The organism is Streptomyces sp. NPDC001292, assembly GCF_042896465.1.
GTDB lineage: Bacteria > Actinomycetota > Actinomycetes > Streptomycetales > Streptomycetaceae > Streptomyces.
Map to the genome: position 1 here is coordinate 1 of NZ_JBIAXG010000044.1, position 57,112 is coordinate 57,112.

A 57,112-nucleotide genomic window follows, 5' to 3' on the forward strand; every position below is an offset into this window, starting at 1 on the left:
TCTGGCGTTGACTTTTGGCACGCTGTTGAGTTCTCAAGGAACGGACGCTTCCTTCGTACTCACCCTCTCGGGCTTTCCTCCGGGCGCTTCCCTTCGGTGATCCAAACTCTATCAGGCTTTTCCAGTCTCTCCGACCACCGTCCTGCGGGCATGCAGAAGATGATCCCGAGAAAGGATCTGACAAGTATGGGTGCTGCCGGGCAAGGACCCCTGGCGGCGTCACTCAGCCCCGAGCAGGGGTACGACTGTACATGGACCGCGGAGCAGGTGCAAATCGTTTCACCTGGTGGTCTAGACCACCAAGGTGAGCTGTGTAAGCTCTCGCCTGTAACCGGTACGTACCGTGCTATAGCCTGCCGGACGCTGTGCCGTCCCCGGCAAGGCAGTGACGGCGCACATGAATCTCCACCCCTGGGAGGCTTCCCATGACCACCGTGACGTCCCCCGTCGCAGGACGCGCCATCGGACTGGCGGCCGTGCCGGATCCGGTCTTCTCCGGAGCCATGGTCGGCCCCGGCACGGCGCTCGACCCGGTACGTGAGCCCGCCGACGCGGTGGCCCCCGTGGACGGAGTCATCGTCTCGCTGCACCCGCACGCCTTCGTCGTCGTCGACGAGGATGGCCGCGGAGTGCTCACCCACCTCGGCATCGACACCGTGCAGCTGAACGGTGAGGGCTTCGATCTGCTGGTGAAGAAGGGCGACACAGTGGTGCGCGGCCAGGCGGTGGTGCGCTGGAACCCCGCCGCTGTCGAAGCCGCCGGCAAGTCCCCCGTGTGCCCGGTCGTGGCCTTGGAGGCCACCGCCGACAGCCTCTCCGATCTGCGCGACAGCGGAGACGTGAAGGCCGGCGACCGTCTCTTCACCTGGAAGTGACACCACTGCCTCCCCAGGGACGGCCTCCCCGGGAACGGCGCACAACAACCACCGCGGCGGTGGGACCCGCCGCTCTACCGGAGACGGGTGAGATGGAGACAACGCTGCGAGGCGTCGGTGTGAGCCACGGTGTGGCGATCGGCGAGGTTCGGCACATGGGGACGGCGGTGCTGGAGCCGCCTGCCAAGCAGATCCCCGCGGAAGAGGCGGAGCGTGAACAGGGGCGCGCCCGTCAGGCGGTGGAGGCCGTGGCGGCCGATCTGATGGCGCGCGGCAATCTGGCCGGGGGCGAGGCGCAGGCGGTGCTCGAGGCGCAGGCCATGATGGCGCAGGACCCCGAGCTGATCGCGGATGTGGAGCGGCGCATCACCGTTGGCAGCACGGCCGAGCGCGCGGTGTACGACGCGTTCGCCGCCTACCGGGACCTGCTCGCCGGCGCCGGTGAGTACTTCGCGGGCCGGGTGGCCGACCTGGACGACGTGCGGAATCGTATCGTCGCGCGTCTGCTCGGTGTGCCGATGCCGGGTGTGCCGGACAGCGACGAGCCGTACGTGCTGGTCGCCCGTGACCTGGCGCCGGCGGACACGGCGCTGCTGGACCCGACCCTGGTCCTGGGCTTCGTCACCGAGGAGGGTGGGCCGACGAGTCACAGCGCGATTCTGGCGCGGGCGCTCGGTGTGCCGGCCGTCGTGGCGCTGCCCGGCGCCGTCGAGCTGGCCGAGGGCACGGTGATCGCCGTCGACGGCAGCACCGGCGAGATCTTCGTGAACCCCGGCGAGGAGAAGAAGGCGCAGTTGGAGGCCTCGGCCGCCGAGCGCAAGGCCGCGCTGGCCTCAGCGACCGGACCCGGTGCCACTTCGGACGGGCACAAGGTGCCGTTGCTCGCCAACATCGGCGGTCCCGCGGACGTGGTGGCGGCGCTCGATGCCGGTGCCGAGGGTGTCGGTCTGTTCCGGACCGAGTTCCTGTTCCTGGACGACGACAAGAACGCGCCGTCCGAGGAGAAGCAGGTCGAGACCTACCGGCAGGTGCTGGAGGCCTTCCCCGAGGGCCGGGTCGTGGTGCGTGTGCTGGATGCGGGCGCGGACAAGCCGCTGGACTTCCTGACGCCGGCCGACGAACCGAACCCGGCTCTCGGTGTGCGGGGGCTGCGGACGCTGCTCGAGCACCCGGAGGTGCTGCGCACCCAGTTGTCGGCGCTCGCCAAGGCTGCCGAGGGCCTGCCGGTCTACCTCGAGGTGATGGCCCCCATGGTCGCGGACCGGACCGACGCCAAGGCGTTCGCGGACGCGTGCCGTGCGGCGGGGCTGCAGGCGAAGTTCGGTGCGATGGTCGAGATCCCGTCGGCCGCGCTGCGGGCGCGCTCGGTGCTTCAGGAGGTGGAGTTCCTGTCGCTGGGGACCAATGACCTCGCGCAGTACACCTTCGCCGCCGACCGGCAGGTGGGTGCGGTGTCGCGGTTGCAGGACCCCTGGCAGCCCGCGCTGCTCGACCTGGTCGCGATCGCCGCCGAGGCGGCGAGGGCCGAGGGCAAGAGCTGCGGGGTCTGCGGTGAGGCCGCGTCCGACCCGCTGCTCGCGTGTGTGCTGACGGGTCTGGGCGTCACCTCCCTCTCCATGGGTGCGGCGTCACTTCCCTATGTACGGGCGACGCTGGCGAAGTACACGCTGGCGCAGTGCGAGCGTGCGGCGGCCGCGGCGCGTGCCGCGGACAGCGCGGACGAGGCGCGCAACGCGGCGCGGGCGGTGCTGTCCGGCGAGTGACCGGGGCCGGCGGGCGTTCGCCGGCTGGTCTTCGAGGGGCGCTCCACCTGCCGGGTGGGGCGCCCCTCGGGTGTTCAGCGGTGCTGCCGGGCCGGTCCTTCTTCTCCGAGGTCGGGCGGCTCGCCGTAGTCGACGCCGGATTCCGGGGAGATCAGGTCGCCGGATTCGATGTCGGTGCAGTAGGCGTCGAAGACCTCGCCTGCGGTGAGGGGATCGAGGCCGCCGCCGCGCAGGCGCCAGCCGTAGACGCGGTCGGCGGTGCCGGGGGCAGTGGTGCGCATGACGAGCCCGCCGGGGCCGTCGGTGGCGATGCCGAGGGCGAGGACCGTGGTGAACTCCAGGGCTTCGGCCTCGTCGAGCTGTGTGGTCTCGCCTTCCTCGTCGTCGGCGTGGAGGACGGCGACGAGGGTTTCGGGTGTGCCGGTGACACTGCACACCAGGTGCCGGTTGCCGGGCGGGGCCGTGTCGAGGATGCGGACGACGAGGTCCGCGGCGCGGGCGAAGGCGGTGCGGCCGATGTTCTCGCCGCAGGAGGCGCAGGGACCGAGCCGGGCCAGCAGGGTGGAGGCGTACTCCCAGGTGGCCTGGCGGACGGCCTCGTCGACGAGGTCGGGGACGAGTTCGGCCAGGGGCCGGCCGTCGTAGGGAAGGGTGGGGCCCGTGCTGGCGAGTTCGGCGGTGAAGCGGGCGCGGCTGGACGGGATGTCGGGGTCGAGACCGGTCGTCTCGCAGTATTCGGCGTACTCCTCGGGGTCGAAGAGGGCCACCGTGGTGTGGCCGCCCTGAGCGGCCACGAGTCGGAGGAGTTTCTCGACCTGCCGGAGGTAGGTGGTGTGATCGTCGAAGGTGAAGCTGCGGTAGCGCCGCATGGCGCGGAAGTCCTGTTCGTCGGTGAGCAGGCCGATGGTGCCGGCGATCTCCCGGCGCAGGACGCGTCGCATGGTCAGATGGTCGGTGTGCGCCATGTTTCCCCCTGTGAGCGCAGTCGATCAGTGCTCACTCACCGTAACCGGAGCCACTGACAACGGGGCCGGGCAGGCGTTCAGGGATCCCGCGGCACGGATCGGCGGGGGGGGGGGGGGGGGGGGGCCCCCCCGCGCGGGGGGGGGGGCGCCCCCCCCCCCCCGCGGGGGGGGGGCCCCCCCCCCCCCCCCCCCCACGGCGGCTGGCCCGGCGCTCAGGCGCGCTTGCGGGCCAGCTCTTCGTAGAAGCGCAGCAGGTCGAGGTCGTCGACCGAGCCGGGGTTGACCGCCTTGTCCAGCGGCGTGCCCTGGAGGAGGCGCTTGACCGGGACCTCGATGCGCTTGCCGGTGAGGGTGTGCGGGATGCCCGGCACCTCGATGACCTCGTCGGGGACGTGGCGTGGGGAGAGCTGTTCGCGGATGGTCCGCTTGATGCGGCCGAGCAGCGCGTCGTCGAGGGCGGCGCCGGGGGTCAGGTGCACGAAGAGGGGCATCCAGTAGCCGCCGTCGGGCTGTTCGATGCCGATGACGAGGGATTCCTTGATCTCGGGGAGGCGTTCGACGGCTTCGTAGATGTCGGCGGAGCCCATCCGCACGCCCTGGCGGTTGAGTGTGGAGTCGGAGCGGCCGTGGATGATCACCGAGCCGCGGGAGGTGAGCGTGATCCAGTCGCCGTGCCGCCACACTCCGGGGTACATGGCGAAGTAGCTGTCGTGGTAGCGGCTGCCGTCGGGGTCGTTCCAGAAGTGGATCGGCATGGACGGCATGGGGTTGGTGACCACGAGCTCGCCGACCTCGTCGACCAGCGGTGCGCCGTTCGGGTCCCAGGACCGAAGGTCGGTGCCCAGGCACGGGGCCTGGAGCTCGCCGATGTGGACCGGGAGGGTCGGTACGGCTCCGGCGAAGCAGGAGCACACATCCGTGCCGCCGCTGACGGAGGCGATCCACAGGTCCTCGCGGACCTCGTCGTGCAGCCAGCGGAATCCGTCGGGCGGCAGCGGTGATCCTGTCGTCGCGACGCACTGCACCTTCGAGAGGTCGAAGTCGCGCGAGGGGTGCACTCCCGCCTTGCGGCAAGCCATGACGTAGGCGGCGGAGGTGCCGAACAGGGTTGCTCCGGCGCGTTCGGCGATACGCCACTGGGCGCCGGTGTCGGGGTACCCGGGGCTGCCGTCGTACAGGATGATCGTCGTGCCGGTGAGCAGTCCGGAGACGAGGAAGTTCCACATCATCCAGCCGGTCGACGTGTACCAGAAGAAGCGGTCCCCGGGACCGAGGTCGCAGTGCAGGCCGAGCTGCTTGAGGTGCTCGACGAGGATGCCCCCCTGGGACTGCACGATCGCCTTGGGCAGGCCGGTGGTGCCCGAGGAGTACAGCACCCACAGGGGGTGGTCGAAGGGCACCGGTTCGAAGACGGGGTCGACGTCGGCGGAGGTCAGGTCGGACCACTCCAGGGCGCCCTCGGGGGCTTCGGTACCCAGGAGCGGGACGTGGACGACCGCGCGCAGGGTGGGCAGTTCGCGGCGCAGTTCGGCGACGACGTCGCGGCGGTCGTGCTCCTTGCCGCCGTAGCGGTAGCCGTCGACGGTGAACAGGACGACCGGCTCCACCTGCTGGAAGCGGTCGAGGACGCTGCGGGCGCCGAAGTCGGGGGCGCAGGACGTCCATACGGCGCCGACGGCGGCCGTGGCGAGGAGGGCGACGACGGCCTCGGGGATGTTCGGCAGATAGCCGCTGACCCTGTCCCCCGGGCGTACGCCGAGAGCGCGCAGCTCGGCGGCCAGGGAGCCCACCTGGCGACGCAGCTCGGACCAGGTCACCGGGCGTGGTTCGTGCGTCTCGTCGACGTGGAGGAGGGCGGGTTCGTCCGCGCGCGTGGCGGCCGCGCGCAGAGCGTGATCGGCGTAGTTGAGGGTGGCGCCGGGGAACCACTCGGCGCCGGGCATCGACCGGTCGCCCAGCACGCGCGCGTAGGGGCTGGTGAACCGCACGTCGAACCACTGCGTCACGGCTTTCCAGAAGGTTTCCAGCTCCTCGACGGACCAGCGGTGCAGGGCCGGGTACCCGCCCAGGGCCGGAGCGCCGTGGTGTTCGGCCGCCCAGGCCTGGAACTTCGTGATCTGTGCCTGGGCGATCCGCTGCGGATCGGGCCGCCAGAGCGGCAGGGGGTTCGCGGTCGACATGGGGCGGCTCCCGGACTGTGCGCGTCGTGTGCGTCGGTCCGCGCACGTGCTGGGGTGTGCGCGTGACGCGGCTGACACGGACGATGCCATGTGATCGACTTCTACACCAGGGTGCACCGCACATAGTCCGCGTCGTGAAGATGTGGTCGCGGCACGGATGAACGGCAGTTGAACGCCACGCGCGCACACGGCCGTCAATGGCAGGGTGAGCAGCATGGACGGTCGTGACCTGGTGCGTTCGGTGAAGGCGGTCGGTTCGGCGGGGGTGGCCCAGGGGCTGCGCACCGTGCGGGCCGCGTGGCGCCGGCAGCGTGCGGACGCCGGCGGCCTGCCGTCGCGTGGGGCCGAACGCGCGCGGGTGCCCGGCGCGGTGCGGGACGTGGAGCCCGGTCCCGGGGGCGGGGTCGTCCGCTTCGCCCGCTCCGAGCTCCGTATCGCCGTCGCCGGGAACGGGGCCGTCTTCTGGGGCTGGGACGGCGCAGCTCCCGAGCCGTCGTACGCGCTCGCCGGCCGGAGCCCGGAGCCGGATCCGCGCGCGGTGCTGGAGCCGGACAAGGACGGCGGCTGGCGGGTCGTGGCCGAGCGGGTCACCGTCGGTGTCTCGCGGCACGGCGCGATCGAGGTCCGTACGCCCGGGGGCGTGCCGCTGCGCCGTGATCTGCCGCCCCGGTGGTGGGAGCCGGCCGGCGGGGGCCCGGCACGGTGGTCGCAACGGTCGGAGGTGGCCGCCGACGCGCGGTTCTTCGGCCTGGGCGGCCGGGCGCACGGTCCCCGGCTGCGCGACGGCACCTACCGCCTGTGGAACACCGATCCCGGCCGTGCGTTCGATCCCGGTGACGACCCGCTCTACGTCACCATGCCGGTCCAGCTGGTCGTGGCCGACGCGGGCACGCACCTGGTGTTCCACGACAACTCCTGGGACGGCACGGTCACGCTGCGGGAGGGTGCGGAGGGCGCCGGCTCGGGACACGACCGGGCCGGGGCGAGCGAACTCAGGATGGACGGCGGTCCGCTGCGCTGCTGGGTGGCCGTCGGCACCCCCGCGCGCGTGGCGCACGTCTGGTCCTCCCTCAGCGGACCGGCCGCGCTCCCGCCCGCGTGGGCCCTGGGCCACCACCACGCGCGGTGGGGCTTCGGCAGCGAGCAGGAGGTGCGGCGGATCGTGGCGGGCTACCACGAGCACGGGCTGCCGCTGGACGCCGTGCACCTGGACATCGACCACTACGACGCGCACCAGGTGTTCACCGTCGACGAGGTTCGTTTCCCCAAGCTGCCGGTGCTGGCGGAGGAGCTGCGGCGGGACGGGATCCGGCTGGTGTCCATCGTCGACCCGGCCGTGAAGGCCGCGCCGGGGAACGCCGTGTACGACGGCGGAACGGCCGCGGACGCCTTCGTGCGGGACGCCTCGGACAGGGTGGTACGGGGCGTGGTCTGGCCCGGGGAGGCGGTTTTCCCGGACTTCACGCACGCGCGCGTGCGGCAGTGGTGGGGCGGGTTGTACCGGGAGCGGCTGGCTCAGGGGTTCGCCGGTTTCTGGCACGACATGAACGAGCCGACCTCCTTCGCCGCCTTCGGCGAGACGACCCTGCCCCGGTCGGCCCGGCATGCCCTGGAGGGCCGGGGCGGCGACCATCGCCAGGCGCACAACGTGTACGCCCTGTGCATGGCCGAGGCGGCGTACGGGGGGCTGCTCGACCTGGTGCCCGAGGAGCGGCCGTTCCTCTTCTCGCGCTCGGGATGGGCCGGGATGCAGCGCTACGGCGGCACCTGGTCGGGGGACGTGGCCACCGGCTGGCCGGGGCTGCGGGCGTCGCTGTCACTGGTGCTGGGACTGGGCATGTGCGGAGTGCCGTACTCCGGCCCGGACGTGGGCGGATTCGACGGCAGCCCTTCGCCGGAGCTGTATCTGCGCTGGTTCCAACTGGGTTCCTACCTGCCGCTGTTCCGCACGCACGCGAGCCTGCGGGCTGGGCGCAGGGAGCCGTGGGAGTTCGGAACGGACGTCCTGGAGCGCGCGCGTGTGGCGCTCGTCGAGCGCCGGCGTCTGCTGCCGTACTTCATGACCCTTGCGCATCTGGCGCGGCGCACCGGGGCACCCTATGTGCGGCCGCTGTGGTGGGGCGCGCCGGAGGACCGGGCTCTGCGGGACTGCGAGGACGCCTTCCTGCTCGGCGACTGCCTTCTGGTGGCGCCCGTGCTCGAGCCCGGTACGGACCGGCGGGCGGTGCGGCTGCCGCGGGACCGTTGGTACGACACGGCGACGGGCCGGGCGTACGAGGGGCCGGGGCAGGTGCTGGTCGACGCCCCGCTGGCGCGGATTCCGGTGTTCGCGCGCGCGGGCGCCGTGATCCCCGTGCGGGGTGAGAGCGGCGGCCTGGAGCTGGAGGTGTGGACGCCCGCCCAGGGGCGTACCGGGGGCGGTCTCGTGGTGCCGGACGCGGGCGACGGCTGGGAGGAGCCGGAGATCGAACGCTATGCGACGCGGTGGCAGGGCGGGGAGGTCGTCGTCGAGCGCGAGCGGGAGGACGGTGCCGGCGAGCCGCCCCACCCGGTGCGCATACGGGGGCTCGGGGCGTCCTGAGTTCGGGCGGGCCCCGAGTTCAGGGGCAGCGGCCGTTTCAGGGACAGCGGCCGTCGAACCAGGCCCGGACGGCCAGCGTGTGAAGCGGGAAGGCGAGTTCGGCGGGCCCGCGCAGCAGGTGCCGGCCCTCCGCCTCGTCGGTGGCGGTGAACGGCGGCAGGCCCTCGACGGGACGCTCCGGCAGCAGTCCGAAGAGCAGCAGATGCCCATCGGGCGAGCTCATCGCGTCGGCGAGCCGCACCTCGCGCGCGGCCGCCTCGATCCCGGTCTCCTCCTGGAGCTCGCGGACGACGGCGTGGCGCCAGTCCTCGCGGTCGTCGATGTAACCGCCCGGCAGGGCCATGCCTCCGCGCGCGGGGGCGATGGCGCGGGTGATGACGACCAGGGCGGTGCCCTGGGTGTCGTACACGGGCTGGAGGGCCACCGCGACCGGCAACGGGCTGCGGTAGACCACGGTGCCGCAGGCGGGGCAGGTGCGGGGCCAGCCGGTGACGCCCTCGCCGTAAGGCGTTCCGCAGCTCGAACAGTGGGAGTGCGCTTCGGAGTTGGCGGTCGGGTGCGGGATGTCGGACACGCGCGGACTGTATCCGATCAGTGGGCGGACGTCTTCCGTCGGTGGTTGTCACCGTTGCCGTCGGCGTCCTTGACGCTCCCTCCGCGCGGGGGAACACTTCCCCCACTCCCCGGACTCGGTCGTTTCGGGCGTGGGGCGCCTCCGTCACCCATCCCGGGCTGTTTCCGCCAATGTGGGACAGACTGTTACCAGTGAGGGCGCAGGGAACGGATGGTCCCGGCGCTCGGCCGCTTCTCCACCTTTCAAGGGGTAGCCATGACGGACAACGCCGAGAAGTTCGTGGCCGCCATCGACCAGGGCACCACCTCGAGCCGCTGCATCATCTTCGACCACAGTGGCGCCATCGTCGCCGTCGACCAGCGCGAGCACCGCCAGATCTTCCCCAAGCCGGGCTGGGTGGAACACGACGCCACCGAGATCTGGTCGAAGGTGCAGGCGGTGGTCGCGGGTGCGGTCGCCAAGGCGGGGCTGCGTGCCGACCAGCTCAGCGCGCTCGGCATCACCAACCAGCGCGAGACGACCGTCCTGTGGGACCGGGCCACCGGCAAGCCCGTGCACAACGCGATCGTCTGGCAGGACACGCGGACCGCGGCGCTCTGCAACGAGCTGGGCGGCTCCGAAGGGCAGGATCGTTTCCGCGAGCAGACCGGCCTGCCGCTCGCCAGCTACTTCTCCGGCCCCAAGGCGGCCTGGCTGCTGGACAACGTGCCCGGCCTGCGCGATCGCGCCGAGCGTGGTGAGATCGCCTTCGGCACGATCGACACCTGGCTGATCTGGAACCTCACCGGCGGCGTCGACGGCGGCCGGCACGTCACCGACGTCACCAACGCCGGCCGCACCATGCTGATGAACCTGCAGACCCTCCGGTGGGACCAGTCGATCCTGTCCGCCATGAACGTCCCCGAGACGATGCTGCCGGAGATCAGATCCTCCTCCGAGGTGTACGGGACCGCCGTCGGCCAGCTCGTTGGAGTGCCCGTGGCATCCGCCCTCGGCGACCAGCAGGCGGCCGTGTTCGGGCAGGCCTGCTACGACGTGGGCGACGCCAAGAACACGTACGGCACCGGCAGCTTCCTGCTGCTGAACACAGGCAACCGGCCCGTGCCGTCCAAGAGCGGCCTGCTCACCACCATGGGCTACAAGATCGGCGACGAGGACCCGGTGTACTGCCTGGAGGGCGCCATCGCCATCACGGGCGCGCTGGTGCAGTGGTTCCGCGACCAGCTCGGCATCATCCGCACCGCGGACGAGATCGAGCCGCTGGCGGCGAGCGTGGAGAACAACGGCGGCGCGTACATCGTGCCCGCCTTCTCCGGCCTGTTCGCGCCGTACTGGCGCTCCGACGCACGCGGGGTGGTCACCGGCCTGACCCGGTACGTCACCAAGGCGCACCTCGCGCGGGCGGTGCTGGAGGCGACCAGCTGGCAGACGCGCGAGGTCGTGGACGCCATGTACCAGGACTCCGGGGTCCGGCTGACGACCCTGAAGGTCGACGGCGGTATGACGAAGAACAACCTGCTCATGCAGCATCAGGCGGACGTGCTCGGCGTGCCGGTGATCCGTCCCAGGATCTCCGAGACCACCTGCCTGGGCGCCGCGTACGCGGCCGGGCTGGCCACGGGCGTATGGAACGACCTCGAAGAGCTCAAGTCGCACTGGCAGACGGACGCCGAGTGGACTCCGTCCATGGACGCCTCGGTCCGTGCCCGCGAGTACCGCAACTGGCGCAAGGCCGTGGAGAAGAGCTTCGGCTGGCTGGAGGACGGCGAGAGCTAGCAGGGGTCCCTCGTACACGGCCCGTACCCCGCCCGGCCCGGGTACGGGCCGCGCGGGTCGAGTCAGACGGCGGCGGCCCGGCGGCGGTCCGCGGCGTGGGCCATCGCGTGCTGGACGACCTCGATGAGGACCTCTTTCACCGACTCGCGTTCGCGGGCGTCGCACAGCAGCAGCGGGACGTGGTCATCGAGGTCGAGGGCCTGGCGGACGGTGTCCGCGGGGTAGCGGGCGGCGCCCTCGAAGCAGTTGACGGCGACGAGGAAGGGGATGGAGCGCCGCTCGAAGTAGTCCACGGCGGCGAAGCAGTCCTCGAGGCGGCGGGTGTCGGCCAGCACGACCGCGCCGAGCGCGCCCTCGGACAGCTCGTCCCACATGAACCAGAACCGCTCCTGCCCGGGCGTCCCGAACAGGTACAGCACCAGGTCCTCGCGCAGCGTGATACGGCCGAAGTCCATGGCCACCGTGGTGGTGTGCTTCCCCTCCACGCCGCTGACGTCGTCGACCGGCCGCCCGGCCTCGGTCAGCAGCTCCTCGGTGCGCAGCGGCCTGATCTCGCTGACCGCGCCGACGAGGGTCGTCTTGCCCACGCCGAAGCCGCCGGCCACCAGGATCTTGAGCGTGACGGGCTCGACCGGGGGCTTGCCGCGCTCAGAACGGCCGCAGATCATCGATCTCTTCTCCTGCTCGATGTGGGTCTGGCGACGGCGGGCCGTATCCTCCGCCGCCGGGGGTTTCGACAACGAGTACGTCGCCGGGGGCGACGTCCGCGGAGTCGCTGCCGCCGAGTTCGGCGACCGTGCCGTCCGCGCGTTCCACCCGGTTGGCGCCGAGGGCGCCGGGCTCGCCGCCCGCCATGCCGTAGGGCCGCACCCTGCGATGCTGGCAGAGCGTGGAGACGGTCATGGGCTCCAGGAAGCGGATGCGGCGCACCGCGCCGTCCCCGCCCCTCCACCGCCCGGCGCCGCCGCTGCCGCGCCGGACCGCGAACTCCTCCAGCCGTACGGGCAGCCGCCATTCCAGGACTTCGGGGTCGGTGAGCCGGGAGTTGGTCATGTGCGTCTGGACGACGCAGGCGCCGGGGAAGCCGTCGCCGGCGCCCGAGCCGGAGGCGACGGTCTCGTAGTACTGGTGGCGCTCGTTGCCGAAGGTGATGTTGTTCATCGTGCCGGAGCCCTCCGCCTGGACGCCGAGCGCCGCGTAGAGGGCGCCGGTGATCGCCTGGGAGGTCTCGACGTTGCCCGCGACGACGGCGGCCGGGGGCTGCGGGGAGAGCATGGAGCCGGGCGGCACGATGATCTTCAGGGGGCGCAGACAGCCGTCGTTGAGCGGGATGTCGTCGGCGACCAGCGTGCGGAAGACGTACAGGACGACCGCGTTGACCACGGAGAACGGGGCGTTGAAGTTGGTCGTGAGCTGCGGGGAGGTGCCGGTGAAGTCGATCGTCGCGGACCGCTGCCCGCGGTCCACGCGCACCCGTACCCGGATGACGGCGCCCGAGTCGGACTCGTAGGCGTACTCCCCGTCGTCCAGGGCGTCGATGACCCGGCGGACGGCCTCCTCGGCGTTGTCCTGGACGTGCCGCATGTAGGCCTGGACGACGTCGAGGCCGAAGTCCTCGATCATGCGGGCGACCTCGTCGACGCCCTTCTGGTTGGCGGCGATCTGGGCGCGCAGGTCGGCGAGGTTGGTCTCCGGGTTGCGGGAGGGGTACCGCGAGCCGGTCAGCAGGCGGCGGGTCTCCTCCTCGCGCAGGCGGCCGTTCTCGGCCAGCAGCCAGTTGTCGAAGAGGACGCCCTCCTCCTCGATGGTGCGGCTGTTGGCCGGCATGGAGCCCGGCGCGATCCCGCCGATCTCGGCGTGGTGGCCGCGGGAGGCGACGTAGAAGAGGATGCGGTCACGCTGTGTGCCGGCGGTGTCGAACACCGGGGTGATGACGGTGACGTCCGGCAGGTGCGTGCCGCCGTGGTAAGGGTCGTTGACCGCGTAGGTGTCGCCCGGCCGCATCCGGGAGCCGCGGCGCCGGACGACCTCCTTGACGCTGGTGCCCATCGAGCCCAGGTGCACGGGGATGTGCGGGGCGTTGGCCACCAGGTTTCCGTCCGGATCGAACAGTGCGCAGGAGAAGTCGAGGCGCTCCTTGATGTTGACCGACTGGGCCGTGGACTCCAGCCGGGCGCCCATCTGCTCGGCGATGGACATGAAGAGGTTGTTGAACACCTCCAGCAGCACCGGGTCCGCTTCCGTGCCGAGATCGGAACTCTGCGTGACCGCCGCGCGTTCCAGGAGCAGATGTCCGTCGTTCCTCGCCACGGCCCGCCAGCCGTCGTCGACGACGGTCGTCGCACTGGCCTCGGTGATGATCGCGGGGCCGGTGACGGCTTCGCCGGGGGGCAGGTCCTCACGGCGGTGCAGGGGTACGTCGCGCCAGGCGCCACCGGTGTGGAGACGGACGGTCTCCGGGGCAGTGGAGCGTCCCGCGCGGGCGTGCTCGTTCGGGGCGAGGGCGGACAGATCGGGGGGTTCGGTGACGCCGGTGGCTTCCACGGAGAGGGCTTCGACGACGATCGGGCGGTCGAGCGTGAAGGAGTACGTGGCGCGATGACGTTCTTCGAAGGCGTGCCGCATGGCGGCGGGCTCGGTCAGCTCGACGGTGAGGGTGGTGTCCGTGCCGTCGTAGCGGAGCTGGGCGCGGCGGGTGACACGGATGCGCTCCTCGGGGACGTCCTCGGCGCGGAGTTCCGCGCGGGCCGCGCCCTCCAGATCGTCGGCGGTCGTCAGCACGCCCGGCATGGCGGCGGGCTCCAGGGGTGCTTCGACGGACTGCTCGCGCATGGCCGTGGTGTCCGCGAGGCCGATGCCGAGCGCGGACAGGACGCCCGCCATGGGCGGGACGAGCACGGTGCGGATGCCGAGCGAGTCGGCGACCATGCAGGCGTGCTGTCCGCCGGCGCCCCCGAAGGTGGTGAGGGCGTAGCGGGTGACGTCGTGGCCCTTCTGCACGGAGATCCGCTTGACGGCGTTGGCGATGTTGGCGACGGCGATCTGAAGGTAGCCCTCGGCGACCTGCTCGGGGGTGCGGTCGTCGCCCGTCCGCGCACGGATCTCGCGGGCGAGGGCGGTGAACCGTTCGCGTACGAGTGCCGCGTCGAGGGGCTGGTCGCCGCCGGGGCCGAACACCTCGGGGAAGTGGGCGGGCTGGATGCGGCCGAGCATGACGTTGGCGTCGGTGACGGCGAGCGGGCCGCCGCCCCGGTAGCAGGCGGGTCCCGGGTCGGCGCCCGCCGAGTCCGGGCCGACCCGGTAGCGGGAGCCGTCGAAGTGCAGGACCGAGCCGCCGCCGGCGGCCACGGTGTGGATGTCGAGCATGGGGGCGCGCAGCCGGACACCGGCGATCTGCGTGGTGAGGACGCGTTCGTACGCGCCCGCGTAGTGGGAGACGTCGGTGGAGGTGCCGCCCATGTCGAAGCCGATGACCCGGTCGAAGCCGGCGAGCCGGGACATGCGGGCCATGCCGACGATGCCGCCCGCGGGGCCGGACAGTACGGCGTCCTTTCCGCGGAACTGTCCGGCCTCGGCGAGCCCGCCGTTGGACTGCATGAACATCAGCCGTACGCCGTCGAGTTCGTCGGAGACATGCTGGACATAGCGGCGCAGCCCCGGCGACAGGTAGGCGTCGACGACCGCGGTGTCACCGCGCGGCACGAGCTTCATGAGCGGGCTGACCTCGCTGGACAGTGAGATCTGCGGGAAGCCGACGCGGTCGGCCAGTTCGCCGACGGCCCTCTCGTGCGCGGGGTGCAGATGGCTGTGCAGGCAGACCACGGCGACGGCGCGGATCCCGTCGTCGTACGCCTCCCGGAGGGGGCCGGCCAGCGCGTCCAGGTCGGGAGCGCGCAGCACGGTGCCGTCGGCCGCGATGCGCTCGTCGACCTCGACGACGCGCTCGTACAGCAGCCCGGGCAGCTCGATGCGGCGCGCGAAGATGTGCGGTCGGTTCTGGTAGGCGATGCGCAGGGCGTCCCGGAAGCCGCGGGTGACGACGAGGACGGTCCGCTCGCCCGTGCGCTCAAGGAGGGCGTTGGTGGCCACGGTGGTGCCCATGCGGACCGACTCGATGGCACGGGCGGAGCCGTCCAGGAGTTCACGGATGCCCGCGACGGCCGCGTCGGCGTACCGCGCCGGGTTGTCGGACAGCAGCTTGTGCGTGACCAGACGGCCGTCCGGGCGGCGCGCGACGATGTCGGTGAACGTGCCGCCCCGGTCGACCCAGAACTGCCAGCCCGTCATGTCACACCCTGCTTCCCCGTCGTTCACAGTGCCCGCAGGCCGTTGATCACGTCCCGCAGGATGCTCTCGTCCGGCAGTTCCGCGGGCGGCACCGGACGCGTCACGTGGACGTACTCCTCGTCCACGAGGTCGCCGACGAGCACGCGCACCACGCCGATGGGCAGATCGAGTTCCGCGGCGAGTTCGGCGACCGACTGCGGGGAGCGGCACAGCTCGACGATGTCCACGTGTTCCGGGGACAGCGTGACGTCCGCCTCCGGGTCGTCCACGTCGGCCTCGGTGACGACCACCGCGATCAGGTCGAGGCGGTGCTGGGCCGCATGGCTGGTGCGGCCCCGCGTCATGGCGTACGGGCGGACCACCGGTCCGGCCTCGTCGTCGAACCAGTGGCTTCGTGCCTGACCGTCTCCGCTCATGTCATCCCACTACCCGCCTCAGGGCACATCGGTACGCGGAGCGGCACCCAGATGCGCACCGACCCGCTTGACCAGCAGTGTCATCTCGTAGGCCACCTGGCCGACGTCGGAGTCGGCGTCCGACAGGACGGCGAGGCAGCTGCCGTCGCCGGCCGCGGTCACGAACAGGAAGGCGTCGTCGAGTTCGACGACCGTCTGCCGGACGCCGCCCGCGTCGAAGTGCCGGCCCACGCCCTTGGCGAGGCTGTGGAAGCCGGAGGCAACGGCGGCCAGGTGCTCGCTGTCCTCCCGGGTCAGTTCCTTGGACACGCCGGTGGCCAGTCCGTCCCGGGACAGGACGACGGCCTTGCGGATGCTCGCGACCCGGTCCACGAGTTCGTCGAGGAGCCAGTTCAGCTCCACCTTGTCGGTCGTGGTGTGTCCGGTCGCCTTCGGTGCGGTCATCGACCGTCCCCCTCTGTCGTTCCTTGTGCTGTGCTGCGTGCTGTGCTGCCGTCCGGGGCCTGGTCGCCCGCGGCGTTCTCCTCACGGCCACGCCGCCAGCCGCGCTGGAGCGAGGCCATACGGCTGCGTACCTCGTCGGCGTCGCGTTCGACGGGGTCGGGGCTGGCCCCGGCGGGCCGGCCGGAACTCTGTTTCAGTTGCGGGGCGAGGCTGGCCTGCCGTACGCGCCGGGGCAGCGGATCCGCGTCGGGTCCGGGCCCGCCAGGAGCCTCGGCCGGGTCGCGCCCCTCGCCGTCCCGCCCGCGGCCGGCGGGCGCGGGCGGGACGGTGCGCCGCGGAAGGGCCGGAGCCTGCCGCGGCCCCTGGCTCGTGGCCGGGGACTTCTCGGTGCTGTCGCCTTCCGCGCGACGGTCGGCCTCGGCCGTGGCCGGTCCGGGCGGCGACTCGCCGCGACGGCGGGTCGGCAGCGGGGCCGCCTGTTCGCGCTCCGGACAGCCGGGGTCCGCCGGGTCCTCGGCTTCGGCCGTCTCGCGCCGGGACCTCTGCTCGGTGACCGGGCGTCCGTGGGAGCTGACCAGCGTGGGTGTCCGGCGCCGGGGCAGCGGGACCGCGCGTCCCGGGCTCTCCTCCTCGCCGGTCTCCTGCGGCCCGCCACGCCGGCCCGTGCTCTGCCGGTGCTCGGCGAGGCTGCGGGGCAGCGCGTCGGGTGCCGTCTGCCGTGCCGGGGAGGGGCGCGGACCGAAAGGTCCGCCGTGTTCGCCGGCCTCCTCCTCGAGGACGTCCGGGAAGTCCTCGATGGCGTCCAGGTCGACGGGTGCATCCAGTTCCACCGGCCCGTCCAGGTCCGGGGCGGGCAGTCCTGGCAGTTGCACGGGTGCCTGGGCGAGAGCGGCCCTGCGGCCTCCTTCGCGGTCGGCCTTCCCGGCGGGCCGGTCGAGGCGGAAGCCGATGCCGTTGGTGTCCGGGACGTCGTCCGTCAGCAGCGCGTCGGGGATGAGGACGACCGCGGTGGTGCCGCCGTACGGGGACGGCTGGAGCGAGACCCGGACGTTCTGCCGCCGGGCGAGCCGGCTGACCACGAACAACCCGAGCCGGTCGGTGTCGGACAGTTCGAACTCGGGTGTCTCGGCGAGCCGGAGGTTGGCGTCCAGCATCGTCTCGGCGGCCATGCCTAGGCCCCGGTCGTGGATCTCCAGGGTGAAACCGTTGGCGACGCGTTCGCCGACGACCTGGACCGCGGTGTGCGGCGGCGAGAACACCGTGGCGTTCTCCAGGAGTTCGGCCACGAGATGGGTGACGTCGGCGACGGCGGGGCCGGTGACCGCGGTGCGCGGCAGCCGCCGGACCTCGATGCGTTCGTAGTCCTCGACCTCGGCGACGGCGGCGCGCACGATGTCCATCAGCTGGACGGGTTTGCGCCACTGCCGGGACGGGGCGGCGCCGGAGAGGATCACCAGGCCCTCGGCGTGCCGGCGCATACGGGTGGTCAGGTGGTCCAGCCGGAACAGGTCGGCGAGTTCGTCGGTGTCCTCGGTGCGGCGTTCCATCGCGTCGAGGAGGGTGAGCTGTTTGTGCAGCAGGACCTGGCTGCGACGGGCGAGGTTGACGAAGACCTCGGAGACACCTGCGCGGAGTTCGGCCTGTTTGACGGCGGCCTCGACGGCGGCCCGCTGCAGGGTGTTGAGGGCCTGGCCGACCTCGCCGATCTCGTTCCTGTCGTACTCGAGGGGCGGGACCTCGGTCTCGACGTCGACCTGCTCGCCGGCCGACAGTCGGCGCATCACGCCGGGCAGCCGGACGCCGGAGGCCTCGTGGGCCTCCAGGCGCAGTTGCCCGAGGTCGCGGATGAGGCCGCGGCCGACGCGCACGGACAGCACGAGCGAGACCAGCACGGAGATCAGGCCGAGGACGCCCGCGACGGCGGCCTCCAGGATGACGTCCATGGCGACCGGGCGGACACGGTCCTGGAAGCGGTCGTTCGCCTCGTCGTTGAGGGTGCCCAGTTCGTCGAGGACGTCTCCGGCGGCGGTGTCCCAGCTCTGCGCGCTCACCCCCGGCGGCGTGGCGGACGTGCTGGAGGCGGCGGCCTGTTCGGCCGTGCGCAGCGGTGCGGAGGAGGCGTTCTGCCAGAAGCGGTCGTAGCGGCCGCGTTCGGCGGAGGGCAGCAGGGGCAGGCCGACGTCGTACAGCAGGGAGCGCTGGGCGACGAGGTCGGAGATGCCGCGGGCCTCGTCGCGGGTGAGGCGGCCGACGATCAGCGAGGAGCCGAGCAACGCGTCCTCGCGGGAGAGGAGTTCGCGGGCCTGGGCGAGACCGACCAGGGCGCGGTACTGCTTGGCCAGGTCGACGTCGTCGACGACGTGGAGGTTGGCGAGCAGGGCGTAGCAGGGGTCGATGAGCCGGTTGTAGAGGTCGAGTGCCTGGGCGCGTCCGACGGCGCGGTCCTCGACACTGCGGCGCAGGGAGTCGATGCCGTCGAAGGCGTCGAGCGCCACGCTCAGGCGTCCGGCGCCGGCGGGGCCGAGCGCTTCGCGGACGCCGGGGCTCTTGGCGGTCCTGCGGATCCTGGCGATGGCCTCGTCGGTGGCGCTCCTGCTGCGCCGCAGCGCGGCGAGGCCGTCGGAGGCTCGGGGGTCGGCGAGATGGACGAGGGTCTGGCGGCGTTCCTGCTGAAGGACCCGGACGGTGTCCTCGGTGGGGTAGGCGATCTCCTCCACCACGGAGGACGCGTTGAACAGCTGGGTGACCTGCCGCCCGGTGATCAGCGTGGCGAAGGCCCAGATCGCCGTGAGCGAGAGCAGCGGCACGAGAAGCAGCGCCACGATCTTCCGGCGGATGGACTTCCCGCGAAAGCGCATGGCCTCCCCCAGCTCGTCCCCCAGGGGCCCCGGGGGTACACATGTGCGTCAACAAACGGCGCGAGCCTACTACCGACATGCAGTCAACTCGAAGAGCTGTCCGGAGCCCGTACTTCCGTATTGGCGCCGGGAGCGGGCGAGTTGTCAGGGCATTGCGGGAGATGCCGGTCCGGATGGCCGAGATGGCGGGGGTGCGGGAACGGGCGTCCGGCCTGGTCGGCTGTCCGGTTCTTTTCGTCGGCCGGGAATCTTCGTGACGTCTCGTTCGTCCTTGTCCATGGGAGACGGGGGCGGAATCGGCCACAGGAGGCGCAGCACTCCGTGTCCGGGCCGCGTAAAACAGCGAAAGCCGGGCAGCCACTGGGAAGCCGGTTCTTCGGGCACCGGGGCGAGCGGTCTGCCGGTGGTGGGGAGGGACGCAGTGATGGGGACAGCGGAGCGACCGGGGCTGTACGGGCCTTCGGCGCACACGGGCGAGCGGGCCGGGCGGCCGTCCTACAAGCCGTTGTGGGTCGAGGAGCCCGCGCGGCGGCGCAGGTTGCCCGATCCGGTGCGTGCGGCCGCCGTGCGGGCGGTGCTGATCGTCTCCGTGACGCTGATACAGGCCGTGGTGGCGTTCCTGTTCAGCGTGTCCGGGTCCTGGCTGGCGTTCCCGATGCTTCTGAGCAGCGTGGCCGGCACGGTGGTGGCCACGTGGGCGGCGCTCGACGTGTGGGTGACCCGCCAGGTGTGGAACCAGCGCAACGGCGTGGTGTCGGTGCCGAGCAGCACCGCGCGGGCCCTGCGGCGCGAGCGGCGCCAGGCGCGGCGGGAGGCGCGGGCCGCCGAGCGGGCACGGAAGCGGATACCTGGTGGGGGCGGCGCGGGACAGCTGTCGCATCCGTGAGGGTGACCGGCCGCGGGGCGGGCAGCGGCCGGCCGAGTCCCCGTCCCGGTAGAGCGGGCCGGGGCGCCACGCCGGGCGCTTGAACACCCTGGCCGTCACGCCGGGCGCTTGAACATCCGGGTCGCCGTGATCTCGCTGTGCACCGCCTCCCCCGCCGGAGTCTGCTGCGGCAGCCCTGGCCTGAGGTGCTCCTCCACACTGATGTACTTCAGCCCGGCCCTGAGGTCGGCGTCGTTGCGCAGCCGGATGACCAGGGGGAACTCAGCGAGCGCCGTCGTGTCGAACAGGCCGGTGGTGTAGAGGAGCTGCACACCGAGGGCGTCCGAGACGGCCCGCTGGAGCTCCAGCAGGTAGGTGGCGTTGGCGCGGCCGATCGGGTTGTCCAGGAAGAGCGTGCCCGCGTGGCGGTGCTTGTCGCGGCCGCGGTCGTTCGACCTCAGGGCGGCCATCGTGCAGTACAGGGCGATGGCCGCGGTGAGCAGCTGGCCGCCGGAGAACACGTCGCCCATCTGCCCCACGGGGACCCGCTCGGCACGCAGTACGGCGTCGGGCTTGAGGATCTCCACGGCGACCCCCTTGGGCTGGAGCGCCGCGCCGACTCCGCGCAGCAGCAGGGACATGCCGTCGCGCCGCAGGTCCGAGTTCTTCTTCACGGCGGCGCGGGTCGCCTCGTCGATGACCTCGCCGAGCCGCTCGGTGAGCGTGGCCTGGTCGGGCTCCTCGAAGCGGATGCGCAGGAACTCCTGCCCGGACCACTCGCCGAGCCCTTCCGGAAGGCGGGACAGACGCTGGGCCGACCTGAGCGTGGCGAGCGCCGACTCGACCAGTCCGCGCAACCGGTCCACGATCGAGTCCCGGTTGCGTTCCAGTTGGGCCAGCTCGTCGGTGAGCACCCGGAGCCGGGGCGCGAAGGCCTCCGCCCATTTCTGGGCGTGCTCGGGCAGGGCGGAGGCGGGCAGCTCGCGGATCTGCTGCCGGGCGGGGGTACGCACCTGCTCGTAGCGGGTGGAGTTGGCGTGCCGGACGAGGACGTCGCTCGCCTCGCGGACGGCGGCCTCCGCCGCGGACAGGTCGGCGGCGCAGCCGCGCAGTGACCTGCGGGCCTCGGCGGCCGCCTGCCGGGCGGCCTCCGGGCTGCCCGGGTACGGCTCGGGTTCCTCCTGCTCCTCGTCGCTCGCCTGCTCGCGCAGCAGGTCGCGCAGCATGCCGGCGATCTCGTCGAAGCCGCCGGCCGCGTCCTCGGCGGCGCGGTGGGCCTCCAGCAGTTCGGCGTGCGCCTCACGGGCCCGGGCCAGCGCCTCGGTCCGGGAGGCGAGTTCGGTGGTGGCCGTACGCAGCAGGGCCTGTGCGTGCTCGGCGTCGCGGGGGAGCAGTTCCTCGGGGAGTTCGGTGTGCGCCTCGCCGTCCTCGGGCGCGTGCCGCTCGGCCTCGCCGCGCAGCCGGCCGAGCTGTTCGCTCGCGGACGACATCCGGGTCTCCAGGAGCTGCACCAGCTCCTCGGCGCGGGCGGCGGCGGCCTGCCGGGACGGCCCGTCGGAGCCCTCGGGGGACTCCAGGAGTTGTTCCGCGCGGGTACGGACCTTGTTGCTGAGCCGGTCGAGTTCGGCGCGGGCGGCGCTCTCGTCGCTCTCCGCCCGGGCCTGCTCGGCCCGCAGGTCCGCGCCGACACCGACCTTCTCGTAGACCTGGGAGGCGGCGCGGTAGGCCTCGCGCAGGGCGGGCAGGGACGCCTTGGGCGCGTCCCCGTCGCTCTCCGGCACATCGTCGGGGGCACCGGCGATCTCGGAGCGCTCGGCGCGCAGCGCCCGTGCCGTGCGGCGGGTGTCGTCGGCGGCGCGCTGAGCGGCGCGCCGGTCCTCGTCGGCGGCGCGGGCGCGTTCCAGGCAGACCTGGGCGCGGGCCTCCGACTCGGCGGCCTCGTCGGCGAGTTCGCGCAGCCGGGCCTGCCAGCCGGCCCGCTCGCGCAGCCGGAACGCGAGCCCGGCGAGGGCGTCGGCGGCGCGCCGCGCCTTCTGGGCGGCCTCCTGCCGTTCGTCGCGCTCCTGGGCGACCTCGGCGGCGGCCTCGTCGGCCTCCGCCCGCAGGCTCCGCGCCTCGGCCAGCTCGGCCTCGGCCTCCTGGGCGAACACGCGCGTGTCCTGGGCGGCTTGTGCCAGCTCCAGCAGCCGGCCGGCGGGGCAGCCGGTGCGCCAGGAGGCGAGCCGCGCCGCCAGCTCCCGGTCCTTGCCGAGCCGGGCGGCCAGCGTGCGGATCTCCTCGTCCCGTTCGGTGGCCCGCGCGCGCAGCGCCTGCCGTTCCTCGTCGGCGGCGTGCTCGTCGTGCATGGCCGGGTTCGGCGGGACGAGGAAGACGTCGCCCTGGGTCGCGCCGTCGGCCGGGGTGGGGGCGAGCAGGGCGGCCGCGGTGCCGACGGCCACGGTGGACCGGGGCAGCAGGGCCGCGTCCGCGAGGGCCTCACGGGCACGCGCGTGCGTGCTCGGGTCGGTGATGATCACGCCGTCGACCAGCTCGGGCCGGGCAGCCAGTACGCGCGCGTGGTCGGCGGGGTCGACGGACTGGGCGAGGTAGCGCCAGCCGGGCAACGCGGGGATGCCGTGCTCGCCGAGGAACTCCACGGTGGCCAGTACGTCCGGGCCGGGCGGCAGCAGCCCGCCGTCGCCGAGCGCGCCGAGGATCCGGGCGTCGTCGGCGGCGGCGGTGCGCAGTTCGAACAGGTGCCGCTCGGCGGAGGAGACGGCGTCGTCGAGCAGTTCGCGCAGCTCGTCGGCGAAGCGGTCCAGGTCCTCGGGGGTGAGCGTGCCCTCGGACCCGGCCGGGTCCGCGACCGCGGCACCCTGCCGTCCCGGGGTGCCGCCCAGTGCGCCTCCGGTGCGGTGCGCCGCCTCGGCGCCCGAAGCCGTGTCGCCCCGGCCGTCCGATCCGGTCCGGGGCGCCGGCACTACTGCCCGCGCGGCCGCGGTCGCCCCCGGCAGGCTCAGTAGTTCAGCGAGCCGCCCCTCGGCCGCCAGCGCCTCGGCGATGCGGCGTTCGGTCTCGTAGGCGCGCTGTGCCGCCGTAGCCGCGTCGGCCGCGCGGGCCGCGGTGAGTTCCGCGCGGGACTCGGCCGAGCCGGCCTCGCGAGCGTGTTCCGTGGCTTTCCGGGCGGCCTCGCGCGCATGGTCCCAGGCGGTGACCGCCGTCTTCTCCGCGTCGCTGGCGGCCAGGGCGGCACGGGCCGGATCGGCGTCGGGGGCGCTGTCGTCCAGCCAGCCCGCGCGGACCGCCTCGGCGGTCTCCTGCTCGACCTCGGCGAGGCGCTGGCGCAGATGCCCGGCCTCGCTGCGGGCGCGCTGCGCCTCGGTCGCGGCGGCGGTCTGGTCCCGGTAGGCGGACTCGCCGACCGCCTGGAGCCGCGCGGACCGATCCTCCTCCTCGTTGGCGAGGGTTTCGGCGCTCTCGGCGGCCGCGTGCAGGGCCCGTACGAGATCCACGGCGGCCTTGGCGCGCGCGGCCAGGGCCGGGGCCGCGTCCCGCTCGGCCTCCTGGATCGCGGCGGAGACACGGGCCACGCGGTCGGCGGCGGCACGGTGGCGCAGCACGGCCTCGGCGGCCTGCCACGCCGAGTACAGGGTGCGCGCGTCGGCGAGTTCCCGCTTCTGTGCGGCCGCGGACTTCTCGGCGGCGGCGAGAGCCAGTGAGGCGTGCCGGTAGGCGAGTTCGGCGGCGATCAGCGCGCTGCGCCCGCGGGCGCCCTCGGAGTGCGTGACGGCGTAGGCGGCGGCCGTGACGCGCTGGGCGAGGTCAGTGGCCCGGACCCGCTCCCGTACCGCCCGCGCGGACAGCCGCCGCGCCAGCGTCCGGGTGCGCCGCTCGGCCGCGGCGTGGATGTCACGCGCGCGCGTGCGGGCCTCGGCGGCCTCGACGATCCGGCCGAGCAGATCGACCGAGCCCGCGGTGAAGTCCCGTTCGGCGATCAGTTCGGCGCGCCGGCCCAGCTTGTTGCCGAAGCCGCTGACCAGGTCGGCGAGCCCGTCGGTGTCGCGGGTGTCGGTGACGGCGCGCAGCAGCAGGTCGGTGAAGTCGGAGTCCTTCTTCACCGCGAACAGGCCGGCCGCCTCGCCCTCGTCGGCGTTCATCTCCCGCTGGTAGCGGAAGAGTTCGGGGTCGAGGCCGAGGTCGCCCAGGTGCTCGGTCCAGCGTTCGTGGATCTCCTCGAAGTGCACCTCCAGGTGTGGGTAGGTCTTGCCCGCCTCGGTGATGGCGTCCCGGAAGCCCTTCATGGTGCGACGGCGGCCCCGCGCACCCGACTGGCCCTCGGCGGCCGGCCGTACGGAAGTGGCCTCGGCGACGGGAAGGTTGTCCAGGGTGAGCCCGGGGCCGGGCCGGAAGGAGTACCAGGCCTCGGCGAACTTCCGCGGGTCGTTGGAGACTTGGCGACCACGCCACTCGCTGACCTTGCCGACGACCACGCACTCACCGGTCTGCACGTGCTGCCACTCCAGCGCCACGTGCCCGCAGTCGTCGGCGAGCAGGAACTTGCGCAGCACGCCGGAGCTGGCGCCACCGAGGGTGTTGCGGTGGCCGGGCAGCATCACCGAGAAGATCAGCTTGAGCAGCACGGACTTGCCGCCGCCGTTCTCCAGGAAGAGCACACCGGCGGGGGCGGGCCGGCGCGGCGGGCCGACCGGCTCCTCCTCGAAGAACTCCGCCTGGATGGGCGCGGGGTCGGGCACCGGCTCGCCCACGCCCCGCAGGTCAAGCACGGTGTCGGCGTAGCGCGCACCGGCGGGCCCGATGGAGTAGAGGCGGACCCGGGACAGCTCGTACATGGCGGACTCTCGTCAGTCTTCTTGCAGATGGGGGGTGGTGGGCTTCTTGCGGACGGGGTGGCGGGCTTCTTGCGGACGGGGTGGCGGGAGGCGGCAGGGCCTCAGGAGTGGAACGGCAGCCCCGCGTCCGCCACCAGGTCCAGATCCTCGGTGTCCTCGGCGGGCAGCAGGCTCGGTGTGCCGCCGGTCACCGGCACGATGCCCAGTTCGAGGAGTTCGGCCAGGGCGGCGCTGCCCGCCATGTCGCGCACCTGGAGCTGGTAGCGGGCCGTCGTGCGGTACGTGCCGCCGCTCTCGTCGCCGGTGCGCTGGAGGAAGCCGGAGTCGGTCAGGAACGCCAGGGCCTTGGCCACGATGCCCGTGGTCGAGGCGGCCGGCCGGCGTGCGTCCTTGGTGGCCCCGGTCGCGCTGCGTCTGGCCCAGATCCGCCAGGCGGCCTCGAGGCCCGGCGCGCCGGTGGCCGGGTCGGTGTTCTCGCCCCGCTCCTCGGCGCGTTCCTCCAGGCGGCGGCAGGCCTGGCGGACGAAGGCGTCGACGCCGTTGACGGTGACGCGCCCGATGTAGGCGTCGTCGGCGAGGTCCTCGGGACGCGGGAACGCCAGGGCGGCCACCGCGAGGTGGGCCAGTCCGTGCAGGAAGCGGTCGCCGGAGTCGGCGGCGGTGCGGCGCGCGTAGTCGCTCATGCGGACGGCGAACACCGAGTCCTCGGCGGCGGTGACGGCCATCCCGGCGCGCGGGGACACTTCCAGCACGATCAGCCCGAGTCCGGCGGCCACGGCGTCCGCGAGCCGTGCGAACGCCGGGTCCTCGCGGTGGCGGCGCAGCAGATCGGCGTACTCCTGGTCGCGGGCGGGCTGGAGCTTGGGCTGGAGCCCGAAGGCGACGAGCCGGGCCGCGTCCGCGGCGTCGGCGGGTGTGACGGCGACCGCCGTGGGCGCGCCTGCGGCTTCCGGCTCACTCCGGTCGACGTGCTCGGTCACGGTTGGGGCTCCTTGCTGGGGTGTCGCTCGTGCGTACGATTGCCGGCGGGGCTCACGCCGCCTCCGTCCGGTCGGCCGCCATGCCCGCCGCGTCCAGCAGTGCCGTGCCGACGACGAGGTCGGCGCCGCCGAACTCCGGATCGTCCAGTTCGGTTCCGTCGTCCACGGCGAACAGCAGCTTCTCCTCACCCTGCCGGTAAGCGGTGCCGACCGGGGGGCTGGCCGCGTGGACGGCCAGCAGGGCGACCAGGTACGGCAGGTCGGGGTCCTTGTCGCGAGCCTCGGCGAGCAGGCCCGACAGCCGCCGCGGCGCGTCGGCCGGCAGGTCCAGCAGTTCCATGGCGGCCGCGAGCTGCTCCTCGCTGAACCGGCTGTCGTCCGGAGTGGCGATCAGGTCGGGCTCGGGCATCTCGGCGCCCAGGTGCTCCCGCTCGACGGGCGGCGTCAGCAGGATGTCCACGAGGTCGGCGACGCGGACCGACACCGGCGTGCGCAGCCCGGTCCCGCGTGCGAAGAAGGCGTCCGTGACCCGGATCGCCTGCTCCAGCGGCAGCGGGAGGGTGGGTGCGAGCAGGTGGCCGTAGAGGTCGGTCCCGGAGGTGGTCAGTGGGGTGGCGAAGGCCTGCCGGTCCTGCTCGGCGCGGAACAGGGGCCCCGCCTCCAGCAGCCGGGACTGCAGCTGGGTGTGCCTGCGGATGCAGTCCTTGACGATGTCGACCAGCTCGGCGGCGCGCCGCTTGTGCTCGGGGTCCTCCGACTCGTCGCGCGCCTTGCGGATGTTGGTCAGGATCGCGTTCTCGTGCCGGTAGCGGTCGGCGACGTGGTCCAGGGCCTCGGCGATCATGTCGGGGACGGCGCTGAGCCAGTCCACCGCCCGGACGTTGCGCCGGGTCGCCTCCAGGGCCCTGCGCAGGGTCTCCGAGTACTGCACGGTCCGGTAGCGGGCCTGTTCGGCCGCGAGCTGGGCGTCCGCGAGGCGGCCGCGGCTGATGAGCACCTCCAGCTTGACCTCGGCGGCGATCTGGGCACTGGTGACGTCGGTGTCGAGGGCGCCGACGAGGACGTTGACCGCCTCGTCCGTCGTACGCAGGTAGACGCTGCCGCCGGGGCCGGGGACCTCCTCGATCAGCTTGAAGTCGTAGTCGCGGCGCACATACGTGCCGTCCGGCGCGAAGGTGCCGTACACCGCGCGGAAGCCGCGGTCGACGCTGCCGACGTTGATCAGGTTCTCCAGGACCCAGCGGGCCACGCGCTCGTGCTCGCCGGCCGGGCGGTGCGGGGCCTGTGCGGCGACGCGCGGGACGAGCCGGGCCACGACCTGGTCGTGGTCGGCCCCGGTGTCGAAGTCCATGTTCAGGGTGACGAGGTCGATGGCGGCGAGCGCGACCTCCGCCATGCCGTACACCGAGTACTCGCCGGCGAGGTTGGCCTTGCGCGCGTCCAGGTCGTGCAGCGGCGCGGTGCAGGCGAGCGCGCGCAGCCGCCGCGCCAGCCCCTCGTCGGCGGCCGGCCCCTGGGCAGGGCGCGGCCCCGCGCTGAGCTGGGGCGGAACGCTGTCCGTCGATGCAGGCGAAGTCACGGTGCACAGATTAGGTCCTCGGTCTGACAACGACCCAAACGGCACGGACGCGGCCGACGCCGTGCGTCGTCCCGCCCCGCCCTTCGCGGGGCCCGGAGGATCCGCTGGCCGCGGGTGGGATACGGCCCGTAAGCCGCCGCGGATCGTCCGCGACGGGGCGGGCGAGGCCCGGTTCGGCGGTCGTTGAAGGCGCCGGGCCGCCCCCGCGGGGACGTGGCAGGAGCCGTGGCGCGCGGCACCCGGCCCGCACAGGTGCCAGGCCCGGGTTCCCGGCCTGTTCAGGCGCCTTCGGCTCGGGCCGGCTCCGACACAGGAGGCCTCGAACTCGGACTCAGGCCACTTCCGGCTCAGGCCACTTCCGGCTCAGGCCACTTCCGGCTCAGGCCACTTCCGGCTCCGGCCTCTCCGGTGCCGACAGTGCGGCCAGCGCCGCCGACACCGACGCCGAGGACCGCAGGTCGAGGCGGGCGCTCGTGCCGCGGGCGTGGTGGCGGAGTTCGTCGGCGGCAAGGGTGAGCAGTTGCGGCAGCAGGTCCGTGCAGCGGCGGGCCACCCAGCCGGTGCCCGCCGTGGCCAGCCACCACAGGCTCGCCGACCTGGTGGGCGCGGGGAACTCCGGCTCGGGCGAGGGCGCGGGCCCGCTCGCCACGCCCGTCTCCGCGAGCAACGCGTGGAAGCGGACGGCGAGTTGGCGGTGCCCGCGCTCCCCCGGATGCAGCCGGTCCGCGCTCCACATCGCGCGGTCGGTCAGCCACTGGCCCGCATCGGCGTGCAGGTGCACGGCCTCGTACCGTTCCGACAGCGCGTGCACCACCGCGTTGACCGCTCGCTGCCGCCGGGCCAGCGGGCGGGCCAGCGCGCCGGGCAGGCCGAGCATCGCACCGGGGTCGGGCAGACAGGCCGTCAGCAGGACCGCCCCCCGGCCGGTGAAGGCCGCGTAGACCCGGTCGAGCCGGGCGGCCACGGCGTGGATGTCGAAGGTGCGGCGCAGTGTGTCGTTGACGCCGACGACGACCGACACGACGTCCGGGCGCAGCTCCAGGCCGGCCGGGGTCTGCCGCTCCAGTACGTCGCCGGTCTGCGCCCCACTGGCGGCGAGGTTGGTGAACTCCACGGCCGTGGGCTGCTCGGCGAGGCCGCCGGCGAGCAGTGCCGCCCAGCCGCGCCATCCGTCGCCCGTGGGATCACCGACGCCCTCGGTCAGCGAGTCGCCGAGGGCGACGAAGCGCAGGGGCCTCATGCCACACCCTCCGGCAGCGGGCGTCGCACGGGTGCCGGGACGTCGTGGGCGGCGAGGAACGCCTCCACGGAGGCGGTCCACCCGAAGCACTCCGCACGCGCGCGTGCGGCCTCGCGCCGCTCGCGCTCGGGGCGTGCCAGCAGGCCTTCCACGGCGTCGGCGAACGCCTCGCCGTGATCCGCCGCGCTGTCGCCGGCGGAGCCGATCACCTCCGGCAGCGCGGAGGAGGCGCTGGCCACCACGGGGGTGCCGCAGGCCATCGCCTCCAGCGCGGCGAGCCCGAAGGTCTCGGCCGGCCCGGGTGCCAGGCACACGTCGGCGGAGGCCTGGAGCGCGGCGAGCCGGTCGCGGTCGCGGACGTGCCCGAGGAACGTGACCGGCAGCCCCCGCTCACGGGCCCGCTGCTCCAGGCGCGCCCGCAGCGGACCGTCCCCGGCCACCACCAGCACCGCCCGCCGTCCGCGCCGCAGCAGCGCCTCCAGCGCGTCCAGCGCGTTGCCGGGCCGCTTCTCCACGGACAGCCGGGAGCACATCACCAGCAACGCCTCTTCGTCGCGCGCGTGCCGGGCGCGCAGTCCCGCCTCCCGCAGCGCGGGGTGCCGCTCCACCAGATCGACACCCAGGGGTGCGCGCACGACGTTGCGCGCACCGACCCGCACGAACTCGCGCTCGGCGAACTCCGTGGTGCACACCACGCGCGCGTAGGTGTGCGCGGTACGGACGTTGAGGGCGTCGGCGGCACGCAGGGACAGGGCCTGCGGCACGCCCCAGGTGCGCAGCACACCGTCGGCGGTCTCGTGGGACACCATCACTGCCGGAACCCGGGCCCGCCTGGCCCACCTGCCGGTCCACCGCAGCGTCGTGCGGTCGGAGACCTCCAGGCGGTCCGGTGCGAGCTCCTCCAGGAGGGCGGCCACCCGCCGTTTGTCGGTGAGGACGCGGTAGCCGCCGGTGCCGGGCAGCCGCGGTCCGGGCAGGGTGATCACGCGGCCCTGCTCGGTCTCCTGGTCGGTGTGGCGGTCGCCGGGGACGATCAGCACCGGCGCGTGGCCGGCCGCCTTGTAGCCCTTGCCGAGTTCGCGCAGCGCGGTGCGCAGTCCGCCGGAGGCGGGGGCGACGAAGTTCGCGAGCCGCACGAGGGTGAGCGGCGCGGCGGTCATGCCGCCACCGCCGTCCGCCGCGCGGCGAGCACGTCCTCGTAGTGCGCGAGGAGCTGGTCGCCGACCGCCGCCCAGGTGCGCCCCTCGACCGCGGAGCGACCGGCCGCCGCGAACTCCGCCCGCAGCGCCGGGTCGGCGGCCAGCGCCCACACCGCGTCGCGTACGGCGGCCGCGTCGCGCGGCGGGACGAGCAGCCCGGTGCGACCGTGGGCGACCAGGTCCAGCGGGCCGCCCGCGGCGGGCGCGACCACGGGCACCCCGGAGGCCATGGCCTCCTGCACGGTCTGGCAGAACGTCTCGAAGGGGCCGGTGTGCACGAAGACGTCCAGCGAGGCGAAGATCCGGGCGAGTTCGTCGCCGGTGCGACGGCCCAGGAAGACGGCGCCCGGCAGGGCCTCGGTCAGCTGGGGCCGGCTGGGCCCGTCGCCCACCACCACGACCCGTACGCCGTTCAGACCGCAGACTCCGGCGAGCAGTTCGACCTGCTTCTCGGGGGCGAGCCGGCCGACGTAGCCGACGATCAGCTCACCGTTCGGGGCGAGTTCGCGGCGCAGTGCCTCGTCGCGGTGCTCGGGGCGGAAGCGGACGGTGTCCACTCCGCGGCCCCACAGCCTGACCCGGGGCACCCCGTGTGCCTCCAGGTCGTGCAGGGCGGCGCTGGAGGGGGCCAGGGTGAGGTCGGCGGCGGCGTGGACGGAGCGGATGCGCCGCCAGGCGGCGGCCTCGCCGGCACCCATGTAGGTGCGGGCGTAGCCGGCGAGGTCGGTCTGGTAGACGGCGACGGCGGGGATGCCGAGCCGGGCGGCGGCCGCCATGCCGCGGACGCCGAGGACGAAGGGGCCGGCCAGGTGGACGAGGTCGGCGCGGTGCTCGGTGAGCGCCGTCGCGACGCGCCGGCTGGGCAGGGCGACGCGGACCTGGGGGTAGCCCGGGAGCGGAAGGGAGGGGACGCGGACGACGGGGCACGGCGCGGGGACGTCGGGCCCGGTCGAGGCGGCGGTGGCGGGAGCCACGACGAGGGGGGCGTGACCGCGATCGACGAGGTGCCGGGCGGTCTGGAGCGCGCAGTGGGCCACGCCGTTCACATCGGGGGGAAAGGATTCGGTCACGATGACGACACGCATACCGGTGTTGTCGCCGTGCTGGACGTGCCCGCGTCAACGTGGATCTTTCCGGACGAGGAACGTCCCGTGAGCGTTGGGCTGTGCGGCCGGACCGGACGGCCCCCGGCCACGCGCTCCTGACCCCCGGGTCACCGGATGTTCACGCGGTGGGCGTGTCCGGCCCGATCCGGCTGCGTACGGCGGTCTGGACCTCGTCCTCCTCGGCCGGGTCGGCGGCGAGTCTGCGCAGTCGCTCGACGACGCGCGTGTCGCCGGTCTCGGCGTGCCGGGCGGCGATTTCGCGGGTGGTCTCCTCGCAGTCCCACAGGCATTCGACGGCGAATCCGGTGGGGAAGGAGGGGTCGGTGGCGGCGAGGGCGCGCGCGGCACGGCCACGCAGATGGGAGGAGGCCGTCTCGCGGTAGATGTGACGCAGAACGGGCGCTGCGCAGGTGATGCCGAGCCGGCCGGCGCCGTCGACCAGGGTCCACAGGGTGGGAGCGTCGGGGCCTTCGCCCCGGACCGCCTCCCGCAGGGCGGCGAGGACGAGGTCGCGGTCCCGGACCGCGCCGCGGCAGGCGAGCACACGTCCGGCGGCGGCGCCCAGCGGGTCGGGGCGGCGGGCCCAGCCGCGCGCCCGGTCGACGGCGGCTGCGCCGCGCATGCGTTCGAAGGCGTCGACGGCGGCCTCCACCACGGTGGCCGAGCCGTCGGACACCGCCGACTCGATCAGGTCCAGGGCGTCGGGGTCGCCGCCGTCGGCGAGGTAGCGCAGGGCGGTACAGCGGGCGGCGTCGGTGCCCGCCCGGGCGGCGCGGAGGATCTCGGGCCGGTCCTGTGGTCCGGCTACGGCGGTGAGACAGCGGGCCGCCGGGACATGGCGGGCAGCGCCGCGTTCGGCGCCCTGCTGGGCCCACTCGAACACCGCCTGCACGCTCCACCCGGGCCGGGGCCCGGTGGGGCGCATCTGCCGCTGCCAGAGGTCGAAGCAGCCGGTCTCGTGAGCGGCACGCACGCGTGTGGCGACCGACTCGCGCGGGTCCTCGGCCCACAGCCGCCACGGCCGGGGCTCGAAGGCGTCGCGCACCGCGGCGGCCAGCTCGGCCTCGCCCTCGGCGTCGGTGGCGAAGCGCGCGAGGACCGGCGCGGCGAGGGCGCGCAGCCCCGCGTCGTCGTCCCTGAGCGCCAGTTCGTCCAGGGCCCAGGCCCAGTTGGCGCCCGTGGCGGCGTACCTGCGCAGCAGGGCGAGTGCGTCGCGCCTGCCGTAGGAGGCGAGGTGCCCGAGCACGGCGAGGGCGAGTCCGGTGCGTGACTCGTCGGTGTCGAGGGCGTCCTCGGGGTCGAAGAGGTGCTCCTCGATCCGGTCCAGTTCGCCGTCGAGGTCGAGGAAGAGCCGGGCGTAGTAGAGGGAGCGGTTCTCCACCTGCCAGTCGTGGCGGGGGTCGCGCAGCACGCAGTGGTTCAGTGCCGCCAGCGCTTCGGCGCGCGGGGCGGTGAGCGCGTGCAGCGTGCCGTCGCCGCGGCCCCGCTGGAGCAGGCCGAGCAGCGTACCGCTGGGCGCTATGACCGGATCGAACATGGGAAACAGCCTCACATCAAGCGTCGACGCAACCGGGGAACACGCACTACATGGCCGCGCGACAACACGTCGGGGCGCCCGCCGTCCGCTGCTTGCTGTAGACCATCTTCCTCTGCCTCTCGTCGGTGGCCCATACGGGCCGGATCACGGCCCGCGCGGTGCGGCAACACCTGCCCAGCCATCGCGTCCGTGAATCACGACGTCATGATGGCCCGGCGTCCGCGCTGCCGCGACCGAAATTTCCGGCGGCCCTGTACCGCCTCCCCCGTTGTTTGTGTCGTTCCTGGTCACAAGGGCCGGAGCGGCTGCTTCCGGCCCTGGGGATCAGCTCTCGCCGAACATCTCCAGCAGCTCCGTCCGGCCGAACATCCGGGCCGTGTCGACGGCCGAGGGGGTGCCGGCGGACGGGTCCGCGCCGCCCTCCAGGAGGGCCTTGATCACCTCCTGCTCGCCCTTGAAGACCGCTCCGGCGAGGGGTGTCTGGCCCCGGTCGTTGACGCGGTCGGCGTCGGCGCCTCGGGCCAGCAGCGCGCGGACCGCCGCCGCGTGGCCGTGGTAGGCGGCGAGCATCACCAGGGAGTCGCCGCGGTCGTTGGTGAGGTCGGCCGGGACGCCCGCGTCGACATACGCCACGAGTGCCTCGGTCCGCCCCTGCCGGGCCAGATCGAAGATCTTGGTCGCCAGCTCGACGACCTCGGGGTCGGGGGCTTCGCTCATCGGCCGGACCGCCTATCGCTGCGAACGTTCGGTACTGCGGGGAGCAAGCGTACGGCGGCCCGCGCTGGTCGGCCGTACGGGTGAATCGCCAGCGTACTGGCTCGTACGCCACATGACCGGATGCCGCCCGAGGTAAAGATCACCACGGACGCGGTCGGAGGCCACAGTGCCGCTCAGGCGCCCCACGGGACTCCGCCAGCCGATGGAAATCGAACGAAATTCACCCAGTTGCACCTTTTGTCATATAGATACATGCTGTGATGCTGGAAGAACTCAGGGTGACTGTCCCCACTCGACACCAGGAGACCTCCCATGATCCTTTCCGTCTCAGGCGTAATCCTGTTCGGCGTCATCGTCGTCGTCTTCTTCCGCAAGGACGGGCTGAAGCCGTCGCACGCGTGCGTGTCGGCGCTGTTCGGCTTCTACCTCTCGAGCACGGCCATCGCCCCGAGCATCAAGGCCGGCGGCGAGAGTCTGGCGAGTCTTCTGGGCGGCATGAGGTTCTGACGACGTCCGTCCCTCCCGTACGCACCTCCAGGAGGCAGCAGTGGCCCGGCGCCCCCTCCCCCGCATTCTGAGCACAGGCAGCGCGCAGCTCACCCGGAGCCGGGAGCTGGCACGGACGGCGGCGGACAGCGCCACCGACGTCCTCCACCCGCTGATCACCATCACGCGTGGTCTGCGCCGGCTGGCCTCGGCCGGACGGCGCAAGTGGTCGGACACGCCGAAGGACCGGCGCGGCCCGCTGCTGTTCCTCGTGGCGTCGCTGTTCCTGGTCGTGGCGCTGGTGCCGTACGGACCGCTGCTCGCCGCCGTCGTGCTGATGGCGGCGGCGGCCTGGCACGGCCGCGACCGCACCCGGTCGCAGCCCGAGGGCCCCGACAAGTCGCGCACCCAGCGCCTGTCCGCCCTGTACGAGGCGCTGGTCCCCTACTTCTCGGCGGCCGGGGACCCGGCACCGCTGTACGCGCACGGCGGCGCGTGGGAGAAGGCGTTCCCCGCCTACGAGTTCGACGACTCGGGACGTGTGCGCCACCTGGTGATCCGGTACCCCGCGTACTTCACCGACGGCGAGGCCGAGTCCCGCGCGCGGATCGAGCACCTGCTCACCGCCAAGGCCGGCCGCGGCCGCGAGTACCTCTTCTCCTGGGACGAGGAGGGCAACCAGCTCACCGTCACCGCCCTCGCCCCGCTGCCCACCGACATCGCCGCGCAGCGCTTCGTCACGGCGCCGGGCGAGACCGTGCTCGGCTTCACCGACCCCGCGGAGGTCCAGCGCACGCTGCCCCTCGGCTACGGCGAGGAGCAGCGGGACGTGCCGCCGGTCGTCTGGCGCACGGGCCTGCGCTCCACCGAGCCGCACCTGCTGGCCCTGGGGCAGGCCGGCAGCGGCACCTCGACGCTGCTGCGCTCCATCGCGCTCCAGGCCCTCCAGCACGGCGACGTGCTGATCGTCGACGGCGGCGGCACCGGTGAGTTCGCCTGCCTGACCGGCCGGGACAGGGTGCTCGCGGTCGAGTGCGGGCTGGCCGGGGTGCTGGCGAGCCTGGAGTGGGCGGCCACCGAGACCGAGCGCCGGCTGATCGCCGTCAACCGCGCGCGGCAGGCGGGCCATCCGCCGCCGGAGGACACCAAACGGCCGCTGTGGCTGCTCCTCGACCGGCCGACCGCGTTCACGCACCTGGCCGCCGCGGACGGCCGCAAGGACCCGCAGGCGCTGCTCCAGGTGCCCCTGCGGCACGGACGCGCGGTCGGCGTGACGGTCGTCGTGGCCGAGCAGTTCGACAGCGCGGAGGCGCTGAGCGACGCGGTACGGCAGCACACACGCGCGCGTGTCGTCCTCGGGCCGGCGACGGCGGAGCAGCTCAAGGCGGTGCTGGGGGCGCCGCCGCACACGACGCCGCTGCCCGTCGTCCCGGCCGGACGCGGGTACGCCCGGCTGGGGACGAAGCCGGTCCACCGGCTTCAGGTGCCGACCACGCCCGACCCCTACGACGACGCGACGAGCGACGCGCATCGGCAGGCCGTGCTCGATCTTCTGCCGCCGAAGACCACCCCGGCCGACGGGGAGCGGGTGCCGGAGCCCACGGAGGCCGTGACGGAAGCGGTCGCGGAGCCCTCGTGAGGGCCCTCGTGGGCCGCGGAGCCGCGGCTGGAGGCTCGGCGCGCCGCCCCGAGCCGACGGAAACGGGGCTCCGGGCAGCGCTCAGGCGACGAAGGTGCGAGGGGACTCGCTCCCCCCGGAGGCCCCCGCCTCCACCAGCCGGGCCGCCGCCGCCAGCCGCGTCGCCGCCTCCTCCGCCACCGCCCCCGTGACCGTGAACGGCAGGCGGACATAGCCCTCGAAGGCGCCGTCGACGCCGAAGCGCGGGCCGGAGGGGACACGGACGCCGACCCGCTCGCCGGCCTCGGCGATGCGAGAGCCCGACAGGCCGCCGGTGCGCACCCACAGCGTGAGGCCGCCGCCGGGTACCTCGAACTCCCAGCCCGGCAGCTCGCGCCGGACCGCCGCGACCAGGGCGTCCCGGTTGCCGCGGGCCTGGCCCCGCCGGACCTCCACGGCCTCCTCCCACCCTCCGGTGCTGAACAGCCAGTTCACGGCCAGTTGCTCCAGCACGGGGGTGCCCAGATCGGCGTAGGCCCGCGCGGCGACCAGGCTGCGGATCACATCAGGGGCGGCCCGCACCCAGCCGATGCGCATCCCGGCCCAGAAGGCCTTGCTGGCCGAGCCGACGGTGATCACCGTGGATCCGGCCGGGTCGAAGGCGCACACCCGCCGCGGCATCTCCAGCCCCGGCTCCAGGTACAGCTCGCTCATCGTCTCGTCGACGACGAGCACGGTCCCCGCCGAGCGGGCCGCCTCCACCAGCTTCCGCCGCTGCTCCTCGTCGGCGAGCGCGCCGGTCGGGTTGTGGAAGTCGGCGACGACGTAGGCGATCCGGGGCGCGGCCTCGCGCAGCACCTGGCGCCAGCGGTCCAGTTCCCACCCGGTGAGTCCCTCGGCCATGGCCACGGGCACGAGCCGGGCGCCCGCCTCCCGCATGAGCTGAAGGATGTTCGCGTAGGACGGCGACTCGACGGCGATGCGCTCGCCGCGGCCCCCGAAGAGGTGGCAGATGGCGTCGATGGCACCCATGGCGCCCGTCGTCACCATGATCTGCTCGGGCATGGTGGGGATCCCGCGCGTGGTGTACCGCTCGGCGATCATCGACCGCAGTGCGGGCAGCCCGGCCGGATAGTCGCCGTGGGTGTGGGCGTACGGCGCCAGTTCCTCCAGCGCGCCCCGCACGGCGCGGGTGAGCCACGGCTCCGGGGCCGGCAGGGCTGCGGTGCCGAGGTCGATCATCGAGCCCAGTGCCTCCGGCGGCAGGGGCTCCAGTCCGCGCGCCGGCAGCGGATTCCCGGCCGGCACCGCGGTCCAGCTGCCCGCGCCCCGCCGGGACTCCAGGAAGCCCTCGGTGCGCAGGGCCTCGTAGGCGGCGGCGACCGTGGTGCGGCTGACGGAGAGGGACAGGGCGAGTTCGCGCTCGGCGGGCAGCCGGGCGGCCACCGGGACACGGCCTTCGAGAACCAGAACCCGGATGCCGTCGGCGAGCGCGCGGTAGGCGGGCGGGCGGCGTGAGCCCGGGCCCGCCGGGCGGTCCTGCTGGGACTTGAGCAGCCGAGCGAGCTGCGCGGCTCCCACCGCCGAGGTCCACTGCGCCATGACGACCAGTCCACCTTCCTCGAATTGGCCATGGATGGATAATCTCCCCACGCCACAGAGTGTCATCCACCAGGCCACTTCACCAGCAGGGGGGACACTTTGTCCATACCGGCCCGCCTAGGGCGACGACTGATCCAGCTGTACATCGGCCTCGCGCTGTACGGCGCGAGCTCCGCAGTCCTCGTCCGGGCGGGCCTGGGCCTCGAACCGTGGAACGTGCTGCACCAGGGCCTGTCCGAACTGACGGGCCTGACGATCGGCGTGATGTCGATCGTCGTCGGCGCGGTGGTGCTGCTCCTGTGGGTCCCGCTGCGCCAGCGTCCCGGCCTGGGCACGGTCTCCAACGTCTTCGTCATCGGCCTCGCCATGGACGGCGCCCTCGCCCTGGTGCCCGACGCCCGCGCCCTGGCCGTCCGCGTTCCGCTGCTCCTGGCGGGCATCGTGCTCAACGGAGTGGCCACCGGCCTCTACATCGCCGCCCGCTTCGGACCCGGCCCCCGCGACGGGCTGATGACGGGGCTGCACCAGCGCACCGGACGCTCGATCCGCCTGATGCGGACGGCCGTGGAGGTGGCGGTCGTCGTCATCGGTTTCGCCTTCGGCGGCACGATCGGCGTCGGCACGGTGCTGTACGCGGTGTCCATCGGCCCCCTGGCCCAGCTCTTCCTGCGGGTGTTCGCCCTTCCGGCGCCGGCCGGAGACAAGACCGTTGCCGCCGGGACACCCGAACGAGCGATACTGCGTCCGTGACCACGCCCGTACGCCACCCGTACCTCGACCATCCGGGGCCCATCCCGTTCGCGCACCGCGGCGGGGCGGCCGACGGGCTGGAGAACACCGTGGCGCAGTTCCGGCACGCGGCCGGACTGGGCTACCGCTACATGGAGACCGACGTCCACGCCACGGCGGACGGCCGGCTCGTCGCCTTCCACGACGCGACCCTGGACCGGGTGACCGACGGCGCGGGCCGGATCGCGGACCTGCCGTGGGAGGACGTGCGCCAGGCGCGCGTGGCGGGCCGTGAGCCGGTACCGCTCTTCGCGGAGCTGCTGGAGACCTTCCCCGAGGTCCGCTGGAACGTCGACGTCAAGGCGGAGCCCGCCCTGCGCCCCCTGCTGGACCTGATCGAGCGGACGAACGCCTGGGACCGCGTCTGCGTCGGCTCCTTCTCCGAGGCGCGCGTGGTCCGGGCGCGGCGGCTGGCCGGGCCGCGCCTCGCGACCTCGTACGGCACCCGCGGGGTGCTGGCTCTGCGGCTGCGCTCCTGGGGCCTGCCGGCGGTGCCGCGCCGGTCCGCGGTGGCCGCGCAGGTGCCCGTCTCCCAGTACGGCGTCCCGGTGGTCGACCGGCGCTTCGTCCGCACCGCCCATGCGCGCCGGCTGCACGTGCACGTGTGGACGATCAACGAACCAGCGCTGATGCACCGGCTCCTGGACCTCGGCGTCGATGGCATCATGACCGACCACATCGACACGTTGCGCAAGGTCATGGAGGACCGGGGTGTCTGGGCCTGAGGCCCGGCACACCCCCGTTCGGCTTCGCGAACCGTCGGCAACAGGGGAACCAGCGGGGAAGTGAGGGCACGGGGTGGGCAGTGACACCGTGCGGGCAGGGCGAGCCGGCGACGAGGCCGCCGACCGGCGCCGCGAGCAGCGCGGCTGGTACTTCTACGACTGGGCGTGCTCCGTCTACTCCACGAGCGTGCTCACCGTGTTCCTCGGCCCCTATCTCACGGCGGTCGCCGAGTCGGCGGCGGACGCGGACGGGTTCGTGCACCCGCTGGGCATCCCGGTGCGGGCCGGGTCGTTCTTCGCGTACTGCGTCTCGGCGTCCGTCATCGTGGCGATCGTGCTGATGCCGGTCGCCGGCGCGGCGGCCGACCGCACCGGCCGCAAGAAGCCGCTCCTCGCGGCCGCCGCCTACGTGGGCGCCGGCGCCACCACGGGTCTGTTCTTCCTGGACGGCCACCGCTATCTGCTGGGCGGTCTGCTGCTGGTCGTCGCGAACGCGTCGGTGGCCGTCTCGATGGTCCTCTACAACTCCTACCTGCCGCAGATCGCCCCGCCCGGGGAGCGCGACGCGGTCTCCTCGCGCGGCTGGGCCTTCGGCTACGCGGCCGGCTCCCTGGTGCTGGTGGCGAACCTCGTCCTGTTCACCGCTCACGACTCCTTCGGCGTCTCCGAGTCGACGGCCGTGCGCATCTGCCTGGCCTCGGCCGGTCTGTGGTGGGGTGTCTTCACGCTCGTCCCGCTGAAGCGGCTGCGCGACCGCCGCACCGCCCCCGCCGCGGCACCGGTCCACGGATGGCGCCAACTCGCCGCCACCGTCCGGGACATGCGGGGCAAACCGCTCACCCTGTCCTTCCTGCTCGCCTACCTCGTCTACAACGACGGCATCCAGACGGTGATCTCGCAGGCCTCGGTGTACGGCTCCCTGGAGCTGGGCCTGAGCCAGTCGACGCTCATCACGGCGGTGCTGATGGTGCAGGTGCTGGCGGTGGCGGGGGCGCTCGGCATGGGAAGGCTGGCCCACAGGTACGGGGCCAAGCGCACGATCCTCGGCTCGCTGGCCGCGTGGGCGGTCATCCTGGCGGCCGGGTACTTCCTGCCGGCCGGGGCGCCGATGTGGTTCTTCGTGCTGGCCGCCGGGATCGGGCTGGTCCTCGGCGGGAGCCAGGCGCTGTCCCGGTCGCTCTTCTCACACCTGGTCCCGCCCGGCAAGGAGGCCGAGTACTTCTCGGCCTACGAGATGAGCGACCGGGGCATGAGCTGGCTGGGCCCGCTGCTGTTCGGGATCACCTATCAGCTGACGGGCAGCTACCGGGACGCGATCATCTCGCTGGTGGCGTTCTTCGCGATCGGGTTCGTGCTGCTCGCCCGGGTTCCGGTGCGCCGTGCGATCGGCGACGCGGGCAATCCGGTCCCCGATCGGATTTAGCGCTCAAGGCGAAAGGGCGGTAGTGTACGCGTTTGGCCTGCCAGGCGTACCGTTACTGCGCGTCGAAGATGCCGAAACGCTGGGTGACATGTCCTAACAGATGTGACAAACCGGGCGCCGGTGGGTACTGCACTGGTTGACAAGGCTGCGGCTACGACGGCGACGCATGACCCGGAACGGGAGATCGGAACGGGAATCTTTACCGCCGACCGGACGTTGACCGGATGACGACGACAGCGACACCTGTCCTGTGGGCGACAAGCCCGGGAGGCACGATTCATGAGTGAGCGAGCTCTTCGCGGCACGCGCCTCGTGGTGACCAGCTACGAGACGGACCGCGGTATCGACCTGGCCCCGCGCCAGGCCGTGGAGTACGCATGCGAGAAGGGGCACCGTTTCGAGATGCCCTTCTCGGTCGAGGCGGAGATCCCGCCGGAGTGGGAGTGCAAGGTCTGCGGGGCCCAGGCACTCCTCGTGGATGGCGACGGGCCGGAGGAGAAGAAGGCGAAGCCGGCGCGTACGCACTGGGACATGCTGATGGAGCGGCGTACCCGCGAGGAACTCGAAGAGGTCCTCGAGGAGCGTCTCGCCGTGCTGCGGTCCGGCGCGATGAACATCGCCGTCCATCCCCGGGACAGCCGCAAGAGCGCGTAGTCCCCGCCGAGGCCGGGCCGGTTCGCAGCGCACGCCACGCACGCCGATGGCAGCGGGCGCCGTACGTCCACGTACGGCGCCCGCTGCCATGTTTGGTTCTTCAGTGGCGCGAGTGCGCCGGTGTCACCGGGTCAGCGGCGGGCGCTGCTGACCCGGGGCGTCCGCCGGCTCGTCCCTGATCACCTCGCCCTGGACCACCTTGCCGTCGGGGCGGTGGATGCGGGCCTGCTGGAAGGCGTCGCCGAGCGTGCCGGGGGTGGCCTCGCGCAGCCTGCGGTCGACGGTCCGCCCGGCGAAGCGGCTCACGGCCTGCTGGACCGGCGGAAGCAGCAGGAGCAGGCCCACCGCGTCCGAGATCAGACCGGGGATCATCAGCAGCAGGCCACCCAGCATCATCAGGCCGTTGCCACCGCGGCGCGCGGAGGGGGCCCCGCCCTGCTGGAGCGCCTCGTTGAGGCTCTGGAAGGCACGGCGGCCCGCCCGCTTGATCACCACCGCGCCCAGGGCCAGGCCGGCGACCAGCAGCAGGAAGACCGTGAACCCGCCCGCCGCTCCGGCGACCACCGTCAGCAGCCAGATCTCCAGCACGATCCACACCGCGAGGCTCAGCGGCAGGTACCGGCGGGGCCGGGAGCGCCGGGGCCGGGCGGAGTACGAGGATGTCGGAGCGCCAGTCGTCATGCTCCCAGTGTGCCTGGCGGCTGCTCAGTCCCGGATAAGGGCTATGCCTGGGGCTTGCCGCCCCGGCGGGTGATCTTGGTCACCCGCTCCCCCACGCCCCACGCGGTGACCCGCCACAGCGCCTCGACGAGGATGTCGCGGCTCATCTTGGAGTCGCCGTGCTCACGCTCGACGAAGGTGATGGGGACCTCGACGACGTGGTAGCCGGCCTTCACGGCGCGGCGGGCCAGGTCGACCTGGAAGCAGTAGCCCTGCGAGGCGACCTCGTCCAGCCCCAGGCCCTCCAGCGTCTCCCGGCGGAAGGCACGGTAGCCGCCGGTGATGTCCCGCAGGGGCAGGTCCAGGGCGAGGCGGGAGTAGGTGCTGCCGCCGCGTGAGAGGAACTCGCGGGACTTCGGCCAGTTCACCACGCGTCCGCCCGGCACCCAGCGGGAGCCGAGGACCAGGTCGGCGCCCTTGAGGGCGGTCAGCAGCCGGGACAGTTCCTCGGGCTGGTGGGAACCGTCGGCGTCCATCTCGATCAGTACGCCGTAGTCGCGCTCCAGGCCCCAGCGGAACCCCGCGAGGTAGGCGGCGCCGAGGCCTTCCTTGCCCTTGCGGTGCAGCACGTGCACGTGCCCGTCCTCGGCCGCCAGTTCGTCGGCGAGCTTGCCCGTGCCGTCGGGGCTGTTGTCGTCGGCCACGAGGACGTGCGCCTCGGGGACGGACGTGCGCACCCGGCCCACGATCGTCTTGATGTTCTCCGCCTCGTTGTAGGTCGGAATGATCACCAAGGCCGTGCCGAGCGGGCCGAGTCGCCTCTCCCGGGAGCCGGTCGCGGGGTTGCCGTCGCCGTCGTTCACTGCTGCCCCTTCATGTCCGTACGCAGGTGGACCACCATAGTGGCCCCGGCCTGCGAGGACGTGACATCGCGTGGGTACGGGGGTGTCGATTCCGCAAGAGCGGGGTAAGAGTGCCGGCTTCGATCGTGTCACGGATCCGCCGTGCGGCGGATGGGGGCCCGGCGCCCTTCGGGCCGACCTGGGACCCGCTGGCTGCGGATCGACCGAAAGCCGTTGTCTACTGAGCGCCCGGGCCCCACCCGGGGTCACACCTTGCCGACCGTCCGGAACGTTCCCCCGCGGTCGCGGGCGCTGAGCCTGGCTCCCAGCGACGGTGACCCGGTGCGGCACACCGTCCCTGACCCAGCGGCGCCGCGACGCGGGTACGGAAGTTCCCCGGCCGGGCGTCCGGTGGTGGACCCGGCAGAACCTACCGGCCCGCTGCCGCCGCCTGTCAACCACTGCCTTGACCTGTACAAACGCCCATAACAGCTGGGTCGGCGCGGAGGATGCGCAGGTCGCACGACCGAGCGGCTGGCGCGGGGCGGCGTCGTGCGCCCACGGGAGATCACTCGCCCGGCCGTACGAACACCGTCCGTCCGCCCACCACGGTCCGCAGGCAGACGGGCAGGTCACCCCCCGGGGTGAGGTCGGGCAGCCCGGGCGTTCCCGAACGCGGGTCGGTCGACCAGCGCGCGACCCGGTCGTCGGGAGCCTGGACGACGAGTTCGCCGGTGCGCCAGACGGCGTAGTCCGCGGGCACGCCGGGCACCAGGACGCCCGCGTCGTCCCGTCCGACCGCCCGCCAGCCGCCGCGGGTGTGCGCGGTGAACGCGGCTCGTACGGAGACACGGTGCTCGGGGGTGCGGTGGAAGGCGGCCGCCCGGACCGTGCCCCACGGGTCCAGCGGTGTGACGGGGCTGTCGGAGCCGAAGGCGAGGGGGACGCCGGCGCGCAGCAGGGCCGCGAAGGGGTTCAGCGTCCGTGCCCGCTCGGCGCCCAGGCGCTGGGCGTACATGCCCTCCTCGCCACCCCACAGGGCGTCGAAGGCGGGCTGTACGGACGCGGTGAGGCCGAGCTCGGCGAAGGCCGCGACGGTCTCCGGCGTGAGCATCTCGGCGTGCTCGACGCGGTGCCTGGCGGCGCGGACGCGGGCCAGGCCCACCTTCTCGGCCGCGGCGCGCACGCCGTCGACGACCGCGGTGACGGCGGCGTCGCCGATGGCGTGGAAGCCCGCCTGGAGGCCCGCCTCGGTGCAGGCGGCGACATGGGCGGCGACGGCGGCCGCGTCCAGGTAGGCGGTGCCGGTGTGGGCGGCGTCGGCGTACGGCGCGTGCAGGCAGGCGGTGTGCGAGCCGATGGAGCCGTCGACGAAGAGGTCGCCGGCGGCGCCGTGGGCGCCCAGCCGGCGCGCCTTGTCGACGTCCTCCTCCGCCCAGTAGCCGACGACCCGGGGGCCCGGTTCCTCGGCGGCGAGCCGCAGCAGGCCCGTGAAGTCGTCCTCGCAGGAGATGCGCGGGCCGCCGCACTCGTGCACCGATCCGATGCCCAGGGAGGCGGCACGGGCGAGCGCGGCGCGCTGCGCCTCGGCGCGCTGGGCGGGGGTGACGGCGGCGAACGCGGCGGCCCGTACGGAGTGGTGGGCGTCGGCGGTCAGCGGGCCCTCCACGGGCCCGGGGATCCCCGGCACGAGGTCGAGCAGTGCCGTGGTGACGACCGCGGAGTGCACGTCGATGCGGCTGAGGTAGAGCGGCCGGCCACCGGTGGCCTCGTCGAGTTCGGCGCGCGTCGGGGGGCGTCCGCCGGGCCAGCGGGCCGCGTCCCATCCGTGGCCCAGCAGGACGCGGTCGTCCGGACGGGCGGCGGCGAAGTCCCGTACCAGGGCGAGCGCCGCCTCCAGGGAGGGCGCGTCGGACAGGTCGAGACCGGTGAGCGCGAGGCCGGTGGCGGTGGTGTGCACATGGGCGTCGGTGAACGCCGGGGTGACGAGGGCGCCGTCCAGGTCGACCACCTCGTCGACACCGTCGGCGAAGGCGTCGGCCGCCCCCTCCGAGCCGACCCAGGCCACTTGGCCCGCCTCCACGACCATGGCGGTCGCGAACGGATCGGCGGGACTGTGGATCTCGCCCCTGCGAAGAAGGACGGTCCGAACCTCGACAGCACGCTCACTCATGCCCCCAGTCTCCCGCCTTCCCCGAACCCCCCGGCACGCAGGTCACCCCGGCCCGCCGTAACTCCACCGCGGGCGCCCCGACGAGCCTGCCCTGTGTCCCGGGACGGGTCTTCCGCGCCGGGTTGGGTCAGACGCGGGGCGGGCGGGACTCGTACGGGGTGGAGAGGACCACCGTCGTGCGGGTCGAGACGCCTGCCAACGTGCGCACGCGCGCCAGCAGTTCCTCCAGCTCGTGCGGGGTGGAGACGCGGACCTTGAGGATGTAGTTCTCGTCGCCGGCGACGCTGTGGCAGGCCTCGATCTCGGGGACGCCGGCCAGGCGGTCGGCGATGTCGTCGGGGGCGCTGGGATCGAAGGGTTTGACCGAGATGAAGGCGGTCATGGGCAGCCCCACGGCCTCGGCGTCGACGACCGCGGCGTAGCCGCGGATGACACCGCGCTGCTCCAGCCGCCGCACCCGCTGGTGCACGGCCGACGTGGACAGACCGGTGGCCTTGCCCAGGTCGGTGTAGCTCATCCGCCCGTCCTTGACGAGCAGCTGCACGATCTGTCGGTCCAGCTCCTCCATGGCGCAAGAACCTACAGTGCGCCTGAACTCCCGGGACAGCCGAGCGGCCCGGGTCGTGCCCCGTTGGCGGACAAACCCACCACGGCGGGCACCTGCGAGCGGCATGTGACCAACGCCACACGTCCCGGAGCCCCTCCGTGATGCTCTCGCGATTACCGGCGAGACCGGACGGGAAGTGCTTGCTGTGGTCGAGGCCGCAGCGCCTTCACGGCCCAGCCTTAGGGGGAGAATCCCATGCAGAGTCTCAAGCGCCCTGGTCGTTCTGTGCCCAGGCGAGGCCAGTCGGTCGTCGAGTTCCAGCCGGAGTGCCTGGAATCCGAGGCCGAGGACGACGTGGACGGCGCGGAAGCCGACGCCTACGACACCTTCGAGATGTACCGGGTGATCTGCCCGGAGTGCGCGCAGCCCATCGCCCTGCTGGCGGACGAGGAGGTTCTGCCGGAGCACGCGCTGTGCGCCTCGCCGTGGAACCCGTTCGGGCTCACGGTCTGCGCCGGTACGGGGCGTTGGGCGTCCGACGCCCGGCCCGCGGACGAGTCCTTCGGCCCGCAGGAGCAGGACACCGCGCTGCTGTTGACACTCCCGCAGAGCCTCGACTGGCGCATGCAGCCCTTCTCGCACGTCGGCGGCCCGGGCTCCCGCCCGATGCGCGTGCCGCAGTTGCGCCGGTACGCCGCCTGAGCGGCGCCGCACCGCCGGGCACCCGCATCCGTCCGTGCACCACGGCCGGGACTCGCAGGCCGCCGTGGTGCCCGAACAGCGCCCCCGGTTCCCCGGAGGCCGCCGGCCCGGACGCCGGTGAACTCACGCTCGATTCCACCGGGCGGTGACCTGCCCGCCGTATGCCGCGTTGCCGGAGTATGACCACCACGCATCCGGCAGCCGGACGACGGCGGCGCGTCTTCGTGCCGCCGCCGCCCGCAGAATCGGTTCCGCCGGCACCTCCGCAGCCACCGGACCCGCCGATCTACCGCGACCTGATGCGCGCCTGGGCCGACCGGGGCCGCACCCTGCCGGGACGTCACGACCCGGAGTGGGTCCGACTGGCGGCGCCACCGGCCGGTCTCGCGCAGCTCAGCGGCTCTCGGGACCCGCGACGTGACGGGCGATGACCATCCGCTGGATCTGGTTGGTGCCCTCGACGATCTGCAGGACCTTGGCCTCGCGCATGTAGCGCTCGGCCGGGAAGTCCGTGGTGTAGCCGTATCCGCCGAGCACCTGGACGGCGTCCGTGGTCACCTTCATGGCCGTGTCCGTGCAGAACAGCTTGGCCATGGCCGCCTGCCGCGCGAACGGCAGGCCCGCGTCCCGCAGTCGCGCCGCCGCCAGGTACAGCGCGCGGCCCGCCTCGATCTGCGTCGCCATGTCGGCGAGCATGAAGCGCAGCCCCTGGAAGTCGGAGATCGGCCGCCCGAACTGCTGCCGTCCGGCGGCATAGCCGACCGCCTCGTCCAGCGCGGCTTGGGCGAGGCCGATGGCGCAGGCCGCGATGCCGAGCCGTCCTGAGTCGAGCGCGGACAGGGCGATGGCGAAACCCTGCCCCTCCTCCCCCAGGCGCCGGTCGTCGCCGACCCGCACGCCGTCGAGGTGGATCTGCGCGGTGGGCGAACCCTTCAGGCCCATCTTCTTCTCCGGGGCCGCGGCGCTCAGGCCCTCGGCGTCGCCCGGCACGAGGAAGGCGGTGATCCCGCGCGGGCCCTGCTCACCGGTGCGGGCCATCACCGTGTAGAAGTCGGCGACCCCGCCGTGGGTGATCCAGGACTTGGTCCCGGTGAGCACCCAGCCGTCGCCGTCCCGGACCGCCTTGGTGCGCAGCGAGGCGGCGTCGGAGCCGGAGGCCGGCTCCGAGAGGGCGTACGCGCCGAGCAGGCCGCCGCCCAGCATCGCGGGCAGGTGCTCGACCTGCTGCTTCTTGGTGCCGTAGGCGGCGAGCCCGTAGGAGGCGAGGGTGTGCACGCTCAGGCCGAGACCGACGGTGAGACGGGCCGCGGCCAGCTCCTCCAGCACCTGGAGGTAGACCTCGTAGGGCTGGTCGCCGCCGCCGTACTCGGAGTCGTAGGGCAGGCCGAGCAGGCCCGAGCGGGAGAGCAGGGTGAAGACCTCGCGCGGGAAGCGTCCCGCGTCCTCCTCCTCGGCCGCTTTCGGGGCGATCTCGTGCTGCGCGATGTCGCGGACGAGCGAGATCAGATCCCGGGCCTCCTCCGTGGGCAGTTGCCGGTCCACCGGCTGCGGGGCGCGGTCGGGCATGGCGACGCTCTCCTCCCTTTCGGGCACATCGGCGGATGTGCGCCATGGGTGGGGCGGCTCCGCCGGGGTCGTTCTCGGGCCCAGCCGATGTCGGCGATCCCGGGTCACGGAAGCTGCTGACCAGCGGCTGTGCGCTGTGAGTATGCCCGATCCGAGGCATCTCGTCACCGGTTAACGACCGCTTACTTCAAGAAATCCCGAGCGTCTGAAATTGGTCCGAACCATTGACCAACTGGTCTAGTCCTCCTAGGGTGCCCGAACTCAACGCTTACCGCGTTCATACCAATCGGCGATCCCCTCTCCCCCACGAGGAGACACCCGATGCACATTCCCCACCGCCTCCGGGCGCTGCTGTCCGCGCCTGTACCGTCACGCTCGGCGCCAGGCCGCTCGCCGGCGCGGGCACCGCCACCGCCACCCCACCCGGTCCGTCGCACAGACGGCCGCCGCGGGCTCCAAGGTGGTCGGCTACTTCACCGAATGGGGCGTCTACGACCGCAAGTACCTCGTCAAGGACATCGAGACCTTCGGCTCCGCGGCGAAGCTCACCCACATCAACTACGCCTTCGGCGACGTCACCGGCGGCAAGTGCGCCAGCCACGGGCGACTCTTACGCGGCGACCGGCCGCGCCCACACCGCCGACGAGTCGGTGGACGGGATCGCCGACACCCGGCGTCACCCGGTCCGCGCCCGGCGGCCAGGCGACCGGACCGGCGGCGGGCACGTTACGAACAGGGCATCGACGACTACAGGGTGCTGAAGACCAAGTCCCCGCGACCGGCACAGTGGGCGGCACCGCGTACGCCAAGTGCGGCGGCGAATAGCGGAGTTACGACACTCCGGCGACCGTCGCGACCAAGATGACGTACAAGAACGACCAGGGTCTCCGCGGGACGTTCTTCTGGGAACTGAGCGGGGACACGGCAGCGGTGAGCTGACCAAGGCGATCAAGTAGCGCCGCACCCGGGGAGGCAGGGGCGGAGGGCGAGCACCCCCTCCGCCCCTCGCCCCTCTCCTCGCTTCTCCTTGGACCCCTGCTGCTCAGCCGTCGCGGCGGGCGGGTGCGGGGGCCGGATGGGTCGGGTCGATCTCCTCGATGGCGCGCAGCGCGCCGCCGAGTGTCTTCACCAGCAACTCACGCATGGTGTCCCGGGAGAGTTCGGGCCGGCCGATCCAGTCCAGGGTGGCGCCCTCGACACTGCACACCCAGGCGAGCAGCCCCATGCGGGCCACCGGGGCGATGGCCGTACGGCCGTAGGCGCCCTCCGCGATGGTCGCGACGATGGCCTCGCGCACGCCGTCCCGGATGGCGTGCACCTCGGTGTCGAAGCCGACGCCGCCGCTGACGACGGTGCGGTAGGCGGCCTGGTTGTGCTCCGCGTAGCGGAGGCAGCCGTCGATGTTGCGGTGCACCCGGTCCACGGCCGGCATTTCCAGGCCGCGCGCCGCGAAGGTGACCAGGTCGGCGACGGAGTCCTCGATGATCGCCAGTTAGTAGCCGCGCTTGGACCGGAAGTAGTAGTAGATCAGTCCCTTGGCCACATGGGCCTGCCGGGCGATGTCGTCCATCGACAGGGCGTCGTAGGACGTATCGGCGAACAACCTCCGTCCGATGGCGAGGAGTTCGGCGCGACGACCCTCGGAGCGCTCGGTGCCGCGCACCCGGGGGCCTGCGGTCTTGCGCGGTTGACTGACATTCAATTCGACCCTGGCCTCCAACTGGCGGTCGGACATCCGCAGTATGGCAGGCCGGCAGGGTGCGGAGGCAGGTCGCCGGAAAGGCCCCGGTCGCCCGGGGCCTTCGTGCACGCGCAGCTCCCGTCAGCTCACTCCCACGGCGGCGAGCGCCTCGCGCTGGTGGCCCGTGAGGCGGGCCGGGAAGTACAGGTAGCAGATGCCGCCGGAGCCGGAGGCGACCTTGCCGGAAGCGTTGTAGCGCTTGGTCCTGAGCCAGATGTTCTCGAACTCCCGGCGCCGGTACACGCGCCGTACCGCCGCGTCGTTCGGCGAGGCCGGGTCGTTGGCGATCACATCACCTTCGGCGGTGAACCCGATGACGGTCATGAGGTGGCCGTTGGTGCCGTAACCGGCGCCGGTCAGCTCGGTGCTGAGGAAGGACTGGGACGTTATGGCCGGGATGCCGGCCGCGATCAGCGTCTCCAGGTCGGTGAGCGAGCCGAGCCGGGTCACCACTCCCCGCAGATCCTTGAAGGTGGCCGCGTAGGCGGCGTTGAAGGGCCAGTTGCCACAGCCTTCGTACTGGTAGTCGTACGTGTACCGGGCCGCGTTGCAGACCTGCGGGTCGGCGTAGGACGGGTCGACCCAGGACAGTTGCTCGGGGGTGAGCCGCCCACCCCAGTACTCGATGATCATCTGGGAGGAGGTGGGGCTGCACCAGGCCTCGCCGCCGTTGTCGTACTCGGGGTACTGGCCGGAGTGGATCGACTGCGAGTAGCGCGGGACGATCAACTCCTTGGCCACGCCGGGTGTGGAGGCCGGGACGGTGAAGCGGTCGGGGACGTCGGAGCCCATGGCTCCGATCCGCCAGACGGTGGGCGTGAGCCGGGTGCCGGGCCTGCGGTGGAGGGTGAGCCGCAGCCGGTAGGAGGTGAGACGCAGCCCGGAGGCCGGGTCGTCCAGGGAGAAGGTGTCCGTCCAGATCGTGCTGCGACCGTCGCTCTGGCCGTCGACGGAGGTCCGTTTGATGTCCTGGTCGCCGGCCGCCCAGCGGCCCATCACGTACCAGGGGGTGTCCGTGCCGTCGGAGTACGTGCCCCGCAGTTCGACCTGGATCCAGGTGCCGGCCGGGGTGTGCGCGTTCCAGGATGCGACCGCCTCCGTGGCCGGCACGGACAGCCGGTGCACCGGGCTGGTCCAAGTGGCGTACTCCCAGGTCGCGGTCGTGCCGGTGTGCGGGTCGGTGTAGTCGGTGGTGCCCGCGGGCTGCGCGATCTCGAGGCCTGGCCGGGCGCCCGCGACGGCGCGGGTGCCGCGGGCCGCGCCCGCACGCCAGTCGGTGTACGTGGTCCAGGCGCGGTAGTCGACCGGGCGGGCCGGGGCGGCTCCGGCGTCCTTGGCGCCGGCGGCGGGTGCGGCCGTGGTCGCGGCGGCCACCGGGGCCGCGCCACCCGCCATCGCCGCCGCGGCGATGGCGACGGCCAGGACGGATCTGCGGGACGGCTGTTCGGCTCTGCTCATGGGTGGATGACCCCCAGGTGTCCGACGTCGGGGCGGGTCCGTGGCTGCGCCCACTATGGCCGCGCCACCCGCCTCCTGCCAGCACTTCGACACACGCCACGCCCACCAATATTGGTCTCCACCACTGGCATGACCTGCGCCGAGCCCCCGCCAAGCCGGGCACCCGGCCGCCCGCGCCACCCGCCGCGGCCACCGGCGGCGCGGGGGAGCGGTCACTAGAATGCCCACGGAGCACACACCGTCATCCTCTTCACACTCCGGGAATCGCCATCCGCGCTCTCGCCACTCTCCTTCGTGGTGCGCCGCCGTCCTGCGGGACCGTGCGGCTGGTCGGCATCGACGGGCACGCGGGCTCCGGGAAGTCCACGTTCACGGGGAAATTGGCCGTGGCGCTGGGGGGCGCGCCCGTGCTGCACCTGGACGACGTCGCGAGCCATGAGGAACTGTTCGACTGGGAGGGGCGGCTGCTGAGTGAGGTCGTCGAGCCGCTCGGACGGGGGGCGACGGCACGCTATGCCCCCTACGACTGGCGGGCGCGGCGGTTCGGGTCCGCCCGGGAGCTGCCGCCGGCTCCCGTGATCCTCGTCGAGGGCGTGGGCGCCGGACGGCGGGCGCTGCGTCGGCATCTGGCGCACCTGCTGTGGATGGACCTGCCCCGCGAGGAGGCCTGGGGGCGCGGCCGGTCGCGGGACGGCGAGGAGCAGCGGGAGTTCTGGTCCAGGTGGGTCGAGGCCGAGCGGCGGCACTTCGCCGAGGACCCCTCGCGGCCCTTCGCGGATCTTCTGGTACGGCAGTTGCCGAAGGGATACGAGGTGCTGGGGGGCCCTGCCGGGGCCGTTGGACCGGACCAGATCGTCACCCACCGTGACGGGTCGTCGGCATTGTGCTGAACTTGTGAAGTCCCTTGCCGGGCAACTTTGCCGAGTCCCTCAACTCCGCTTGACCCGGGGGCCGTACAGGTCTTACGTTCTCAATGAGCGGTCATAGCGAACCGCCCGCAGTCACGAAGCCCCCGGTTGTTCCCCCGTGATCGGGGGCTTCGTTCTGCCCTCCTCGCGTTTTCCGGACGCTGCGCGACGCCATTCGCTCACACTGGGTCACCACGCCGGGTTCGTCCCGTCCGCCGCCACCTCACCGAACGGCCCCTGCGGCACCCTTCGGCGGGCGATGGCCCCGCGGGTACGATGCCCTCGGTGCGACCTTCGAACGATTGCTTCGCGCACCTGCAACTCCGGTCCGCGGTACAGCGGTTCGACCACAGGAAGCCGTCGGGTGGATGCCTGGCGGCGAACCTTCGGGGGCACGGTTTGTGGGGGACGTGATGGACTTCGGCACGCGGGGCCCGACGGCCCCGGCCGACCTCGCGTGGCTGCGAGGCGTGGACGCCTACACCATGGGCGCCTATCCGCAGGCGGAGGAGGAGTTCCGGGCCGCGGTGCGGCTGGACCCCGGGATGGCCGACGGCTGGCTCGGCCTGCACGCGTTGCGCGTCGACACGACGACCGCGCTGCTCAGGATGTTCCGGCACCGCGACCGTTTCGGAGAACAGCGCGCCCGGCACCGCCGCACCCTCAACTCCTGGTACTGGCTGGGCTGGTGGGTGCAGCCCGTGCTGGAGAGTCCGCGCGACCTGCTGCTCGCGCACGCCTCGCACTGGCTGGACGGCCGCCACGTCCCCGAACTGGACCGCGCGCTGGCCGGGCTGCCGCCGGTGGACGCCGACACCCAGGTCCGCTTTCTGCACGCCTGCCGCGCCTACCTCGTCAAGGACTGGGAGCAGCTCGTCCGGCACACCGACCCGCTGCTCGACGATCCGCTGCTCGGCATCGAGGCCGGCCTGTTCGGCGGCATGGCCCGGGTGCGCCTGGAGATGTACGGGCAGGCCGAGCCGCTGCTGTCGGCCGCGCTGATGCGCTGCCGCAGCGAGCAGCCGCAGCGCAAGGAACTCAGGTACTGGCTGGCACGGGCCCACGAGGGCACCGGCCGCAGCGCCGCGGCGCTCCCCCTGTACCGGGCGGTGCACCGGGTCGATCCGGCCTTCATGGACACCTCGGCACGGCTCGCGGCGATCGCCGAGGGCGACGGGTACGAGGACACGGCCGGCCTCGCCGCGATCACTCTCACCGGCCTCGGGCAGGACATCATGGACGGCCCCGATCTGCTGGACCCGCTGTTCGGCACCGAGGGCCGGGACCTGAAGTTGTCCGGGACCGACCTGCCGGTGACCGGTCCGCTGCCGTCGGTGACAGATCCGGCGGTGCGCCGGCGCACTCCGGCCGCCGACGCGCCGCTGCCCACCGGGCCGACCGACCCCGCGTTACTGGAGGAAGCACTGGCCGAACTCGAGCGCATGGTGGGTCTCGAACCGGTGAAACGGCAGGTCAAGGCCCTGTCCGCGCAGTTGAACATGGCGCGGCTCCGGGCCGGGCAGGGGCTGCCCGTGCAGCCGCCCAAACGCCACTTCGTCTTCTCCGGCCCCTCTGGCACCGGCAAGACGACGGTCGCCCGCATCCTCGGCCGCGTCTTCTACGCGCTCGGCCTGCTCGGCGGCGACCACCTTGTGGAGGCACAGCGGGCCGATCTGGTCGGCGAGTACCTGGGGCAGACCGCCGTCAAGGCCAACGAGCTCATCGACTCCGCGATCGGCGGCGTGCTCTTCGTCGACGAGGCCTACTCCCTGTCCAATTCGGGCTACGGCAAGGGCGACGCGTACGGCGACGAGGCCCTGCAGGTGCTGCTCAAGCGGGCCGAGGACAACCGCGACCACCTGGTGGTGATCCTCGCCGGCTACCCCGAGGGCATGGACCGCCTGCTCGCCGCCAACCCCGGGCTGTCGTCCCGCTTCACCACCCGGGTGGACTTCCCGTCGTACCGGCCCGCGGAACTCACCGAGATCGGCAAGGTGCTCGCCGCGGAGAACGGCGACCTGTGGGACGACGAGGCCCGGGACGAGCTGCACTCGATCGCCGGGCACGTGGTCGACCAGGGGTGGATCGACGAACTCGGCAACGGTCGGTTCCTGCGGACCCTGTACGAGAAGAGCTGCGCCTACCGGGACCTGCGTTTGTCGACGTACCCCGGAACGCCGTCCCGGGACGACTTATCGACATTGCGGCTGCCGGACCTGATGCAGGCGTACGGGGAGGTGCTGTCGGGGCGGGGGCCCCAGGATCCGTCAGCCCTGTGACGGACGGACCCCGGGTTCCTCGTCCGCGTGCCTCACAGGACCTGCGTGGCCAGTGCCTCCTCCGGCTCCCCGCTCACCCGGGGCTCGGTCAGCCGTACCTCGGTCGCCGCGCGGTGCGCGGGGTCGCGCACCTCGCCCACGAGCAGTTCCAGTACGTCCTCCAGGGCCACCAGGCCCAGCACCTTGCCGGAGGCGTCCGCCACCTGGGCCAGGTGGGTGGCCGCCCGGCGCATGACGGTCAGGGCGTCGTCCAGCGGCAGCTCGGCCCGCAGGGTCGTCATCGGGCGCCACGTCCGCTGCGGTACGGCCTGCTCGGCGTCCTCCACGTCGAGGACGTCCTTGACGTGCACGTAGCCCAGGAAGGCGCCGTTGCCGGCGGCGACCGGGAAGCGGGAGTAGCCGGTGCGGGCGGTGAGCGCGACGATCTCGGCCGAGGTGACCGACGGACCAACCGTGACCAGCGCCTCACGCGGGAGGAGGACGTCGGTCACCGGGTGCGAGCCCAGCTCCAGGGCGTCCTCCAGACGCTCCTGCTCCTCGGGGTCCAGCAGCCCCGCCTGGCGGGAGTCCTCCACCAGTCGGCCCAGCTGGACGCTGGTGAAGGCGGCCTCGACCTCGTCCTTGGGCTCGACGCGGAAGAGCCGCAGGACACCCTTGGCACAGGCGCCGAGGGCCGCCGTGATCGGCCGGCACAGCCGGGCGAAGGCGACCAGACCGGGGCCGAGCCACAGCGCGGCCTTCTCCGGCGCGGCCATCGCGAGGTTCTTCGGCACCATCTCGCCGATGACGAGGTGGAAGAAGACCACGGCCGCGAGTGCGATGACGTAGCCGAGCGGGTGGACCATGCCGCTGGGCATGTGGAGCCATGCGAACACCGGCTCCAGCAGGCGGGCCACCGTCGGTTCGGCGACGGCCCCCAGGGTCAGCGAGCAGACGGTGATGCCGAACTGGGCGGCGGCCATCATCTGCGGCAGCCGCTCGAGGCCGTGCAGCACCTGGCGGGCCCGGGCCGTGCCGAGCGGTTCGATCTGGCTGCGGCGGACGGAGACGAGGGCGAATTCGGCGCCGACGAAGAAGCCGTTGGCGAGGACCAGCAGCGCGGCGAAGAGGAGTTGGATCACGCTCATCGGGCGGCCTCCGCCACGGCCGGGACCGGGTCCGCCGCACTGGCGCTGCGCACCAGCCGGACCCGCTCCGCGCGGTAGTGCCCGACCTGGCGCACGGCCAGCCGCCAGCCCGGCAGCTCGGCGCGGTCGCCGGCGGCCGGGATGCGGCCGAGCAGGTCGGCGACCAGTCCGGCGACGGTCTCGTACGGGCCCTCGGGAGCGTCCAGGCCGATCCGCCGGAGCAGGTCGACACGGCAGCCGCCGTCGACGTCCCAGGCGGGGCTGCCGTCCTCGGGCGGGGCCGGCGCGAGTTCCGGCACGTCCGTGGCGTCGTGCTCGTCGCGGACCTCGCCGACGAGTTCCTCGACGATGTCCTCCAGGGTGACGACGCCCGCGGTTCCGCCGTACTCGTCGACGACGACCGCGATCGGCTGCTCGTTGCGCAGCTGGGCGAGCAGCGGCTGCACCGGCAGGGTCTCGGGCACCAGCAGCGCCGGGCGGGCGATACGGCCCACCGGGGTGCGCAGCCACTCGTCGGACGGCACAGCGAGGGCGTCCTTGAGGTGGACCATGCCGACGACCTCGTCGATCTTCTCGTGGTAGACGGGGAAGCGGGACAGGCCGGTGGCACGGGTGAGGTTGACCACGTCCTCGGCGGTCGCCGAGGACTGCAGCGCGCTGACCTTCACGCGCGGCGTCATGACGTGCTGCGCGGTCAGGTCGCCCAGGGACAGGGTGCGCACGAAGAGGTCCGCGGTGTCCTGTTCGAGGGCGCCGGCCCGGGCCGAGTGGCGGGCCAGCGAGACCAGCTCGCCGGGGGTGCGGGCGGAGGCCAGTTCCTCCGTGGGTTCGACGCCCAGGGCGCGCACCAGCCGGTTGGCGACCGTGTTGAGCGCGGCGATCACCGGGTGGAACAGGCGCGAGAAGAGGTGCTGCGGGCCGGCCACGAAGCGCGCCACCTGAAGGGGCCGGGAGACCGCCCAGTTCTTGGGTACGAGCTCGCCGATCACCATCTGGACCGCCGAGGCCAGCAGCATGCCGACGACGACGGCGACGCCGGAGACGGCCCCGTCGGGGACACCGGCGGCCGCGAACGGGCCGCGCAGCAGCCCGGCCAGCGCGGGTTCGGCGAGCATGCCGACGACCAGGGAGGTGATGGTGATGCCGAGCTGGGTGCCGGAGAGCTGGAAGGACAGCTCCTTGAGGGACTCGACGACCCTCAGGGCCCGTCTGTCGCCCTCCTCTGCGGCCTTCTCGGCGTCCGGGCGCTCGACCGTGACCAGGCCGAACTCGGCCGCGACGAAGAAGCCGTTGGCGAGAATGAGCAGGAACGCCGCTCCCAGGAGCAGCAGGGGGGTGGTCATGATGCCGCCGCCTCCGCGTTCACGCGGAACAGGTCCGCGCTATGTCGGCAGGGGGCGGCGCAGGTACTGCAGGACGATCCGTCCATCGCCGGAGGGAGTCACTCCTCGGGTAGCAGGAGCCCCTGGCACCGGTCGTGGAACCCAGGGGCGGAGGCGCAGCGAAAACGCGTCCGTAACCAGATTAATCAAGACACCGGCCGATGCGGCAGGGTGGACGCCCCCGAGTCAGCCCTGAGGTTCGTCCGGGGAGCGCTCCGGGCCGGGGACCGAACGGGCTTCGACGAGCGCGCGCAGGGCGCGCGCGTCGGCGATGGCCTGCTGTTTCCCTATCCCCGGCTGGATGCCCAGCGCGGCCAGGCTGGTGCCGTCGCTGAGGTTCAGGAACACCCACGGATCACCTGGGCGCAGGTTGACCTGTATTATCTCCGCCCACGCCAGACGGCGGCGGCCGGCGATGTTGACGACGGTGACACCCGAGTCGTCGGCGACCACCTTCGGCCGGGCGAGCAGGACCAGGACCCCGGCCAGGAGCGCGCCGGTGAAGCCGAAACTCACCCGTTCGCCGGGGCTGAGCTGGTCCAGCAGCAGCCCCACGGTCGTGATGACCACGAATATGGCGGCCCCGGCGGTGAGCAGGACGGCGCGGGTGCGGCCGGGCCGGAAGGTGACGGGAAGTGCGGGCAGGTCGGACATCTGTGGGTGCCTCCTCGTCCCTCAGAGGCGGCAGGCGTGGATGGCCGTGGTGAGGATGGCCCGCGCGCCGAGCTCGTACAGATCGTCCATGATCCGCTGCGCCTCCTTGGCGGGGACCATGGCGCGCACGGCGACCCAGCCCTCGTTGTGCAGCGGGGAGACGGTCGGGGACTCCAGGCCCGGGGTGAGCGCGACGGCCTTCTCCAGCTGCTCGACCCGGCAGTCGTAGTCCATCATCACGTACGTCCGGGCCACCAGGACGCCCTGGAGGCGGCGCAGGAACTGCTGCACCTTGGGCTCCTCGGCGTCGGCGCCGGTGCGGCGTACGACGATTGCCTCGGACTTCATGATCGACTCGCCGACGATCTCCAGGCCGGCGTTGCGCAGGGACGTGCCGGTCTCGACGACGTCGGCGATGACCTCGGCGACACCGAGTTCGATGGCGGTTTCGACGGCGCCGTCCAGGTGGACGACGGAGGCGTCGATGCCGCTGTCGGCGAGGTGCTTGCTGACGATGCCCTCGTAGGACGTGGCGACCGTCTTGCCGTTCAGGTCCGCGACGTCGCCGACCGTGCCGGGCTTGGCCGCGTAGTGGAACGTGGAGCGGGCGAAGCCGAGCGGCAGGATCTCCTCGGCGCCCGCTCCGGAGTCGATGAGCAGGTCGCGGCCGGTGATGCCGATGTCCAGGCGGCCGGTGGAGACGTAGATCGCGATGTCGCGGGGGCGGAGGTAGAAGAACTCGACCTCGTTGACCGGGTCGACGATCCGCAGCTCCTTGGACTCGCGCCGTTGCTGATAGCCGGCCTCATGCAGCATGTCCGCCGCAGGGCCGGAGAGTGAACCCTTGTTGGGGACGGCGATGCGCAGCATGAGGTCGGCTTCCTTTGTTCGTCTCGTACGACAGTGTGTGCGGTTGCTGGTGCTCGAAGTGCTCAGAGGTGGGCGTAGACGTCGTCCAGGGAGATGCCGCGGGCGACCATCATCACCTGGACGTGGTACAGCAGC

General features: G+C 72.9%; 43 protein-coding genes and 2 pseudogenes (1 of these 45 cut by a window edge). 16 read left to right on the plus strand and 29 right to left on the minus strand.

What is annotated here, in order from left to right:
* Nucleotides 1-425: 425 nt before the first annotated feature.
* Nucleotides 426-875, plus strand: a complete 450-nt coding sequence (locus ACFY4A_RS33525) for a PTS glucose transporter subunit IIA (protein ID WP_390833095.1) — start codon at nucleotides 426-428, stop codon at nucleotides 873-875.
* Between the two features lie 92 nt (nucleotides 876-967).
* Entirely contained in the window at nucleotides 968-2,638 is a 1,671-nt protein-coding gene (gene ptsP / locus ACFY4A_RS33530) for a phosphoenolpyruvate--protein phosphotransferase (RefSeq protein ID WP_390833096.1), read from the plus strand.
* A gap of 74 nt (nucleotides 2,639-2,712) precedes the next feature.
* On the opposite strand, the gene ACFY4A_RS33535 is transcribed toward ptsP, so the two are convergent.
* Nucleotides 2,713-3,603, minus strand: a complete 891-nt coding sequence (locus ACFY4A_RS33535; RefSeq protein ID WP_390833097.1) for a hypothetical protein — start codon at nucleotides 3,601-3,603, stop codon at nucleotides 2,713-2,715.
* A gap of 212 nt (nucleotides 3,604-3,815) precedes the next feature.
* Nucleotides 3,816-5,783, minus strand: a complete 1,968-nt coding sequence (locus tag ACFY4A_RS33540) for an acetoacetate--CoA ligase (protein ID WP_390833098.1) — start codon at nucleotides 5,781-5,783, stop codon at nucleotides 3,816-3,818.
* 214 nt (nucleotides 5,784-5,997) lie between these two features.
* On the opposite strand from ACFY4A_RS33540, the gene ACFY4A_RS33545 reads away from it, so the two are divergent.
* Nucleotides 5,998-8,364: a TIM-barrel domain-containing protein gene (locus tag ACFY4A_RS33545; protein ID WP_390833099.1), complete on the plus strand. Its 2,367-nt coding sequence runs from the start codon at nucleotides 5,998-6,000 to the stop codon at nucleotides 8,362-8,364.
* A gap of 37 nt (nucleotides 8,365-8,401) precedes the next feature.
* Here the strand turns inward: ACFY4A_RS33545 and ACFY4A_RS33550 are convergent, their stop codons facing one another.
* Nucleotides 8,402-8,938, minus strand: a complete 537-nt coding sequence (locus ACFY4A_RS33550; RefSeq protein WP_390833100.1) for an NUDIX domain-containing protein — start codon at nucleotides 8,936-8,938, stop codon at nucleotides 8,402-8,404.
* Nucleotides 8,939-9,193: 255 nt separating this feature from the next.
* Here ACFY4A_RS33550 and glpK point away from each other — a divergent pair, with 255 nt between their 5' ends.
* Nucleotides 9,194-10,714 carry a glycerol kinase GlpK gene (gene glpK, locus ACFY4A_RS33555; RefSeq protein ID WP_390833101.1) on the plus strand — a complete coding sequence of 507 codons (1,521 nt, stop codon included), beginning with the start codon at nucleotides 9,194-9,196 and terminating at the stop codon, nucleotides 10,712-10,714.
* Between the two features lie 62 nt (nucleotides 10,715-10,776).
* On the opposite strand, the gene ACFY4A_RS33560 is transcribed toward glpK, so the two are convergent.
* From ACFY4A_RS33560 to ACFY4A_RS33580, 5 genes are read right to left on the minus strand one after another with little or no spacing between them, the layout of a single operon-like run.
* A complete protein-coding gene (locus ACFY4A_RS33560) occupies nucleotides 10,777-11,382 on the minus strand; it encodes an ATP/GTP-binding protein (RefSeq protein ID WP_390833102.1) in 606 nt (201 codons plus the stop codon).
* A complete protein-coding gene (locus tag ACFY4A_RS33565) occupies nucleotides 11,363-15,001 on the minus strand; it encodes a hydantoinase B/oxoprolinase family protein (protein WP_390833103.1) in 3,639 nt (1,212 codons plus the stop codon). The genes ACFY4A_RS33560 and ACFY4A_RS33565 overlap by 20 nt, the downstream gene beginning before the upstream one ends.
* Before the next feature lie 23 nt (nucleotides 15,002-15,024).
* Nucleotides 15,025-15,417 (minus strand): DUF742 domain-containing protein, encoded by a 393-nt coding sequence (locus ACFY4A_RS33570; RefSeq protein ID WP_390833104.1) that lies wholly within the window; start codon nucleotides 15,415-15,417, stop codon nucleotides 15,025-15,027.
* An 18-nt stretch (nucleotides 15,418-15,435) separates the two neighbouring features.
* Nucleotides 15,436-15,861: a roadblock/LC7 domain-containing protein gene (locus tag ACFY4A_RS33575; RefSeq protein ID WP_390833105.1), complete on the minus strand. Its 426-nt coding sequence runs from the start codon at nucleotides 15,859-15,861 to the stop codon at nucleotides 15,436-15,438.
* A complete protein-coding gene (locus ACFY4A_RS33580; RefSeq protein WP_390833106.1) occupies nucleotides 15,858-18,719 on the minus strand; it encodes a nitrate- and nitrite sensing domain-containing protein in 2,862 nt (953 codons plus the stop codon). Before ACFY4A_RS33580 ends, ACFY4A_RS33575 begins: the two co-directional genes overlap by 4 nt.
* Nucleotides 18,720-19,143: 424 nt before the next feature.
* Between ACFY4A_RS33580 and ACFY4A_RS33585 the strand changes: the two genes are divergently transcribed.
* Nucleotides 19,144-19,605, plus strand: coding sequence for a hypothetical protein (locus ACFY4A_RS33585; protein ID WP_390833107.1), 462 nt, complete (start codon nucleotides 19,144-19,146; stop codon nucleotides 19,603-19,605).
* A 95-nt stretch (nucleotides 19,606-19,700) separates the two neighbouring features.
* Here ACFY4A_RS33585 and ACFY4A_RS33590 read toward each other — a convergent pair whose 3' ends face one another.
* The 8 genes from ACFY4A_RS33590 to ACFY4A_RS33625 form a co-directional block, all read right to left on the minus strand.
* Nucleotides 19,701-24,413: a hypothetical protein gene (locus ACFY4A_RS33590; protein ID WP_390833108.1), complete on the minus strand. Its 4,713-nt coding sequence runs from the start codon at nucleotides 24,411-24,413 to the stop codon at nucleotides 19,701-19,703.
* Between the two features lie 101 nt (nucleotides 24,414-24,514).
* Nucleotides 24,515-25,393, minus strand: a complete 879-nt coding sequence (locus tag ACFY4A_RS33595) for a hypothetical protein (RefSeq protein ID WP_390833109.1) — start codon at nucleotides 25,391-25,393, stop codon at nucleotides 24,515-24,517.
* A 52-nt stretch (nucleotides 25,394-25,445) separates the two neighbouring features.
* On the minus strand, nucleotides 25,446-26,972 hold the full coding sequence (locus ACFY4A_RS33600) for a hypothetical protein (RefSeq protein WP_390833110.1): 1,527 nt from the start codon (nucleotides 26,970-26,972) through the stop codon (nucleotides 25,446-25,448).
* Nucleotides 26,973-27,351: 379 nt separating this feature from the next.
* Complete coding sequence (locus ACFY4A_RS33605; protein WP_390833111.1) at nucleotides 27,352-28,212, minus strand: SGNH/GDSL hydrolase family protein; 861 nt, start codon at nucleotides 28,210-28,212, stop codon at nucleotides 27,352-27,354.
* Entirely contained in the window at nucleotides 28,209-29,372 is a 1,164-nt protein-coding gene (locus tag ACFY4A_RS33610; protein WP_390833112.1) for a glycosyltransferase, read from the minus strand. Before ACFY4A_RS33610 ends, ACFY4A_RS33605 begins: the two co-directional genes overlap by 4 nt.
* Nucleotides 29,369-30,496 (minus strand): glycosyltransferase family 4 protein, encoded by a 1,128-nt coding sequence (locus ACFY4A_RS33615; RefSeq protein ID WP_390833113.1) that lies wholly within the window; start codon nucleotides 30,494-30,496, stop codon nucleotides 29,369-29,371. The genes ACFY4A_RS33610 and ACFY4A_RS33615 overlap by 4 nt, the downstream gene beginning before the upstream one ends.
* Before the next feature lie 139 nt (nucleotides 30,497-30,635).
* Complete coding sequence (locus ACFY4A_RS33620) at nucleotides 30,636-32,054, minus strand: HEAT repeat domain-containing protein (RefSeq protein WP_390833114.1); 1,419 nt, start codon at nucleotides 32,052-32,054, stop codon at nucleotides 30,636-30,638.
* A 324-nt stretch (nucleotides 32,055-32,378) separates the two neighbouring features.
* A complete protein-coding gene (locus tag ACFY4A_RS33625; protein WP_225075996.1) occupies nucleotides 32,379-32,771 on the minus strand; it encodes an ankyrin repeat domain-containing protein in 393 nt (130 codons plus the stop codon).
* 312 nt (nucleotides 32,772-33,083) lie between these two features.
* Here ACFY4A_RS33625 and ACFY4A_RS33630 point away from each other — a divergent pair, with 312 nt between their 5' ends.
* Together ACFY4A_RS33630 and ACFY4A_RS33635 are read left to right on the plus strand one after the other, a co-directional pair.
* A complete protein-coding gene (locus ACFY4A_RS33630) occupies nucleotides 33,084-33,278 on the plus strand; it encodes a hypothetical protein (protein ID WP_390833115.1) in 195 nt (64 codons plus the stop codon).
* Nucleotides 33,279-33,318: 40 nt separating this feature from the next.
* On the plus strand, nucleotides 33,319-34,896 hold the full coding sequence (locus ACFY4A_RS33635; RefSeq protein WP_390833116.1) for a hypothetical protein: 1,578 nt from the start codon (nucleotides 33,319-33,321) through the stop codon (nucleotides 34,894-34,896).
* An 81-nt stretch (nucleotides 34,897-34,977) separates the two neighbouring features.
* Here ACFY4A_RS33635 and ACFY4A_RS33640 read toward each other — a convergent pair whose 3' ends face one another.
* Nucleotides 34,978-36,477, minus strand: coding sequence for a PLP-dependent aminotransferase family protein (locus ACFY4A_RS33640; protein WP_390833117.1), 1,500 nt, complete (start codon nucleotides 36,475-36,477; stop codon nucleotides 34,978-34,980).
* 99 nt (nucleotides 36,478-36,576) lie between these two features.
* Here ACFY4A_RS33640 and ACFY4A_RS33645 point away from each other — a divergent pair, with 99 nt between their 5' ends.
* The 4 genes from ACFY4A_RS33645 to ACFY4A_RS33660 all read left to right on the plus strand — a co-directional run bounded on the left by ACFY4A_RS33645 (nucleotide 36,577) and on the right by ACFY4A_RS33660 (nucleotide 40,068).
* The gene (locus ACFY4A_RS33645; protein ID WP_390833118.1) at nucleotides 36,577-37,227 is read left to right on the plus strand and encodes a YitT family protein; all 651 of its coding nucleotides are present in this window, start codon (nucleotides 36,577-36,579) and stop codon (nucleotides 37,225-37,227) included.
* Nucleotides 37,224-37,991, plus strand: a complete 768-nt coding sequence (locus tag ACFY4A_RS33650; RefSeq protein WP_390833119.1) for a glycerophosphodiester phosphodiesterase — start codon at nucleotides 37,224-37,226, stop codon at nucleotides 37,989-37,991. The genes ACFY4A_RS33645 and ACFY4A_RS33650 overlap by 4 nt, the downstream gene beginning before the upstream one ends.
* A 73-nt stretch (nucleotides 37,992-38,064) precedes the next feature.
* Nucleotides 38,065-39,414, plus strand: a complete 1,350-nt coding sequence (locus ACFY4A_RS33655; RefSeq protein WP_390833120.1) for an MFS transporter — start codon at nucleotides 38,065-38,067, stop codon at nucleotides 39,412-39,414.
* Nucleotides 39,415-39,693: 279 nt separating this feature from the next.
* Complete coding sequence (locus ACFY4A_RS33660) at nucleotides 39,694-40,068, plus strand: RNA polymerase-binding protein RbpA (protein ID WP_003977404.1); 375 nt, start codon at nucleotides 39,694-39,696, stop codon at nucleotides 40,066-40,068.
* Between the two features lie 123 nt (nucleotides 40,069-40,191).
* Here ACFY4A_RS33660 and fxsA read toward each other — a convergent pair whose 3' ends face one another.
* The 4 genes from fxsA to ACFY4A_RS33680 all read right to left on the minus strand — a co-directional run bounded on the left by fxsA (nucleotide 40,192) and on the right by ACFY4A_RS33680 (nucleotide 44,311).
* Nucleotides 40,192-40,749 (minus strand): FxsA family membrane protein, encoded by a 558-nt coding sequence (gene fxsA / locus ACFY4A_RS33665; RefSeq protein ID WP_390833121.1) that lies wholly within the window; start codon nucleotides 40,747-40,749, stop codon nucleotides 40,192-40,194.
* 41 nt (nucleotides 40,750-40,790) lie between these two features.
* The gene (locus ACFY4A_RS33670) at nucleotides 40,791-41,591 is read right to left on the minus strand and encodes a polyprenol monophosphomannose synthase (RefSeq protein WP_390833122.1); all 801 of its coding nucleotides are present in this window, start codon (nucleotides 41,589-41,591) and stop codon (nucleotides 40,791-40,793) included.
* A gap of 547 nt (nucleotides 41,592-42,138) precedes the next feature.
* Nucleotides 42,139-43,743 (minus strand): amidohydrolase, encoded by a 1,605-nt coding sequence (locus tag ACFY4A_RS33675; protein WP_390833123.1) that lies wholly within the window; start codon nucleotides 43,741-43,743, stop codon nucleotides 42,139-42,141.
* Between the two features lie 127 nt (nucleotides 43,744-43,870).
* Nucleotides 43,871-44,311 (minus strand): Lrp/AsnC family transcriptional regulator, encoded by a 441-nt coding sequence (locus ACFY4A_RS33680; RefSeq protein WP_390833124.1) that lies wholly within the window; start codon nucleotides 44,309-44,311, stop codon nucleotides 43,871-43,873.
* 234 nt (nucleotides 44,312-44,545) lie between these two features.
* Between ACFY4A_RS33680 and ACFY4A_RS33685 the strand changes: the two genes are divergently transcribed.
* Nucleotides 44,546-44,992, plus strand: coding sequence for a hypothetical protein (locus tag ACFY4A_RS33685; RefSeq protein WP_390833125.1), 447 nt, complete (start codon nucleotides 44,546-44,548; stop codon nucleotides 44,990-44,992).
* Nucleotides 44,993-45,171: 179 nt separating this feature from the next.
* Nucleotides 45,172-45,423, plus strand: coding sequence for a hypothetical protein (locus ACFY4A_RS33690; protein ID WP_390833126.1), 252 nt, complete (start codon nucleotides 45,172-45,174; stop codon nucleotides 45,421-45,423).
* On the opposite strand, the gene ACFY4A_RS33695 is transcribed toward ACFY4A_RS33690, so the two are convergent.
* Nucleotides 45,386-46,558: an acyl-CoA dehydrogenase family protein gene (locus tag ACFY4A_RS33695; protein ID WP_390833127.1), complete on the minus strand. Its 1,173-nt coding sequence runs from the start codon at nucleotides 46,556-46,558 to the stop codon at nucleotides 45,386-45,388. The two genes, ACFY4A_RS33690 and ACFY4A_RS33695, sit on opposite strands and share 38 nt — an antisense overlap.
* Nucleotides 46,559-46,879: 321 nt before the next feature.
* Here ACFY4A_RS33695 and ACFY4A_RS33700 point away from each other — a divergent pair.
* A pseudogene (locus ACFY4A_RS33700) lies at nucleotides 46,880-47,514 on the plus strand (glycosyl hydrolase family 18 protein).
* A gap of 86 nt (nucleotides 47,515-47,600) precedes the next feature.
* On the opposite strand, the pseudogene ACFY4A_RS33705 reads toward ACFY4A_RS33700, so the two are convergent.
* Nucleotides 47,601-48,293: pseudogene (locus ACFY4A_RS33705) on the minus strand (TetR/AcrR family transcriptional regulator).
* Nucleotides 48,294-48,380: 87 nt separating this feature from the next.
* Nucleotides 48,381-49,757 (minus strand): peptidase C39 family protein, encoded by a 1,377-nt coding sequence (locus ACFY4A_RS33710; RefSeq protein ID WP_390833128.1) that lies wholly within the window; start codon nucleotides 49,755-49,757, stop codon nucleotides 48,381-48,383.
* A gap of 263 nt (nucleotides 49,758-50,020) precedes the next feature.
* Between ACFY4A_RS33710 and ACFY4A_RS33715 the strand changes: the two genes are divergently transcribed.
* Nucleotides 50,021-50,647 (plus strand): uridine kinase, encoded by a 627-nt coding sequence (locus ACFY4A_RS33715; RefSeq protein WP_390833142.1) that lies wholly within the window; start codon nucleotides 50,021-50,023, stop codon nucleotides 50,645-50,647.
* Nucleotides 50,648-51,078: 431 nt separating this feature from the next.
* The gene (locus ACFY4A_RS33720) at nucleotides 51,079-52,944 is read left to right on the plus strand and encodes an AAA family ATPase (protein ID WP_390833129.1); all 1,866 of its coding nucleotides are present in this window, start codon (nucleotides 51,079-51,081) and stop codon (nucleotides 52,942-52,944) included.
* A 32-nt stretch (nucleotides 52,945-52,976) separates the two neighbouring features.
* Here ACFY4A_RS33720 and ACFY4A_RS33725 read toward each other — a convergent pair whose 3' ends face one another.
* From ACFY4A_RS33725 to ACFY4A_RS33745, 5 genes are all read right to left on the minus strand, one after another.
* Nucleotides 52,977-54,071 (minus strand): hemolysin family protein, encoded by a 1,095-nt coding sequence (locus ACFY4A_RS33725; protein WP_390833130.1) that lies wholly within the window; start codon nucleotides 54,069-54,071, stop codon nucleotides 52,977-52,979.
* Entirely contained in the window at nucleotides 54,068-55,414 is a 1,347-nt protein-coding gene (locus tag ACFY4A_RS33730; protein ID WP_390833131.1) for a hemolysin family protein, read from the minus strand. Before ACFY4A_RS33730 ends, ACFY4A_RS33725 begins: the two co-directional genes overlap by 4 nt.
* 225 nt (nucleotides 55,415-55,639) lie before the next feature.
* Nucleotides 55,640-56,107, minus strand: coding sequence for a PH domain-containing protein (locus ACFY4A_RS33735; protein WP_390833132.1), 468 nt, complete (start codon nucleotides 56,105-56,107; stop codon nucleotides 55,640-55,642).
* Nucleotides 56,108-56,128: 21 nt separating this feature from the next.
* Nucleotides 56,129-56,977 (minus strand): ATP phosphoribosyltransferase, encoded by an 849-nt coding sequence (gene hisG, locus ACFY4A_RS33740; protein ID WP_390833133.1) that lies wholly within the window; start codon nucleotides 56,975-56,977, stop codon nucleotides 56,129-56,131.
* Between the two features lie 62 nt (nucleotides 56,978-57,039).
* Nucleotides 57,040-57,112, minus strand: the 3' portion of a protein-coding gene (locus tag ACFY4A_RS33745) for a phosphoribosyl-ATP diphosphatase (RefSeq protein ID WP_119106228.1). Its footprint extends 200 nt past the window's final position; 73 of the gene's 273 nt are visible here — the last part of the coding sequence; its start codon lies off the right edge, out of view — the gene reads right to left on this strand; its stop codon occupies nucleotides 57,040-57,042.

What these genes read in the sequence shown, in the direction of transcription:
- ACFY4A_RS33525 (WP_390833095.1), top strand. Translation starts at nt 426, where the DNA reads ATGACCACCGTGACGTCCCCCGTCGCAGGACGCGCCATCGGACTGGCG.
- ptsP (WP_390833096.1), top strand. Translation starts at nt 968, where the DNA reads ATGGAGACAACGCTGCGAGGCGTCGGTGTGAGCCACGGTGTGGCGATC.
- ACFY4A_RS33535 (WP_390833097.1), bottom strand. Translation starts at nt 3,603, where the DNA reads ATGGCGCACACCGACCATCTGACCATGCGACGCGTCCTGCGCCGGGAG.
- ACFY4A_RS33540 (WP_390833098.1), bottom strand. Translation starts at nt 5,783, where the DNA reads ATGTCGACCGCGAACCCCCTGCCGCTCTGGCGGCCCGATCCGCAGCGG.
- ACFY4A_RS33545 (WP_390833099.1), top strand. Translation starts at nt 5,998, where the DNA reads ATGGACGGTCGTGACCTGGTGCGTTCGGTGAAGGCGGTCGGTTCGGCG.
- glpK (WP_390833101.1), top strand. Translation starts at nt 9,194, where the DNA reads ATGACGGACAACGCCGAGAAGTTCGTGGCCGCCATCGACCAGGGCACC.
- ACFY4A_RS33560 (WP_390833102.1), bottom strand. Translation starts at nt 11,382, where the DNA reads ATGATCTGCGGCCGTTCTGAGCGCGGCAAGCCCCCGGTCGAGCCCGTC.
- ACFY4A_RS33565 (WP_390833103.1), bottom strand. Translation starts at nt 15,001, where the DNA reads ATGACGGGCTGGCAGTTCTGGGTCGACCGGGGCGGCACGTTCACCGAC.
- ACFY4A_RS33570 (WP_390833104.1), bottom strand. Translation starts at nt 15,417, where the DNA reads ATGAGCGGAGACGGTCAGGCACGAAGCCACTGGTTCGACGACGAGGCC.
- ACFY4A_RS33575 (WP_390833105.1), bottom strand. Translation starts at nt 15,861, where the DNA reads ATGACCGCACCGAAGGCGACCGGACACACCACGACCGACAAGGTGGAG.
- ACFY4A_RS33580 (WP_390833106.1), bottom strand. Translation starts at nt 18,719, where the DNA reads ATGCGCTTTCGCGGGAAGTCCATCCGCCGGAAGATCGTGGCGCTGCTT.
- ACFY4A_RS33585 (WP_390833107.1), top strand. Translation starts at nt 19,144, where the DNA reads ATGGGGACAGCGGAGCGACCGGGGCTGTACGGGCCTTCGGCGCACACG.
- ACFY4A_RS33590 (WP_390833108.1), bottom strand. Translation starts at nt 24,413, where the DNA reads ATGTACGAGCTGTCCCGGGTCCGCCTCTACTCCATCGGGCCCGCCGGT.
- ACFY4A_RS33605 (WP_390833111.1), bottom strand. Translation starts at nt 28,212, where the DNA reads ATGAGGCCCCTGCGCTTCGTCGCCCTCGGCGACTCGCTGACCGAGGGC.
- ACFY4A_RS33610 (WP_390833112.1), bottom strand. Translation starts at nt 29,372, where the DNA reads ATGACCGCCGCGCCGCTCACCCTCGTGCGGCTCGCGAACTTCGTCGCC.
- ACFY4A_RS33615 (WP_390833113.1), bottom strand. Translation starts at nt 30,496, where the DNA reads ATGCGTGTCGTCATCGTGACCGAATCCTTTCCCCCCGATGTGAACGGC.
- ACFY4A_RS33620 (WP_390833114.1), bottom strand. Translation starts at nt 32,054, where the DNA reads ATGTTCGATCCGGTCATAGCGCCCAGCGGTACGCTGCTCGGCCTGCTC.
- ACFY4A_RS33625 (WP_225075996.1), bottom strand. Translation starts at nt 32,771, where the DNA reads ATGAGCGAAGCCCCCGACCCCGAGGTCGTCGAGCTGGCGACCAAGATC.
- ACFY4A_RS33630 (WP_390833115.1), top strand. Translation starts at nt 33,084, where the DNA reads ATGATCCTTTCCGTCTCAGGCGTAATCCTGTTCGGCGTCATCGTCGTC.
- ACFY4A_RS33640 (WP_390833117.1), bottom strand. Translation starts at nt 36,477, where the DNA reads ATGGCGCAGTGGACCTCGGCGGTGGGAGCCGCGCAGCTCGCTCGGCTG.
- ACFY4A_RS33660 (WP_003977404.1), top strand. Translation starts at nt 39,694, where the DNA reads ATGAGTGAGCGAGCTCTTCGCGGCACGCGCCTCGTGGTGACCAGCTAC.
- fxsA (WP_390833121.1), bottom strand. Translation starts at nt 40,749, where the DNA reads ATGACGACTGGCGCTCCGACATCCTCGTACTCCGCCCGGCCCCGGCGC.
- ACFY4A_RS33675 (WP_390833123.1), bottom strand. Translation starts at nt 43,743, where the DNA reads ATGAGTGAGCGTGCTGTCGAGGTTCGGACCGTCCTTCTTCGCAGGGGC.
- ACFY4A_RS33680 (WP_390833124.1), bottom strand. Translation starts at nt 44,311, where the DNA reads ATGGAGGAGCTGGACCGACAGATCGTGCAGCTGCTCGTCAAGGACGGG.
- ACFY4A_RS33685 (WP_390833125.1), top strand. Translation starts at nt 44,546, where the DNA reads ATGCAGAGTCTCAAGCGCCCTGGTCGTTCTGTGCCCAGGCGAGGCCAG.
- ACFY4A_RS33690 (WP_390833126.1), top strand. Translation starts at nt 45,172, where the DNA reads ATGACCACCACGCATCCGGCAGCCGGACGACGGCGGCGCGTCTTCGTG.
- ACFY4A_RS33695 (WP_390833127.1), bottom strand. Translation starts at nt 46,558, where the DNA reads ATGCCCGACCGCGCCCCGCAGCCGGTGGACCGGCAACTGCCCACGGAG.
- ACFY4A_RS33710 (WP_390833128.1), bottom strand. Translation starts at nt 49,757, where the DNA reads ATGAGCAGAGCCGAACAGCCGTCCCGCAGATCCGTCCTGGCCGTCGCC.
- ACFY4A_RS33720 (WP_390833129.1), top strand. Translation starts at nt 51,079, where the DNA reads ATGGACTTCGGCACGCGGGGCCCGACGGCCCCGGCCGACCTCGCGTGG.
- ACFY4A_RS33725 (WP_390833130.1), bottom strand. Translation starts at nt 54,071, where the DNA reads ATGAGCGTGATCCAACTCCTCTTCGCCGCGCTGCTGGTCCTCGCCAAC.
- ACFY4A_RS33730 (WP_390833131.1), bottom strand. Translation starts at nt 55,414, where the DNA reads ATGACCACCCCCCTGCTGCTCCTGGGAGCGGCGTTCCTGCTCATTCTC.
- ACFY4A_RS33735 (WP_390833132.1), bottom strand. Translation starts at nt 56,107, where the DNA reads ATGTCCGACCTGCCCGCACTTCCCGTCACCTTCCGGCCCGGCCGCACC.
- hisG (WP_390833133.1), bottom strand. Translation starts at nt 56,977, where the DNA reads ATGCTGCGCATCGCCGTCCCCAACAAGGGTTCACTCTCCGGCCCTGCG.